Genomic DNA, 56,458 nt, shown 5'->3' on the forward strand with positions numbered 1-56,458 from the left:
CGACGTCTTCCAGACGGGCTCGGGCACGTCGACGAACATGAACGTCAACGAGGTCGTGGCCCGGCTCGCGCATCTGTCGAGCGACCTCGACATCCACCCCAACGACCACGTCAATGCCGGCCAGTCGAGCAACGACACCTTCCCGAGCGCGCTGCGGATCGCGGCCACAGTCGCTGCTGTGACCGAGCTCGTGCCGGCACTCGAACATCTCGCAACGGCCTTGGGCCACAAGGAGATCGAGTTCGCCGACGTGGTGAAGTCCGGCCGCACCCATCTCATGGACGCGGTGCCGGTCACCCTGGGTCAGGAGTTCGGCGGCTACCGGCGTCAGGTCGAGCTCGGCGCGAGCCGGGTCCGGTCGGGGGCGGAGGCCACCTCTGAGCTGCCGCTCGGCGGCACGGCTGCCGGGACCGGCCTCAACGCCGAGCCCGGCTTCGCCGGGAAGGTCATCTCGCGCGTGTCGGCCGTCACCGGCATACCGTTCCGTGAGGCCACCGACCACTTCGAGGCGCAGTCGTCGCAGGACGCCGTAGTCGAGCTGTCGGGGGCGCTCAAGACGGTCGCGGTCAGCCTCACGAAGATCTGCAACGACCTGCGCTGGATGTCGTCGGGGCCGCGAACGGGCCTCGGCGAGATCCACCTGCCCGACCTGCAGCCGGGGTCGAGCATCATGCCGGGCAAGGTGAACCCGGTCATCCCGGAGGCGACGCTCATGGCGTGCGCCCAGGTCATCGGCAACGACGTCACGATCACCACGGCGGGCGCCTCCGGCAACTTCGAGCTGAACGTCATGCTTCCCGTCATCGCCAAGAACGTGCTCGAGTCGGTCAGCCTGCTTGCTTCGACGTCACGGCTGCTCGCCGAGCGCTGCGTCAACGGCATCACGGCCGAGGTGGACCACGCCCGTGCCCTCGCCGAGGGCTCGCCGTCGATCGTGACCCCGCTCAACCGCTACATCGGCTACGAGGCGGCCGCAGCAGTGGTGAAGCAGGCTGTCAAGGAGCGCAAGACGATTCGCGAGGTGGTCATCGAGCAGGGCCACGTGGCGGCGGGCCGTCTGACAGAGCAGCAGCTCGACGAGGCGCTCGACGTCCTGTCCATGGCGCGGCCCAACCGCTGAGCGGCATACCTGGGGCGCCGGGGCTCAGCCGCGCATGAACTGGCTGGCCGTGAACACCGCGCCCTGCGGGTCGCGGACCATCGCCGTGCGGGTCCACTCGTTCTCGTCCGTGGCCAGCACCGTGCCGCCCTGCTCGGCGACCCGGGCCGCCGCGGCGTCACGGTCGGCGACCGAGAACGTCACGTGCCAGCCCGGCTGCTCGACATCGGTCGGGGGCGCCACCCAGCCGATCGCGTCGGCGAAGCCGGGCGGCGCGTCGACACCGGACTGCCGCTCGTGGATGCCGGGATCCACGGTCGCGGCGAGGTGGTCGCCGTACCCTGGGCGGCGGATCATCGTGGCGAACCCGATGTCGTGGAACTCCCAACCGAACAGCGCGGTGTAGAAGCCCCGCACGGCGTCGAGGTCGGAGACGTGCAGGTCGCTGAAGTTCCAGGCTCCTGGCGCGTTGACGACCTGCGCGCCGAGCCGCCGCTTGGCCTGCCACAACCGGATCTCATGTCCCCCGGGGTCGCGACCCACGACCGCCACCCCACCTTCGCCACCGGCAGTCGGAGGCGAGGTGATCGTGCCACCGGCGGCCTCGAACACGCTGGCTGCGGCCTCGGCGTCTTCGACCGCGACGTAGGTGTTCCACCCGGTGACCGTCAGCGAGGGGGTCTCGGGGTCCCGTGGACCGCCCAGCCCGCCGACGTCCTGCCCGTCCAGCCGTGCGATGAGATAGCGGAGGGGGGCCTCGGGCGGGCTCGCCTCGGTGAACGTCCAGCCGAAGACACCCTCGTAGAACTGCCGTGCGGCTTCGACGTCGGGCTGCTCGGTGTCCACCCAGGACGTCACGCCGTGGGGGTAGGTGCGTGGGTCGGTCATGGTGCGTCTCCTCGAAGTCGGTTCCCCCAACCTACGTACCCGCGCCGACAACCCGCCCCGTCAGGTAATCCTCGTCATCCTCCCGTCGGGCTGAAGGCGGAACTCATTCCCGCCGTGATCGGCTTGAGCGCCAAGGACATCGGCTCGTGTCGGGACCGACGCAAGCGGCCAGGTGATGTGGTCGAGTGGTCACCTGATACGCCTGCTTCACGGTGGCATCACGTCGCGATCGGGTGCTCGCGCCGGCCCGTGGCGTCACCGAGCTTCGCATAGCTGAGTGCGGCCGCCAGCGCGGCGGCGACGGTCACAGCCCGGAGAATCCCTGCGGCCTGAGGGTTGTAGACCACGTTGTAGGTAAAGGGGATGACTCCAGGCAGTGTTGCGAGGACGACAACGGCCATCGCAACAAGCCCGCTCACGCTCTCGTCGAACATCACGACGCTCAGGGCCCCTACCGAATGCAGCAGAAGCCAGAGCCACCACACGTGCGCGGCCGGCACCCCTGACGGAAGAAGCAACACAGGCAAGACTCCGAACACGGCGCTGCTGGCGGTAACAAACAGCAGCCACGACGAACGCAGCCACGGCGGCCGACGACGACTTGCGTGCAGGGCCCAGGCGCTGGCATCCGACAGCACGATGCTGCAGACGGCGACGGGAAGGCACAGCGCCAACGCACCCAGCTGCTCGAGTGGCCGGATGTAGTCCGAGGAGCTCGGGTCGATCTCGAACAGGGACACACTCGACAGCACGGGAACGGCGGCCCATGCCAGGGCGAGGTAGGCGACTCGGGCCATCGTCAGCTGGTGCGGTACGGCCAGGAGGCCAACTGGCCCTCTCAGCATTGCCATCACGGCAGGTCGACACCCTTCAGGTTGCAGGCGCGAATGTCGGACGCATTCTTCGTCAGCCAGGTTTCCTGGGCACTCGGCGTGAGCCTCGCGAATGACTCGGCCTTGCCTCGCATGGAATCGGGCACGCCGCCCGGTCCATAGCTGGGAGCACCGGGATATGCCGGGACGCCTGGGTCCGCGCCGGCGCGCAGGCGCCACCAGATCAGCAGAAAGGACGTCACGTCCTGCGCCCGGCTTGAGGTGTCTGCGCCGTGGTACAGGCACCGTCCAAGGACCTCGTCCCCGAAGCTGATCCGGAACGTGTCTTGGTCGATCACCAGGGCTGGGGTGATGTCACCCCGGATTGGTGGAGCAACGAGGTCCGATGCGCTGACCCGAAGACTGTCGTCCGAGACGACACGCCGTGGCCGCAAGGTCACCGGAAGGGCTGACGCCGCGCCCCTGACCTGCTCCACATATGACGGAAGGACTGACTTGTGGGCCTGGTCCGTGCAGACCGTGATCTCTCCCGACCGGCAGACCGGGCTGCCCGCCTCGGGCACGTCGACGTAGGTCTCACCAGCGAGGATGCCGATGGCGAGGATCGCGCTGACGACCAGGCCACAACGCTTGCTCCAGGTCCAACGACCCACGCACGCCAACACGACCATCAATGCGACGCCCGCCCAGAACGCCGCCTCGATGGCGACGGTCGCGACGTTCGGCATCACGTAGGTCCAGGTTCGTGTCTCGCCAGCGGTAAGGAGGTGCAGCCCAGGAGTGCCTTCGTAGTAGGCCGCTACGAAGTAAGCGGCATACGGTGTTGCTGCGGCCACTGGCAAGGCCACGTACCTGGGCAACATTCGACCCAGCAGCACGCCCATTGCGGCGTGTGCGATGCCGCTTGCCAGGATCGTCACGGGCACCAGGAGCAAGTGCCGGTCCTCCGGACCCGGAGCCCCGCCGCGCCACAGGGTCACTGCGGTCATCGACGAAAGTACAAGGAGGTAGCACCCGATCGAGCTGAGGAGGGTGGCCCGCAACGAGCTGGCATGAAGCTGGGCTGCCGATCGGCCCGAAACGTGGGCCCACTCGTCGACTCCCCACCGGCGCTGCTGCCCGCCGAGCCAGGCTCCGACCGACGCGATGGCGACGGTCGCCAGCACCGAGCTGAGCGCGAAGGCAGACATGGTGTCGTTGAAGGAGCCAAACCAGCGCTCAGGGCGGCTCGCGACTGGGGCCGTCATCATGACCAGCGTGGCGGCCGCACAGGCGGCCATAGTGGCCTTCGGCGCGGCAAGGTATAGGGGACCACGGCCAGCTTCGTCGCGCGTCACTGGCGCACACCCGTGGCCACGACGAGGCGCTTCAGCTCATCGCCCAGATCGTCGCCCAGCGAGGCGATGTCTGTCGGATGCATGACGTGGGAGAGCTCACCACGATCCAGGACCAGCACCTGGTCTGCGACCGAGACGGCCTCGTCGATGATGTGCGTGGCGAGCAGGATCGCCTGGTCACACAACGAGTCGACGACGGACAGGAAGTCCTCACGCTGGGCTGGGTCAAGCCCGGCGGTCGGCTCGTCGAGCACGATCAACGATGGCTCCCCCACCAGCGCACCCGCCAACATCACGCGTTGTCGCTCGCCTCCCGAGAGGCGCCCAATCCGTCTGCCAAGCAGACCGGCACAGTTCGCAGTCGCGGCAACCCGCTGGACTTCGGCATCCCGGCCCGCTCGTGGGATCCGTTGCAGCCACGCCGCGTACTCGAGGAACGCCCGCACGACCATTCCAGGATGGGCTCCAGGATGCTGGGGCAACCACCCCAGAGCGCCCAGGTGGCCGCGCAAGGATGCCCGATCCGCCCAGATATCTCGGCCGAGACGATCTATCCGCCCGACGGCCGGCCGGTCGACGGCGCACACCAAACGAATCAGTGAGGTCTTGCCGGCACCGTTCCGACCGAGGAGCACCGTCACTCCGCGGTCGAGCGAGAAGGTGACATCCGAGATCACGAGGGTGCCGTCACGCCGCCCCGACAGGCCAACTACATCCAGCTCACCACGGTTGTCCAACACGCTCTCAGTACTCCGGCGACCACGCGCCACAGGCGTCCGGCAAGAGCTGGACGTCACGGCAAACGCGGGACTGGACCTTGATCGACGAGCAGCCAGGGCTCGGAGTCGCGGTGATGTACCCGGCCTTCACCACCGAGGTCGTGCTCGTCGTGTTTGACGTGTAGCGGCCCACCGTCGTGTTGGAGCAGAACCAGTTGTACCAAACCACCTTCCCGGAGTAATAGACAGCGCGGCCGCTCGCCGCCGATTTCAGGAAGCCGCTCACATACGCGCCATTGTTGTAGGAGATCTGTCGGTACTGCGTGCCCGAGCCGTCCGCTGAGCTGACGCTGACCGCGAATGCGGCCGCAGGCGCCGAAACCATGAGTGTCGCAGTCGCAAGGGTTCGGACGAGTCGTCGGCGAACAGAATCCATGAGCATCCTCCTAGGTTTCGCTGAGCTGATGCGACGATGCTAGACAGAAGCGCTCAACTCTGCGAACGACTCAGACGTGTTTGCGTCTAGATTGCCTTCTTTGCTCAAAATTACGCACCCCGGTTTGCGATGGCCGCAAGTAGGGCTGTCCGCTCGCAATCTCTGAGTGCCCACTCGACTCGCGGGTAGTGCGGTCGTGTGGGCATTGGATCAGGGGTGAACCCACGCGCGGGTCTACGCTCGGGCGATGACGCTCGACGAGGTGGACGCAATGCTCGGGGGGCTCGAGGGCTGCCGCCGACGGAACGTCGACGGGCGGGTCGCCTGGTACGTCGGCAGCCTTCTCGTCGCCCGCGAGGACGCGCCGGGCACCCTGCTGGTCCGCCTCGGCGGCATTGACCGGGAGGGCCTGGTCGAGACCCACCCGGAGACGTTCGGCGTCCCGCCTCGGTGGGAGGCGCACCTCAAGGTCCAGGCGGACCTGGCGGGTGACGCCGACGCGATCCGCGCAGCCTTGCGCCTCGCGTGGGAGCGCCAGCGCGCCACCCAATGACGGCCACCACCCACTGACTGGCGCACCCCCGCTGACCCCGCCCTCCGGCATGCGGGCGCCGGGGGTTCGCTGCGGTCAGCTGCCGAGCACTCGCTCGAGGTACGGGTTGCCGAAACGTCGCTCCGGGTCGACCCGATCGCGCACCGCGACGAAGTCGGCGAACCGCGGGTATGCCGCACGGAAGTAGTCGGCGCCCAGCGTGTGCATCTTGCCCCAGTGCGGTCGACCCTCGTGCGCGGTCGCGATGGCCTGGAACGCGTCGAAGTACCCGCCCTTGGCCTGCCGGTGGTAGCGGTGGATCGCGATGTAAGCACTCTCCCGGTCGTGTGCGGTGGACAGCCAGACGTCGTCGGGCGCGGCGACGCGGCACTCGACCGGGAACGAGATGCGCTCGTCGTGGGTGTCGACCCACCTCTTCAGCTCGAGGAGCACGTCGGCGAGCGCGTGTCGCGGCACCGCCCACTCGGACTCCATGAAGCGGACGTCGCGGTTCGTGATGAACACCTTGTGCGAGGCGTCGGTGTACTCGCGCGCCGTGAGCGCACGGGCAGCGACCGCAGCGATCGGCCTGGTCGTCCTCGGCACCCGCGTGGACAGGCGGTTGAGCACCTCGTACGCCTTGTTGCTCAGGAGCTCGTCGTCGACGTAGGAGCGCCACGACGCGAGCGGGTTCTTCGGCGTACCCACGGGGACGCGGTTGTTGCGCTTGGTCAGCGCCCGCTCGGTGTGGGGGTACCAGTAGAACTCGAAGTGGTCGTTCTGCTCGACCTCGTCGTCGAGGTTCGCGAGCACGTCCGCCAGCGCCTCGGGCTTCTCGGCAGCGTGGAGCAGGAAGGCCGGGACGACACCGAGGGTGATCTCGGTGACGATCCCGAGCGCACCGAGCCCGAGGCGGGCGGCCTGGAAGAGCTGCGGGTCCTGGGTCGGCGAGCACTCGACCACCGACCCGTCGGCGAGCACGAGACGCACCGCGCGAATGCCTGCGGAGAGCCCGGTGAGGCGCAGGCCCGTGCCGTGGGTGCCCGTGCCGGTCGCTCCCGCAATGCTCTGCCGGTCGATGTCGCCGAGGTTGGGCAGGGCGTACCCGAAGCTCGCGAGCTCCTCGTTGAGGACGTGCAGCGGTGTGCCCGCACGCACGGTGGCCTCACCGCGGGTCGAGTCGATCGACGTCACCCCCGAGATGGCACCGAGACGCAGCTGCACGCCGTCGGTGACGGCCACGCCGGTGAACGAGTGACCGGCCCCGATCGCCTTGACCCGCAAGCCTCGCGCAGCAGCCTTGCGCAGCTCCTCGACGACCTCCGACTCGTCGCGCGGGGTGGCCACACGGGCGAGCTTCGACGTCTCGGTGCCGGCCCAGTTGGACCAGTCGACACTGCGCACGACCGCGCCCGCACTGGTGTTCGCGATGTCAGCCAAAGCACTGCCCTTCCCCACGGTAGGTCGCGGCCTTCCCGACAACCTGGTCGCCCCCTTCGCCGCCGACCAGGACGAACTCCAGGAAGCGCTCTGCCAGCTCACCGGCCTTGGCGTGCCGGAACCAGATCCGATCGCCCAGCCCGACGTGGTCCGCTGCGGAGCCCTTCAGCGGCGTCTGCACCTCGCCCGTGCCTTCGGTGCGGACCAGCTCGAGCCCTTGCTCGGCGACCGGGCTCGGCACTCGCGACCAGCCGGGCGGTCCCGATGCGATGTACCCACCGCCGTATGCCGTGACGTACCCGTCCCCCGGCCGGCGCACCACCGGGGATGCGAAGAACGCCGCAGGCTGGACGTCCAGCCCGTCGTACCCGTCGAAGAGTGTCGGGGCGTAGAGGCCCGACCCGGCCGCCAGCTCTGTCAGCGACGGGTCGAGGCCGGTGACGTGCAGGCTGCCCGTGCCGCCCCCGTTGACGAAGTCGAGGTCCGTGAGCGCCTTTGCGGCAGAGACAATCTCGGCGCGGCGGCGACGAAGCTCCTTGTCGGAGAAGCTCTTCATGCGACGCACCGCGATGGACGAGTCGGGCAGTCCCGCGATCTGCGCGTCGTAGAACATCAGCCCGGCGACGACAAGGCCGCGCTCATGGGCGCGCCGGATGACCGTCTCGACGTCGGCCGGCGTGCGCAGCGGCGAGCGGCGCACGCCGAGGTGCGCCGGGCCGACTCGCAGGGACGCATCGATGTCGATGGCGACCCGAAGTCCCTCGTGCCCGGCGACCTCGCGCGCGATGAAGTCGACGTGCTCGACGCTGTCGATCATGACCGCGACCGCGGCGGTGAGTGCAGGGTCGGACGCGAGCTGGGTGAGGGCGGGCACGTCCACCGACGGGTAGGCCACGAAGATGTCCCGCGTCCCGGACTCGGCCCACCACAGCGCCTCGCGGACGTTGTAGCACATCAGGCCCTGGAAGCCGTCGACCGCGAGGGCCCGCTGGATGAGCGGGCGGCTGCGCAGCGACTTGGTGGCGATCCGGATCGGCATCCCGTGAGCGCGGGACACGAGCCGGGCCGCGTTGCGGTCGAAGGCGTCGAGATCGACGACAGCCAGCGGAGCCGGCATACCGGCCGTTGCCGCGGAGAGGCGCGCTGCGACGGGTGCGGAGGGGCTGGCACTCATCCCCGCACCTTACCGACCCGCGACCGGCCGCCAGGCTGGGCGGGTGCAACTGCGTGACTAGTGGGCGACTCAGCAGGCACCCAATCTGAGGGCCGCGGCGCGCAGTTGGTCAGACCCTCGGGAGGGTGCACCCCCAGTTGAGGGCCGCGGCGCCCGAGACGAGGCGATTCACGGCCAACCGCCTCCATTTGCGGGCCGCGGCGCGCATGTGGTCGGGCCTCCGGGTGGGGTGCCCTCGACTTGAGGGCCGCGGCGCCCGGCTGCGGGTCAGCCCACACGCTCGACGACCGACAGCGCCAACGCCTGCAGGGCTGTCTTCGCGTCACTGGCCGGCAGCGGGTCGAGCAGAGCCTGGGCGTCGTGCGCCACCGCATGCGTCTCCTCGCGGGCCTGTTCCAGCGCCGGATGGACCCGCAGCAGCGCGAGCGCCTCGGCGACGCCGTCCTCGTCCTGCGAGAGGTCGGACGACAGCAGCTCCAGGAGCCTGGCGTCGGCGGGGTCGACCGAGGCCTTGGCGCGCAGGACCGCCAGCGTGTCGACGCCCTCGCGCAGGTCGGTGCCCGGGGTCTTGCCGGTGTCGTCGGAGTCCGACGCGATGTCGATGAGGTCGTCGGCCAGCTGGAAGGCGATGCCGACCTTCTCGCCGTACTCGCGCATGATCTCGACGGTCTCCGGGGTGCCCCCGCTGAACATCGCGCCGTAGCGCCCGGCCGTCGCGATGAGCACGCCCGTCTTGTCCGCGAGCACGCCGAGGTAGTAGTCCACCGGGTCGACACCGTCCGGGCGTGGCCGGTCGTCGCGGATCTGGCCGGCGCAGAGCCGCACAAACGTCTGGGCCTGGATGAGCACGGCCTCCGCACCGAGCGCGGCGACCAGCTCGGAGGCCTTGCCGAAGAGGAGGTCGCCGACGAGGATCGCCGTCGAGTTGTCGTATGCCGCGTTGACCGACTGGACGCCGCGCCGCATCCGCGCGTCGTCCATGACGTCGTCGTGGTACAGCGAGGCCAGGTGGGTCAGCTCGACCCCGGCGGCGGCCCGGACGACGTCGTCGTTGATGCCCTGGCCGAGCTCGGCGGCGAGCAGCGTCAGAAGCGGACGGAACCGCTTGCCGCCGGCCTCGATCAGGTGGGCCGAGGCGCGCGCGATGAACGGGTCGTCGTGGTCGACGACCTCGTGCAGGAGGGCGTCGACCCGGGCCAGCCCGTCCTGGAGCCGCGCCGACAGCTCCGGCGTGGCTCCCGGCACTCCGAGGACCGGTGGCGTCGCGTGCGTGGTCATCGAACCCCTGAACGATGGGCGGTCGGTCGCGTCACCGGACGAACTGCGAGGCGCGGTCGGCCAGGTCGAGCAGCGAGGCGGGCAGGATGCCGAGCACGAGGGTCACGAGCGTCCCGATGGCGATCGAGAAGGTCGTCGTCACCGACGGCGTGACCACCTCGACCGTGTCGTCGGGGGCCTCGCTGAAGAACATCAGCACGATGACCCGCGCGTAGACGAAGACCGTGATCGCGCTGCACAGCACACCGACGACGGCGAGCACCGTGCCCGTGGCACCGCTGTCGACCGCCGCCGAGAAGACCGCGAACTTCGAGACGAAGCCCGACGTCAGCGGGATGCCGGCGAAGGCGAGCATGAGGAATGCGAACGCTGCGCCGACCACCGGGTAGCGGCGGCCCAGCCCCGCCCACTGCGACAGGTGCGTCGCCTCGGCGCCGTTCTGTCGCACGAGCGACACGATCGCGAAGGCCGCGATCGTCGCGAAGCCGTAGGCCACGAGGTAGAACAGCACCGCGCTGACGGCCGTCGAGTCGAAGGCGAGGACGCCGACGAGGATGAACCCGGCGTGGGCGATCGAGGAGTACGCGAGCAGGCGCTTCATGTCGGTCTGGGTCACCGAGAGCACCGCGCCGACGACCATCGTCAGGAGCGCGACGATCACCAGGGCGTTGCTCCACTCCCAGCGCGCGGTGTCGAGGCCGACGTAGGCCAGGCGCAGGATCGCGCCGAACGCCGCCGCCTTGGTGCAGGCGGCCATGAAGCCGGTCACGGTCGTCGGGGCGCCCTGGTAGACATCGGGGGTCCACGCGTGGAACGGCACCGCACCGACCTTGAAGAGCAGGCCCACGAAGACGAGGAACGCGCCTGGCAGCAGAAGGCCGTTCATCGCGATCGGGCCCGTGGCCACGGCCGTGCTGAGGTCGCTGAAGTAGACCGACCCGGCATACCCGTACAGCAGCGCCGTGCCGAACAGGAAGAACGCCGAGCTGAACGCTCCGAGCAGGAAGTACTTCAGCGAGGCCTCCTGCGACAGCAGGCGGCGACGTCGGGCCAGGCCGGTGAGGATGTAGAGCGGCAGCGAGAGCACCTCGAGCGCGACGAACATGCCGATGAGGTCGTTCGTCGTCGGGAAGAGCATCATCCCGAAGATCGCGAAGAGGGCCAGCGGGAAGACCTCGGAGGTCAGCGCCCCGGCCCGGGTCGCGGCCGTCTCGTAGGGCGAACCGGGGGTCGACGCGCCGCTCGGGGTGAACGCGTCGGGGCCGATGCCGCCGAGGCGCTCGGACATCGTCAGCACGCCGAGGATGCCCATGAGGACGATCGCGCCCTGCATGAACAGCGCCGGGCCGTCGATCGCGAGGGCGAAGAGCTGGTGGCCGCTGGCGGCGTCACGGACGCCCATCGTCAGCCCCTGGTGCGACGCGGCCGGCACGATCGCGACCGCGGCGGCGAGCAGACCGACGACGGCGATGACGACCTGGATGCGGTGGCGGCTCTCGCGGGCGACGAACGCCTCGACGATGACGCCGACCAGGGCCGCCCCGAACACGATGAGCAGCGGCGCGATCGCGACGTAGTCGATCTCTGCAGGCTCGAAGGCGGCGGGCAGCACCATGGGCACCATGGGCACGGCGGCGGTCACTTCTGGCTCCCTTCGGCCACGGTGCCGGTCGTGTTGAGGTCCGGGTTGGCCTGCTTGACGTACGACAGGGTCTTGTCGACGGCGGGGTTGATGACGTTCAGCGCGAGGTTCGGGTAGAACCCGAGCACGAGGAACGCCGCGAGCAGCGGTGCGGCGACGAGCTTCTCGCGGCTCGTCAGGTCACGCACGAGGCGAAGGCCACGGCGACCGCCTTCGTCGAGGCCGGCATACTCCCGCTCTCCGACGATGCCTTCGGGCTTCGGCCCCGTCATGACGTTCTTGTACATGAGCAGGATGTAGAGCGCGGCCAGGATGATGCCGGTGGTCGCGATCACGGCGGCCCACGGCAGCGGACCGAAGCTCCCGACGAGCACGGTGAACTCCGACACGAAGCTCGCCAGGCCCGGGAGGCCAAGGCCCGAGAGGCCGGCCACCAGGAAGATCCCGGCCAGGCCCGGGGTGACCCGCTGCCACCCCCCGAAGTCGGGTATTCGTTTGCTGCCGCGCCGGCGCACCAGCATCGCGGCGAAGAGGAACAGTGCCGCTGTCGAGAAGCCGTGGTTCACCATGTAGAGCGTCGAGCCGGAGTTGCCGACGTTGGTGAACGCGAAGATCCCGAGCACGATGAAGCCGAAGTGGCTGACCGAGGTGTACGACACCAGGCGCATCATGTCGGTCTGCCCGATCGCGAGCAGCGCGCCGTAGATCACCGAGATCACCGCGAGCACGACCACGGTCGGGGTCGCCCACCGGCTCGCGTCCGGGAAGAGCTGCAGGCAGAACCGAATCATCCCGAAGGTGCCGATCTTGTCGAGCACGCCGACGAGCAGCGTCGCCGTGGCGGGCGTCGCCTCGGTCGCCGCGTCAGGCAGCCAGGTGTGCACCGGCACCATCGGCGCCTTGACCGCGAAGGCGAAGAAGAACCCGACGAACAGCAGCCGCTCGACGGTGGGGTCGATGCTCAGACCGGTCAGCTGCGAGATGAGGAAGCCGTTGTCGCCGCCCGGGCCCTGGAAGTAGAGCCCGATGACCGCCACGAGCATGATCAGCCCGCCTGCGAGCGAGAACAGCAGGAACTTCATCGCGGCGTACTGCCGGCGAGGCCCGCCGAAGCGGCCGATGAGGAAGTAGACCGGGATGAGCATGGCCTCGAAGAAGACGTAGAAGAGGAACACGTCGGTCGCGGCGAAGACGCCCACCATGAACGTCTCGAGCACGAGCAGCAGGGCGAAGTACGTCTTGGCCTTGCGGGCGCCACCGGGCCCGGCCTCCTCCGGCACGTCGTGCCACGCCGCGAGCAGGCAGACGGGCGTCAGGACGAGCGCCATGAGGATGAGCACGAGCGCGATGCCGTCGACGCCGAGCGCGTAGCTGACCCCGAACTGCGGGATCCACGAGCGCTGCTCACCCAGCTGGAACTGCGCCGAGCTGGTGCGGTCGAACTGGGTGGCCGCGGCGATCCCCAGCACGAGGGTGACGATCGACGTGCCGAGCGCGATGCGCTTGGCCGTCTCCGCGCTGCCCGGCACGAAGGCGACGACGAGCGCGCCGACGAACGGGACCAGCAGCAGGATCGTCAGCCACGGGACACTGGACATGGTCGTCATCAGGAGATCACCCACAGAGCACCGAGGATGGCGACGACGCCCGCGAGCATCGTCAGGGCATAGGAGCGCGCGAAGCCGTTCTGCAGCTTGCGCAGGCGAGAGCTGGTCCCGCCGACCAGGGCCGCGAGGCCACCGGCAGCACCGTCGATCCCCTTGCCGTCGACGTAGACGAGCGAGCGGGTCAGGTGGATGCCGGGCCGCATGAGCAGCGCCTCGTTGACCTGGTCCTGGTAGAGGTCCTTGCGCGCCGCCCGGGTCGTGAGGTTGCCGGCCGGGGCCGTGACCGGGACGTCGTCACGCCAGTAGCGCATCCACGCCAGCGCGCCTCCGGCGGCCACGAGGAGCAGGGTCACGACCATGAGCACCGGGACGGGGACCACCGAGTGGGCCCCTTCCGGCTCGGCGCCGACGACCGGCTCGAGCCAGGAGGTGATCCACCCGGTCGGGCCGAGGATGAGGCCGAGGAAGGCTGAGCCGAAGGCCAGCACGATCATCGGGACCGTCATGATCCGCGGCGACTCGTGCGGGTGGACGTCGTCGGTCCAGCGCTTCTTGCCGTGGAAGGTCATGAAGAACAGGCGCGACATGTAGAACGCGGTGATGCCCGCGCCGACGAGCGCGATGGTGCCGAAGACCCACGGCCGCCAGCCCTCGCCGACGAACGCGGACTCGATGATCGCGTCCTTGGACCAGAAGCCGGAGAAGGGCGGCACGCCGATGATGGCCAGCCAGCCGAGGCCGAAGGTCACCCAGGTGATCTTCATGACCAGGTTGAGCGCGCCGAAGCGGCGCATGTCGACCTGGTCGTTCATGCCGTGCATGACCGACCCGGCGCCGAGGAACATGCCGGCCTTGAAGAAGCCGTGCGTGAGCAGCTGGAAGATCGCGAAGGCGTACCCGACCGGGCCAAGGCCCGCGGCGAGCATCATGTAGCCGATCTGGCTCATCGTCGAGGCCGCGAGCGCCTTCTTGATGTCGTCCTTGGCACAGCCGACGATCGCCCCGAAGAGGAGCGTGATCGCACCGACGAAGGCGACGGCGAGCTGGGCGTTGGGCGCGGCCTCGAAGATCGGCGCCGAGCGCACGACGAGGTAGACACCTGCCGTGACCATGGTCGCGGCGTGGATCAGCGCCGACACGGGTGTCGGGCCGGCCATGGCGTCGCCGAGCCAGCTCTGCAGTGGGAACTGGGCCGACTTGCCGCAGGCCCCGAGCAGCAGGAGCAGGCCGATCGCCGTCATGAAGCCCTGGTTGGCCTGGCTCCCGGAGGCGCCGAGGACCGTCGTGAAGTCGACCGCACCGAAGTGGAAGAACATGACCATGATCGCGACGGACAGGCCGAAGTCACCGACCCGGTTGACCACGAACGCCTTGTTGGCGGCCGTCGCGTAGGCCGGGTTGTAGTTCCAGAACCCGATGAGCAGGTAGGACGCGAGACCGACGCCCTCCCAGCCGACGTAGAGCAGCAGGTAGGAGTTCGCGAGGACGAGCAGCAGCATCGCCGCGACGAAGAGGTTGAGGTAGGCGAAGAACCGCCGCTTGTCGGGGTCGTGCTCCATGTACCCGAGCGAGTAGGAGTGGATGAGCGACCCGACGAAGGTGATGAGCAGCACGAACGCCATCGACAGCTGGTCGACGAGCAGCCCGGCGCTGACGTGGAACGACCCGGCCGTCACCCAGTCGTAGAGGTTCACCTCCTGCGCGCGGTCCTCGGCTCCCAGCCCCAGCATCTGGATGAACATGATGAAGCCGACGACGAACGCGGCCCACGACAGCACGACGGCCAGGCGCGGGCCGAACTTGTCGGTGCGGCGGCCGCCGAACAGCAGGAGCGCGGCGCCGAACGCCGGCAGCGCGATGAGCAGCCAGGCGTATGCCGTCATGCCGGTCGCGGCGTGTGCCTCACCTTCGTGCGTGGCGAGCCCGGCGGCATACGTGCTTGCCGAGCTCGCGACGGAAGTGACGAGAGTTCCCATGGGTGGCCGGCGCTCCTTACAGCTTCAGCAGGTTGGCGTCGTCGACCGAGGCCGACCGGCGGGCACGGAAGATCGCCATGATGATGGCGAGCCCCACGACGACCTCTGCCGCCGCGACGACCATGACGAACAGGGCCATGACCTGTCCGTCGAGGGCGCCGTGCATGCGGGAGAAGGTCACGAGGGCGAGGTTCGTCGCGTTGAGCATGAGCTCGACACCCATGAACACGATGATCGCGTTGCGGCGGGTCAGCACCGTGGCGGTGCCGATCGTGAACAGGATCACCGAGAGGTAGATGTAGTTGATCGGGCTCACTTGGCTCCGCCCTCCTCGATCTCGCGCTCCATGTGTCGCTCGACGTCCTTGAAGCCGTCGGCCGTGGCCACCTGGTCACGGGCGACGAGGACGCGCGACACGGACAGGTCGCTCGGGGTGCCGTCGGGCAGCAGGGCCGGGGTGTCGACGGCATTGTGCCGGGCGTACACGCCAGGGGCGGGCAGACCGGCGACGTTCTCGTTGTCGCGCACGCGCTTGGCGGCCCACTCGGCCTGCGTGAGCTTCGCAGTGAGGCGCTCCCGGTGGGCGAGGACCATCGCGCCGAGCGCCGCGGTGATCAGCAGTGCCGAGGTGACCTCGAAGATCCAGACGTACTGGCCGAAGATCAGCTCGGCGATGCTCGTGATGTTGCCCGGGTCGGCGTTGGTCGCGATGACCTTGTTCATGCCGGTCTGGACCGTCTCCTCGCTGAACTCGACCGAGCCGAGCGTGAAGAACAGGACGCCCGCGAGGCCGAGAGCGAGCAGGAAGGAGGCCCAGCGCTGACCGGTGATGGTCTCGATGATCGAGTCGGAGGAGTCGACACCGATGAGCATGAGGACGAAGAGGAACAGCATCATCACGGCGCCGGTGTAGACGAACACCTGGACGATGCCGAGGAAGTCCGCCTTCTGCATGATGTAGAAGACGCCGAGGATGCACATGACGAGCGCCATCCCGAGCGCTGCGTGCACGGCCTTGCGGGCGAACAGCAGCCCGAGTGCCGCGATGACCGCGATCGGCCCGAGCACCCAGAAGCCGACGGCTTCGGCGACGGAGGTCATGGGTTGGCTCCTTCCCTGGTCGCGGCCGCGGTCGGGCTGGTCGCGTGCACGACGTCGTGGTCGCCCGGGCCGGCGGCGCCGACGTTGCCCGGCCGGTCGTATGCCGCCGCGTCGAGGTCGTCCTCGTCGTCGGCGGCGGCCCGCTCGTCGACGTAGGCGCGCTGGGAGTCCGAGGCGCCGGTGACCTTGCCGAGGTAGTAGTCGCGCTCCTCCATGCCGTCGGCCATCGGGAACGGCGGCGGGAGCATCCCGCCCTGCAGCGGGGCGAGCAGCTGCTCCTTGGTGAAGATCAGCTTGCCGCGGTCGTTGTCGGCGAGCTCGTAGAAGTTCGTCATCGTCAGCGCCCGGGTGGGACAGGCCTCGATGCACAGGCCGCAGAAGATGCAGCGCAGGTAGTTGATCTGGTAGACGCGGCCGTAGCGCTCGCCGGGGCTGAAGCGTCCGGAGCCGCCCGGGGTGTCGTCGTTGTCGGCACCCTCGACGAGGATCGCGTCGGCCGGGCAGGCCCAGGCGCACAGCTCGCAGCCGACGCACTTCTCGAGGCCGTCGGGGTGACGGTTGAGCTGGTGCCGGCCGTGGAAGCGGGGGGCGGTGGGGCGGGGCTTCTCGGGGTACTCCTCGGTCGCGACCTTGCGGAACATCGTCGAGAACGACACCCCGAAGCCGGCGACGGGGGCGAAGAGCTCACCGAGGAAGCCCTTCTCGCGGTCCTTGGCGCCGGACTGACCGCGCTGCTCGCGCGGCGCGCCGACCTCGCCGGAGGCGTTGCGCGTGAGGTCCTTGCCGACGTTGTCGTCAGCCATGGGTCTCCTCCTTGACGGACGTGCTGGACGGGCCCGAAACGGCGCTCGCCGTGGACAGCACCGGTTCGGCGCCGAGGCGCGCGTTGGGCTCGACGAGTCGCTGGCCGGGCAGCGGCGGGACTGGGTAGCCGCCTTCGAACGGGTCGATCTCCTCGGGCGGCAGCTCGTCCTCCGCCTCGGCGCGAGCGGCCCGGCGGTCGTCCCAGACCCAGGCCGCAGCAAGCGCCACGACGGCGACGACGCTGACGATGACCACGGTGGCGACCGACAGCTCGCGGCCCGCGATGGTCAGCTTGCCGCTGCCGAGGAAGTTCAGCTGGGCGCCGCGGATGAAGGCGACCGCCACGACCCACGCGAGCGTGATCGGGATGAGGAACTTCCAGCCGAACCGCATGAACTGGTCGTACCGCACCCGGGGCAGCGAGCCGCGCAGCCAGACGAACACGAACATGAACAGCCAGAGCTTGATGGTGAACCAGAGGATGCCCCACCAGCCCTGGTTGAACATGCCGTCGTTGATCGCCGCGATGAACGGCGGGGCCTGCCAGCCACCGAGGAACAGGGTCGTGGCGAGCGCGGAGACGGTGAACATGTTGACGTACTCACCGAGGAAGAACATCGCGAACCGCATCGAGGAGTACTCGGTGTGGAAGCCACCGGTCAGCTCGCCCTCGCCCTCGGCGAGGTCGAAAGGCAGGCGGTTGGTCTCGCCGACCATGGTGATGAGGTAGACGGCGAAGCTGAAGAACGCCGGCAGGATGTACCAGAGCGAGCTCTGGGCCGCGACGATCTGCGAGGTCGACATCGAGCCGCTGTAGAGGAAGATCGCGACGAGCGACAGGCCCATGGCGATCTCGTACGAGATGACCTGGGCGGTCGAGCGAAGACCACCGAGCAGCGGGTAGGTCGAGCCCGAGCTCCACCCGGCCAGGATGATGCCGTAGACGCCGACGGACGCGACGGCGAGCACGAGCAGGACGGCCACGGGGACGTCGGTGACCTGCAGCGGCGTGTGGTGGCCGAACATCCAGACCATGCCGCCGACCGGGATGATCGCGAAGGAGACGAACGCCATGGTGGCCGCGATGAGCGGGGCGAGCGTGTAGATCACCTTCTCGGCGTTCGCCGGGGTGATGTCCTCCTTGAGCATCGACTTCATGCCGTCGGCCAGGGTCTGGAGCAGACCGAACGGGCCGTTGCGGTTGGGGCCGGGACGCTGCTGCATCCGGCCGATGACGCGACGCTCGAACCAGATCACGAGCAGGGTCGACAGGAGCAGGTAGACGAAGATGGCGACGGCCTTGATCAGGGCCACCCACCAGGGCGTGTCGCTGAAGTCGACCGCTGGGTTCTCGTTCATCGGGACCGCCGCAGCCACCCCGTATGCCGTCAGCCCGAGGCTCATGCGGCACCACCCTTCGCGACGGCGACGTAGCCACCGGCATCGGTGCCCAGGCCCATGCGCACGGAACAGTCCTTCGAGTTGGTCGGGAGCCAGACGACGCCGTCGACCATGCCCTCGGTCACCAGCGCCGGCAGCGTGACGCTGCCCGTCGGTCCGGTCACCGTGACGGGGTCGCCGTCGGCGACGCCGAGGCGGCCCGCCGAGACCTCGGACAGGCGAGCGACCGACCTCGGGGCGGTGCCGGCGAGGAACGGCTCGCCGTCCTGCATCCGGCCCGCGTCGAGCAGCGTGGCCCACGTCGAGAGCGCGAAGTCGCCCCAGCCTGCGGGCGTCCCGGCGCCGTGCTGCCCGGCCGGAGCCAAGGTGGCACGCGCGCCGCCCCACGGCCCGAGCGCCTCGAACTGGTCGTGGATCTCACGCTGGGTGCGCGTCTCGAGGAAGTGGCCCATCTCGCCGGCGATCATGTCCAGGGCTCGGTGGTCGCTGACGGCGTTGCTCGACAGCGCCTCCTCGAACGGGCGGGCGCGGCCCTCCCAGCTGACGTACGAGCCCGACTTCTCGGCCTGCGGCGCAACCGGCAGGACGACGTCGGCGACCGCCGTGACGGCCGACTCGCGCAGCTCGAGGGAGACGACGAAGGCGCGCTCGAGGGCGTCGCCGACGTGTGGGTCACCGAGGTCGGCTGGGTCGACGCCACCGACCACGAGGGCGTCGAGGTCGCCGGCCGCGGCCGCGGCGAGGATCCCGGCGGTGTCGCGAGGGGTCGCGTCGGGAAGCCGGTCGACCTCCCAGACCGCAGCGACCTCGGCACGAGCCGTCGCGTCACCGGCCGGGCGCCCGCCCGGCAGGAGGGCACCGAGGGCGCCCGCCTCGAGCGCGCCACGCTCGCCGGCCCGACGCGGCACCCAGGCCAGGCGCGCGCCGGTCGCAGCGGCGAGGTCGGCGGCGGCGCGGAGCGCGCCCACCGATGTCGCGAGCCGCTCGCCCACGAGGATCACCGCTCCGGCGACGAGAGCGTCCTTGGCCTTCGCGCCCGCCGGGCTCGATCCCAGGTCACGAAGGACAGACGCCTCCTGGCCGGGGACCGCCGGCACCAACGTGCCACCCATCTTGGTCAGGCCGCGCGTCGGGTGGGAGGACACGGCATACACCGCGGTCTTGTGCTTGCGGAACGCCTTGCGCAGGCGCAGGAAGACGATCGGGCTCTCGTCCTCGGGCTCGAAGCCGACCAGCAGCACCGCAGGCGCCTTCTCGAGGTCGGCGTAGGTGACCGCGCCGCCCTCGGGGCCGGTGGCCACGACGTGCTCGGACAGGAACGCGACCTCCTCGGCCGAGTGCGGACGGGCGCGGAAGTCGATGTCGTTGGTGCCGAGCACGACGCGGGCGAACTTGCCGTACGCGTAAGCGTCCTCGGCCGACACGCGACCGCCGACGAGCACGCCGGCGGCCTTGGAGCGGGCCAGGCCGGCAGCAGCGGCCGCGAGCGCTTCGGGCCAGCCGACGACGCGCAGCTCGCCGTCCTCACCGCGGACCATGGGGAACTCGATACGGTCCGGCAGCGTGGCGTAGGTGAACGCCCAGCGGCCCTTGTCGCAGTTCCACTCCTCGTTGACCGCCGCGTCGTCCAGCGCCATCCGGCGCAGCACGACGCCGCGGCGGTGGTCGGTCCGGATCGCGCAGCCGGAGGCGCAGTGCTCGCAGACCGACGGCGTCGACACGAGGTCGAACGGGCGCGAGCGGAAGCGGTATGCCGCGCCGGTCAGGGCGCCCACCGGGCAGATCTGCACCGTGTTGCCGGAGAAGTACGACTCGAACGGCTGGTCCTCGTAGATGCCGATCTGCTGGAGCGCGCCGCGCTCGACGAGCGCGATGAACGGGTCGCCCGCGACCTGGTCGGAGAAGCGCGTGCACCGGGCGCACAGCACGCAGCGCTCGCGGTCGAGCAGGACCTGCGAGCTGATGTTGATCGGCTTCGGGTAGGTGCGCTTGACGTCCTCGAACCGCGACACCGGCCGGCCGGCGCTCATCGCCTGGTTCTGCAGAGGGCACTCGCCACCCTTGTCGCAGACCGGGCAGTCGAGCGGGTGGTTGATGAGCAGCAGCTCCATCACACCCTGCTGCGCCTTGTCGGCGACGGGCGAGGTGTTCTGCGTGTTGACGACCATGCCCTCGGAGACCGCCATCGTGCACGACGCCTGCGGCTTGGGCATCGGGCGGGCGACACCCTCGCGGTCGGGCAGCGCGACGTCGACCAGGCACTGGCGGCACGCGCCGACCGGGTCGAGCAGCGGGTGGTCGCAGAACCGCGGGATCTCGATGCCGATCGTCTCGGCGGCGCGGATCACGAGCGTGCCCTTCGGCACGCTCACCGGCACCCCGTCGATGGTCAGGCTGACGAGGTCCGGCGCGGTGGGCGCCTTCGTCTCGGTCGTGGCGGTCATGCGGACACCATCCCGCTGGGCTCCTTGGTCTCGACGGCGAACAGGACCGACTTCTCCGGCGGGAAGAGCACGTGCGCCGGAGTGTGCATGCCGGCCTCGAACTCCTCGCGGAAGTACTGCACGGCCGAGGTGATCGGGCTCGTCGCGGCGTCGCCCAGGGCGCAGAAGCTGCGGCCGAGGATGTTGTCGCAGATGTCGACGAGCTTGTCGATGTCGTCCTGGGTGCCCTGGCCGTTCTCGATGCGGTTCATGATCTGCCGCAGCCACCACGTGCCCTCGCGGCACGGGGTGCACTTGCCACACGACTCGTGGGCGTAGAAGTCGGTCCAGCGCGCCACGGCACGTACCACCGACACCGTCTCGTCGAACACCTGCAGGGCGCGCGTGCCGAGCATCGAGCCCGCGGCCGCGACCGAGTCGAAGTCGAGCGGCACGTCGAGGTGCTGGTCGGTGAAGATCGGCGTCGAGGAGCCGCCCGGCGTCCAGAACTTCAGCTTGCGGCCGTTGCGCATGCCGCCGGCGAGGTCGATGAGCTCGCGCATCGTGATCCCGAGCGGCGCCTCGAACTGGCCGGGGTTGGTGACGTGGCCGGACAGGCTGAAGATGCCGAAGCCGGTGGACTTATCCGTGCCCATGCCCTTGAACCAGTCGGCGCCGTCGAGGATGATCCCCGGCACCGAGGCGATGGACTCGACGTTGTTGACGGAGGTGGGTCGGGCGTAGAGCCCGGCCGCGCCGGGGAACGGCGGCTTGAGGCGGGGCTGCCCGCGCCGGCCCTCGAGCGAGTCGAGCAGCGCGGTCTCCTCGCCACAGATGTACGCGCCCGCACCGGCGTGCACGGTGATGTCGACCTTGACGCCCGTGCCACCGACGTTGTCACCGAGATAGCCCGCCGCGCGAGCCTCCTCGACGGCGCGAAGCAGCCGGCGGTAGACGTGGACGACCTCGCCGCGCAGGTAGATGAACGCGTGCTCGCAGCCGATCGCGTAGGAGCTGATGATGACGCCCTCGATGAGCGAGTGCGGGTTGGCCATCATCAGCGGGATGTCCTTGCAGGTGCCCGGCTCGGACTCGTCGGCGTTGACCACGAGGTAGCGGGGCCCGCCGTCGGGCGGTGACATGAACGACCACTTCATGCCGGTCGGGAAGCCGGCGCCACCGCGGCCGCGGATGTTGGAGTCCTTGACGGCGTCGATGATCGCCTGCGGCTCCATGGACAGGGCCTTGCTCAGCGCCCGGTAGCCGCCGTGGTGCCGGTAGGTCGCCAGTGTCCAGGACTGCGGGTCGTCCCAGAACTTCGTCAGGATCGGAGTCAGCGTGTCGGTCACTTCGAGCCGTCCTTCCGGTCCGTGCTGTCGGTGCTGGCGCGCTCTGCACCACTGCTCGAGCCACTACCCGAGCCATTGCCCGAGCCATTGCCCGAGCCGTCGGGGGCGGTCCAGCCGCGCTCCTGGGCGATCTTGAGGCCGAGCAGGGATGCCGGCCCCGCGCCCACGCCCTCGTCGCCGCGGCCGTCGTGGAAGCCCGCAAGCACTCGCGAGACCTCCTTGAACGTGCAGACCTTGGCGGCGCCGCGTGTCGGTGTGACGTCCTTGCCGGCGCGCAGGTCCTCGACGAGCCCGATGGCGCTCTCCGGCGTCTGGTTGTCGAAGAACTCCCAGTTGGCCATGACGACCGGGGCATAGTCGCAGGCGGCGTTGCACTCGACCCGCTCGAGGGTCACCTTGCCGTCCCCGGTGGTCTCGTCGTGGCCGATCCCGAGGTGCTCGGACAGCCGGTCGAAGATGAGGTCGCCGCCCATGATCGCGCAGAGCGTGTTGGTGCAGACGCCGACGGTGTACTCACCGTTGGGGTGGCGCTTGTACTGCGTGTAGAAGGTCGCCACGCCGCTGACCTCGGCCTCGGTCAGGTCGAGCACCTCGGCGCAGAAGGCCACACCGCGGCCGGTCACGTAGCCGTCGACCGACTGCACGAGGTGCAGCAGCGGCAGGAGCGCGGAGCGCTTCTGGGGGTACCGGGCGATGACCTCGGCGGCGTCCGCGTGTAGGCGCTCGAGGACGTCGGCGGCATACGGGGCCTTGGACTCGGCGCTGACGCGGAAGAAGCCGGATGCGGTGGCAGTGTGTTCGGGGCCGGCCATCAGCGGTCCACACCTCCCATGACGGGGTCGATCGAGGCCACCGCGACGATGACGTCGGCGAGCTGCCCGCCTTCGCACACGGCAGCCACGGCCTGCAGGTTGTTGAAGCTCGGGTCGCGGAAGTGCGCGCGGTAGGGGCGCGTGCCGCCGTCGGAGACGAGGTGGCAGCCGAGCTCGCCCTTGGGGGACTCGACGGCCTGGTACGCCTGGCCCGGCGGGACCCGGAAACCCTCGGTGACGAGCTTGAAGTGGTGGATCAGCGACTCCATCGAGGTGCCCATGATCTCGCGGATGTGGTCGAGGCTGTTGCCCAGGCCGTCGCCACCGAGCGCCAGCTGCGCCGGCCACGCGATCTTCTTGTCCTCGACCATGACCGGACCCTCCGAGGCCTGGAGGCGGTCGATGCACTGCTCGACGATCTTGAGCGACTCGTACATCTCGTCGATGCGCACGCGCAGCCGGCCGTAGGCGTCCGCGCTCGTGCGGGTGATGACGTCGAAGTCATAGGTCTCGTAGCCGCAGTACGGGTCGAGCTTGCGCAGGTCGTGCGGCAGACCCGCCGAGCGGAGCATCGGCCCGGTGATGCCGAGGGCCATGCAGCCGGTCAGGTCGAGCACGCCGACGTCGACCGTGCGCCCCTTGAGGATCGGGTTCTCGTTGAGCAGCGCCTCGAGCTCACCGAGGCCGCGGCGCACCTGCGGCACCATCTCGCGCAGCGCGTCGATCGCGCCGGGCGGCAGGTCCTGGGCCACGCCGCCGGGACGGATGTACGCGTTGTTCATCCGCAGGCCGGTGACCATCTCGAAGATGCGCAGCACCCGCTCGCGCTCGCGGAACGCCACGGTCATGACCGTCGTCGCGCCCATCTCCATGCCGCCGGTGCCGAGGCACACGGTGTGGGAGTTGATCCGCGAGAGCTCCATCATCAGGACGCGGATGACGTTGGCCCGCTCGGGCACCTGGCCGGTGATCCCGAGGAGCTTCTCCATCGCGAGGCAGTAGGCGGCCTCCTGGAACATGGACGTGAGGTAGTCCATGCGCGTGCAGAAGGTGACGCCCTGCACCCAGGAGCGGTACTCCATGTTCTTCTCGATGCCGGTGTGGAGGTATCCGATGCCGGCGCGTGCCTCCGTGACCGTCTCGCCGTCGATCTCGAGGATGAGGCGGAGCACGCCGTGGGTCGACGGGTGCTGCGGCCCCATGTTGACGACGATGCGCTCCTCGTTGAGCGAGGTCGCCTCGTCGACGAGGTCGTTCCAGTCGCCGCCGGCGGCGTTGAAGACGCGAGCGCCCTCGGCCGCCTCCTCGTCGGCGACGGACGTGGCGTAGACGTCGTTGGCTCCCTCGTCGGGGATGTCCGTCTGGGTGAACTCGGTGTGCGTGCTCATCAGTTGTACGACCTCCGCTGGTCCGGCGGCGGGACGGTGGCGCCCTTGTACTCGACCGGGATGCCGCCGAGGGGGTAGTCCTTGCGCTGGGGGTGGCCCGGCCAGTCGTCGGGCATGAGGATGCGGGTCAGGGCCGGGTGCCCGTCGAACTCGATGCCGAACATGTCCCACGTCTCGCGCTCGTGCCAGTCGTTGGCCGGGTAGACGGACACGACCGACGGGATGTGGCGGTCGTCGTCGGGGCACGACACCTCGAGCCGGACGCGCCGGCCGCCGTGGGTGATCGACAGCAGGTGGTAGACGGCGTGGAGCTCCTCGCCCGTCCGGTCGGGGTAGTGCACGCCGGACACGCCGACGCAGATCTCGAAGCGCAGCGACGGGTCGTCGCGCAGCACCCGGACGACCGCCAGCAGGTGCTCGCGGCGCACGTTGATGGTCATCTCGCCGCGGTCGATGACGACGCTCGAGACGGCCTCGGCGTAGGACGCCGTGCCGCCGACGAGGCCGCGCTCGAGGTTATCGGCGATCTCGTCGAAGTAGCCGCCGTAGGGCCGCTCGGCCGCGCCGGCAATGATGATCGGGCGCCTCAGCCCGCCGTAGCCGGAGGTGTCGCCGCCCTGGGTGGTCCCGAACATCCCGGTGCGCATCCCGACGACGCGCGGGCCGGTCGGGTTGGCGCCTTCGGTCTGGGCGAGCTCGATCTCGCCGGGCGTGATTCCGGAGGTCTGGTCCTTGGTGGTGTCGGCGTTCACGACGTTCGTGCCGTCCTTGGTGGCGTCACCGTCGCTCATGCGAGCAGGCCCTTCATCTGGTGGGTGGGCGTCGCCGTGAGGGCGGCCTCCTCCGCGGCCCGCGCCGCCTCCTCGCGGTTGACGCCGAGGGGCGAGGTCTGGATCTGGTGGTGCAGCTCGATGATCGCGTTGAGCAGCATCTGCGGGCGGGGCGGACAGCCGGGCAGGTAGATGTCGACCGGGATGATGTGGTCGACGCCCTGGACGATCGCGTAGTTGTTGAACATGCCGCCGGAGCTGGCGCACACGCCCATCGAGATGACCCACTTCGGGTTCGGCATCTGGTCGTAGACCTGGCGCACGACCGGGGCCATCTTCTGGCTGACGCGGCCGGCGACGATCATGAGGTCCGCCTGCCGGGGCGTCGCCGAGAAGCGCTCCATACCGAAGCGGGCGATGTCGTAGTCCGGCGTGCCCACGGCCATCATCTCGATCGCACAGCAGGCGAGACCGAACGTGGCCGGCCAGATCGAGGCCTTGCGCATGTAGCCCGCGAGCGACTCGACAGTCGAGAGCAGGAACCCGGCTGGGAGCTTCTCCTCGAGACCCATTGCTTACTCCTTACCTTTCAGTCCCACTCGAGCCCGCCGCGCCGCCACACATAGGCGTAGGCGACGAAGACGGTGAGGATGAACAGGACCATCTCGACCAGCGCGAAGAGGCCGAGCTTGTTGAAGGCCACCGCGAACGGATAGAGGAAGACCGACTCGATGTCGAAGATGATGAAGAGCATCGCCGTCAGGTAGTACTTGATCGGCACGCGCCCCCCGCCCGTGGGGTGCGGGCTCGGCTGGATGCCGCACTCGTAGGCCTCGAGCTTGGCGCGGTTGTAGCGCTTCGGGCCGACGACGAGCGAGGTGAAGACCGACAGCGCGGCGAACGCGAAGCCGAGCCCCAGCATGAACAGGATCGGGACGTAGGAGTTCATCCGATGTCACGTGCCTTTCGGTCCGGCGTGTCATGACTTATGCGCGGCGCACCCATCCTAGGGGCGTCGGCGACGATTGTGCTCGGCGTCACAATGCCCGCCAGGCGGCATACGGGAGCGGGTCTCATGCGTTCGGCGCCATCCGGGAGAGGGTGTTGATGATGCGGTCGCTCGCGCCCTTGCCGTCCGGGTCGGCCAGGTTGGCCATGATCTTGAGCAGGAAGCGCATGAGCGTCGTGCGAGGCAGGCCGTACTTGGTCGCGAGGCGCATCACCTCGGGGTTGCCGATCGCGTGGGCGAACCACCGGCCGAGCGTGAAGTAGCCCCCGAGCTCGTCCTTCATCACCTTCGGGTATGCCGCCAGCACCCGCTCGCGCTCCGCGTCGCTCGGGCGCGCGAGCGCCTGCGAGACGAGCTCGGCACCCACCCGCGCCGCCTCGAGGGCGTAGTCGATGCCCTCGCCGTTGAACGGGTTGACCATGCCGCCGGAGTCGCCCACGAGCAGCAGGCCGTCGGCGTAGAGCGGCGACCGGTTGAAGCCCATCGGCAGCGCGGCGCCGCGGATCGGGCCGGCGGACTCGTCGTGCTCGAGCTGCCAGTCGGCGTCGATGTCCTCGACCCACCGGCGCATGACGTCCTTGTAGTCGGTCTTCTGGAAGGCCGAGGTCGTGTCGAGCGTGCCGAGGCCGACGTTGGTGCGGCCGTCCTCGAGCGGGAAGAGCCAGCCGTAGCCGGGCATGAGGATGCGGTTGCCGGAGTCGTCGCGGGTCCACAGCTCGAGGTGCGACTCGAGGTAGTCGTCGCGGCGCGGGGTCGTGTAGTAGGCCCGCACGGCGACGCCCATGACGCGGTCCTCGCGCTTGGTCCGGCCCACGGCGGTGGCCAGCCGCGAGGAGACGCCGTCGCTCGCGATGACGATGGGGGCGCGGTAGGTGACAGCCTCGCCGACGGCTCGCCCGTTGTCGTCAAGGCGCTTGGCGGTGACTCCCGTGACCCGGCCCGCGGCGTCGCGGACGGGGCCCGTGACGCTGGTGCGCTCGTGCAGCACGGCGCCCTTGCGCTCGGCGTGGCGGGCGAGGGTCTCGTCGAGCTGGGCGCGGGTGCGGACCATGCCATAGGACGGGAAGGTGTCGGTCTCGGGCCAGTCCAGCAGGAGGGTGTGGCCGCCGCCCTTGATCCGCAGGCCGCGCGTGCGCTGCCAGCCCGTCGTGTCGACGCCGAGCGAGATGAGCTCCTTGGTCGCGCGCGGGGTCAGGCCGTCGCCACAGATCTTGTCGCGCGGGAAGGCGGACTTCTCCAGCAGCACGACGTCGCGACCGTGGTCGGCGAGGTACGCCGCGGTAGCACTGCCACCCGGACCGGCGCCGACGACGATGACGTCGGCCCGCTCGACCGGTGCCCCGATGCCCGCGGACGGGCTCGGTGCGAGGCTCGAAGTGCTCATCTCTCCCTGGTGCTTCCGAGGTGCTTGTGAAGAACTTCACGAACTATCTGGGGAGTCTATTCCCGTGTTTTCCGGCTTGTCAGATAAGGCATGCCTAACCCGTCGAGTGGCCCCTCCGTCACACCCGGCCACCGGCGCGGGGTGGCCCGCGTGGGGTTCGGTGTGACGGAGGGGCCACTCGACGCTGCGGGGTCAGCGCTTGACGGCGCTGTGCAGCGCGACGATGCCGCCCGAGAGGTTCGTCCAGCGCACCGCGGTCCAGCCCGCCTGCTCGATGGTGCGGGCCAGCTCACCCTGCGGCGGCCAGGCCCGGATCGACTCCGCGAGGTAGACGTAGGACTCCGGGTTCGACGACGTACGTCGTGCGATCGGGGGCAGGGCCCGCATGACGTAGTTCGAGTAGACCGTGCGGAAGACCTTGTTGACGGGCTGGCTGAACTCGCAGACCAGCAGGCGGCCGCCCGGCTTGGTCACGCGGAGGAACTCCTTGAGGGCCTGCTCGGTGTCGGCGACGTTGCGCAGCCCGAAGCTCATCGTCACCACGTCGAAGCTCGCGTCGGCGAAGGGCAGGTGCATCGCGTCGGCTGCCGTGAACGCCATGTCCGGGCGGCGTCGGTGTCCAACGCGGAGCATGCCGAGCGAGAAGTCCGCCGGCACGACCTCGATCTCGCGGTCGGCCCAGGGCTCGCTCGAGGTGCCCGTCCCGGCCGCGATGTCGAGGATCCGCTCCCCCGGCCTGGCATCGACCGCCTTGACCACAGCGCGGCGCCACAGGCGGTCCTGACCCAGCGAGAGCACGTCGTTGGTCACGTCGTACTTGTCGGCAACGGTGTCGAACATCGACGCCACGTCGACCGGCTTCTTGTCCAGCTGGGCTCGGGTCATGAGGTCATCCTCGCAAAGCCACCTGCCGCCGCGCACGGGGCCGTCACCACCCTCGTCGAGCGGGCGTGGTCACGCGTACGGGTGGGGCGGCCGTAGAGTGTCAACCGATGTCAACGCTTCCCGCCCCCGAAGCGCCGTCTCCGTCCGCCGGCCCGACGGTCGTCGTCCGTTCGGTCCCGCTGGCCAGCACGGACCCTCTGCTCTCGTTCCTGCCCGCGGACCAGCGACACGACGAGCTCGTCTCATGGGTCCGCCGTGGCGAGGGAGTCGTGGGCTGGGGAGCCGCGCTGACCTTCGAGGCTCACGGCGCCGGGCGCTTCCGTGATGCCGAGTCGTGGTGGCGCGAGGTCGTGCATCACGCAGTGGTCCGGGACGAGCTCGAGCTGCCGGGCACCGGTCTGGTCTGCTTCGGGTCCTTCCCCTTCGCGGACGACTCCAGCGAGTCCGCGCGCCTCGTCGTGCCCTCGACCATCATCGGCCGACGCGGCGGCAGGACATGGCTGACGACCGTCTCTCTCGACCCGCAGCTGACGTTCATCGAAACACCAAGGGCCGCAAGCGATCCCATGCCTCCGAGGGGGGTCGCCTTCGCCGACGGCGAGATCTCGCCGGCCGCCTACGCTCACGCGGTCGCCGAAGCGGTGACCCGGATCAACGCGGGCGAGCTCGACAAGGTGGTCCTCGCGCGCGACCTCGTCGCGACGGCCGACGACCCCATCGACCCACGCTGGCTGCTTCGTCGTCTCGCCGAGCGCTACGAGAACACCTGGGTCTTCGCGGTGAGCGGACTGGTCGGCGCGACGCCCGAGCTGCTCGTCAGGCGGGACCAGGGCCTCATCACCTCGCGGGTGCTGGCCGGCACGATCCGGCGCACCGGCGACGACGCCAAGGACCTCGCGCTCGCCGCATCGCTCGCGCGCTCGTCGAAGGACCTCGAGGAGCACGAGTATGCCGTCCGCTCCGTCGCGGACGCACTCGCCCCGCACTGCTCGTCGATGAACGTGCCGGAGGCGCCGTTCGTCCTGCACCTGCCCAACGTCATGCACCTCGCGACCGACGTCGCCGCGGTGAGCGCGGACGAGGCGTCCTCCTTGACGCTTGCGGCCTCGCTGCACCCGTCGGCCGCGGTGGGCGGCACGCCGACGGCTCGCGCCGTCGAGGTGATCGGGGAGCTCGAGCGCATGGACCGGGGCAGGTACGCCGGCCCGGTCGGGTGGATGGACGCCCACGGCGACGGCGCCTGGGGAATCGCGCTGCGCAGCGGGGCCCTAGCCCCCGACGACCCGTCACAGATCAGGCTGTATGCCGGGTGCGGCATCGTCGCCGGGTCCGACCCCGAGTCGGAGGTGGCGGAGTCCAACGCCAAGCTCATCCCGATGCGTGACGCCCTCGCGAGTGACTGAACCCGGCGACATGACCTCCGCCCCCACCGCCCCCGCTCTCGCCCTCCGGGTGCTGCAGGAGCTGTGGCTCGGTGGGGTGCGCGACGTCGTGATCGCCCCGGGGTCGCGCTCGGCGCCGCTCGCCCTGTCGCTCGACGCCGCCGACGAGCGCGGCGACCTGCGCCTGCACGTGCGGGTCGACGAGCGGTCCGCGGGGTTCCTCGCTCTCGGGCTCGCCGTCGGGTCGCGGCGGCCGGTGGCCGTGGTGACGACGTCCGGCACGGCCGTCGGCAACCTGCTGCCGGCCGTGATGGAGGCGCACCACTCCGGCCGCCGGCTCGTGGTCGTGAGCGCTGACCGGCCCGACCGGCTGCGGGGCACCGGCGCCAACCAGACCACGCACCAGGCCGGGATCTTCACCACGTTCGCGCCGTGTCACGACCTGACGGCAGCGACGCCTGACGCCGACCTCGAGTCCGCTGTGGCACAGGCGTGCTCGCGGCGAGGGCCCAGCCAGCTCAATGTCCAGCTCGACGGCGACCTGCTCCCTGACGACCCCGACCGCGAGACCTGGTGGCGGCGCCCATCCCCTGCGCGCCGCGACTCCGCGGGGGCAGCAATGGACAGTGGAAACGGGGTCGACCGCTTCTACCGCTCTGTCTCCGCGGCGAACGTCGAGCCGTCCGTCGACGTGTCGGCCGGCGGCGCGGTCCTTCCGCTCGGGCCGCGCACGGTCGTCGTGGCCGGTGACGACGCCGGGCCGGCCGCCCGGCTGCTCGCCGAGTCCGCGAACTGGCCCATGCTCGCCGAGCCGACGAGCGGGGCCCGCATCGGCAGCCAGGCGATCCGCACCGGTCGGCTGCTCCTGACGACGGACCTGCGCGGCGACATCGAGCGCGTCGTCGTGATCGGCCATCCGACGCTGTCCCGGCCCGTGACCAGCCTCATCAGCGACTCCTCGCTCGAGGTGGTCTCGGTGCGCGGCCGCAGCGGTGTCGCGACCGACCCCGGCCGGGTCGCAGCTGTCGTCGACGAGGTCCCGAGGGTCGAGTCCGCTGACGACCCGGCGTGGTTCGCGGAATGGCGGGAGGCCGACGACCGGCTGGGGCGCCTCATCGACGAGGACCTGGACGCGGCCCAGGACGCCGCCGGCGACCTATCGCCGCTCCTCGTCGCCGCCGCCGTCGCCCGTGCCGTGGGCTCCCACACGACCCTCGTCGTCGGGTCGTCGAACCCGGTCCGCGACCTCGACGTGATGGCGGCCCCGTGGCCGCCTCTGGAGCACCGTTTCGTGGTGGGCAACCGGGGTCTCGCCGGCATCGACGGGATGGTGTCGACGGCGGTCGGGATCGCGCTCGGCCGGTCCTCCGCGTCACGCACGATCGCCTTCATGGGCGACGTCACCTTCCTGCATGACACCAACGGCCTGCTCGTCGGTCCCCGCGAGCCCCGGCCGGACCTGACGATCGTCGTGCTCAGCGACGACGGCGGCGCCATCTTCAGCACCCTCGAACAGGGCGACCGCCGCTATGCCAGTGCGTTCGAGCGGGTCTTCGGCACCCCGCACGGCACCGATCTCGAGGCGGTGTGCGCCGCCCACCACACGGCATACGAGCGGGTCGCCGACCTCGCCCGCCTGGAAGCCGCGCTGGCGGAGAGCCCTAGCGGCACAAGGGTTCTGGAGGTTCCGGTGTCACGCAGCGACCGGCGGGACGAGGCCGCACGGCTGCGCGCCCTGGCCCAGCAGGCCGTGCCACGCCACGACGCGAGCCGATAGGGCGGGAGCGTCAGAGCGGGTCCGGCACGGGCCACTGCGAGGGGGTGCCGGGCTCGGACTTCAGCGCGGCTTCGACCAGCTCTGTGTTGTCACGCGCCTCGCGGCCGTCGGGGTGAAACCTCGTGTCCTCCAGGCCGATCCGAACGTCGTAGCCGGCTGCTTGGGCCCACCGCAGCACAGGCCACGCCCACTGCTGCTCGCCGTGGACGAGCACCGGGGCGGGTGACATGCCCAGGGCTGCGAGGATCCGCTCGGCCGCCCAGTGCCCGTCCGAGCCCGGTGTGCGGCCCGGGATGACCTCGACCAGCACGCGCTCGACCTGCCAGGGCCAGTTCGTCGAGACGAACCGGGTCGCGGCCTTCGGCGTCCAGATCCCTGCCTCGACACCGGATCCCTTGTCCCGCAAGGCGGCTGCCACCTCGATCGCGCCGTCCTCGTGCCAGTTCACGCTCGCACAGTCCGGGCCGCCAAGGTCAGGTGACGGCCACTCCGAGATGTGGGCGAGCTTGCGCCTGGTGCTGTCGGCGATGCCGTCGCGAGTGGTGACGCTGACCCGCAGGCCCGGGGTCGCGGCTCGGATCGCCGTGACGGCATCGACGACCTGCCGGGTCTCGAGCGTCTCGCGGCCATGCTCGTCTCGAGGGTGGACGTGCACCATGTAGGCCCCCGCGTCCACAGCCGCGGCTGCCGCGGCAGCGAGCTCAGCGGCAGTGATGGGCACCCGCGGGTGGGTGCCCGGAGCGCGGTCGCCGTTGAGGCAGGCGGTGATCACCGTGCGCTCCGGCCACCGTCGACGAGCGCGAGGCAACGGACCAGCCGAGCGCGCCACCAGGCCTGCCGGTCGGGTGGGACTGCCAGCGCCTCCAGCAACGCCGCGTCGGGCCGTGGACGCGCTGCGGGCGAGAGCGTGCCGGCCACCGGCCTCAAGGCAGGCGCCGCGACGTCACGGTCGAAGAGCCCGACCGTGCCCAGTCCGCAGGCATGGTCGAGCGTCGGCAGCGCCGCCGCGAGGGCCACTCCGGCAGCGATGCCCACGCTGGTGTCGAGGGCCGAGGACACGACCGCCGGCAGCCCGCAGTCGTCCACGATGTCGAGCGCACGAGTCACGCCGCCCAGCGGCGCCGTCTTGACCACGACGATGTCGGCGGCCGCCAGGCGCGCCACGCGCTGCGGGTCGTCGGCCTTTCGGATGGACTCGTCAGCAGCGATCCGCACGCCGATACCGTTGCGCGCCAACGCCTTTCGCAGGTCGGCCAGCTCTTCCACGGTCGCACACGGCTGTTCCGCGTACTCAAGGTCGTATGCCGCGAGCTTGCCCAGCGCGTCCACGGCCGCGGCCGCGTCCCAGGCGCCGTTTGCGTCGACGCGGATCCGCGCGGACGGGCCCATCGCGTCGCGGACGGCCGCGACCCGGTCCAGGTCGTCGGAGAGCGACTGCCCGGCCTCGGCGACCTTGACCTTCGCCGTCGTGCAGCCGTCGAACCGGGCCAGCACGCCGGGCACCTGGTCAGGACCGACCGCGGGGACCGTGGCGTTCACGGGGACCGCGGCGCGAACGGGAGCCGGCCACCCGGCATACGCGGCCTCGATGCCGGAGCCCAGCCAGCGCGAAGCCTCCTCGTCGGGGTACTCGACGAACGGCGCAAACTCCCCCCAGCCGCGCGGGCCTTCGAAGACGACCGCCTCGCGCACCGTGACCCCGCGGAACCGCACTCGCATCGGGAGCGCGACGACGTGCGCGTGCTCGAGCAGCTCTGCGGCGTCGGGCAGCGGGCTCATGAACCCATCATGACCGACGGCCCGCGGCGGGACCGACCGGCCCGCGCGGGCCGGGCATGGATCGGCAGGCTCAGTGGCCGGACGGGAACGCCTCGTGGCGGTCGCGGGACGGGTCCGGCTCGTCCGCGGGCGGGGTGGACGCGGTCGGCTGAGACTGGTCCGGCGTCCCGTGGTCGACGTAGTGGTCGCGGTAGTAGCCATGGTCGCCATAGCGCCCGTACCGGCCGTGGCTGCCCGGGCCGCACGCATACCAGGCCCGACGGCGAGCGCCGCCGACGATCCACACGAAGGGGATGAGCCAGAACAGGCCGTGCCCCGACGCTCCCAGAGCGATCGCGATGAGCGCGATGCCCGCGACGATGAAGATGCGTGGCACGAACACGATGGCCTCCTTGGACGTCTCCGGGGTTCCCGGCACGTCTTCACGCTACGCCGCGGACCTGTCGACACCCGTGCAGGTCTGTCAGCGCTTGCCCCTGACAGATGTCACGGGTCCCAGGGCAGGACGGGCCCAAGAGCCCTCGAGGTGCCGCTGAGGGCCGGTCAGGAGCCAAGCCGCACGTCACGAGGGTTCTCGACGGCGCAGGCGATGCGATCGGTGTGGACCTGCGACATCTGCGGGAGGGCGTCCAGCGGGAACCACCGGGCTTCGGTGGACTCGTCGTCGCCAGGGCGGGGGTCACCGGAGACCCAGCGGCAGCGGAAGGTGTGGTCGACGTACTGCCCCAGGTCACCGTTGGCGTGCCTGATCACGCCGGTCGCGCGCACCCAGACGAGCCGCTCGATCTCCGCGACGACGCTGGCCTCCTCGAGCACCTCGCGGACGGCGGCGAGGTGAGGGTGCTCCCCGGGGTCGACGATGCCGGTGACCGACGTCCACTCGCCGTTGTCGGACCGCTTCACGAGCAGCGCCTCCGGGCCGTGCGGACCGTCGCGCAGCACGACCGCGGTCACTCCCGGCATCCACAACAGCTCCCGGCCGACCATGGTGCGCAGATGGGCCACGTAGGCGGGGATCGGCATGGCCTCGACCCTAGCCCGCGTAGGCTGCGCGCCGTGACGACCCAGCAGGTATCCGAGATCTTCGACCCCGCCGAGTGGACCGCTGTCGACGGCTTCGACTTCACCGACATCACGTACCACCGCCGGCGCGCGGTCGCGGGGCGGCCGCACGCCGAGTCGGGAGTCGTGCGTATCGCGTTCGACCGCCCTGAGGTGCTCAACGCGTTCCGTCCGCACACGGTCGACGAGCTCTACCGGGCGCTGGACCACGCGCGGATGACGCCGGACGTCGGGGTCGTGCTCATCACCGGCAACGGCCCATCCCCCAGGGAAGGCGCTTGGGCGTTCTGTTCCGGGGGTGACCAGCGCATCCGGGGCCGCTCGGGCTACCAGTACGCGAGCGGCGACACCGCCGAGACCGTCGACGACGTCCGCACCAAGGCGCACGGCGGCCGCCTGCACATCCTCGAGGTCCAGCGCCTCATCCGCACCATGCCGAAGGTGGTCGTCGCTGTCGTGCCAGGGTGGGCCGCGGGCGGCGGCCACTCGCTCCATGTCGTCTGCGACCTGACCATCGCCTCGCGCGAGCACGCCCGGTTCAAGCAGACGGACGCCGACGTGGGGTCGTTCGACGCGGGCTACGGCAGCGCCTACCTGGCTCGCATGGTCGGTCAGAAGCGCGCTCGGGAGATTTTCTTCCTCGGCCGCGCGTACTCCGCCGAGGACATGCAGCGGATGGGCGCGGTCAACATCGTCGCCGACCATGCCGACCTCGAGAAGGAGGCGCTGCAGGTCGCGACGGAGATCATGGGCAAGAGCCCGCAGGCCCAGCGCATGCTGAAGTTCGCCTTCAACCTCGTCGACGACGGCCTCATGGGGCAGCAGGTGTTCGCGGGCGAGGCGACGCGTCTGGCGTACATGACCGACGAGGCGATCGAGGGCCGTGACCAGTTCCTCGAGAAGCGCGACCCGGACTGGTCCCCATACCCCTGGTACTACTGACACCGCCGGCCGCGTCCCGTCGGACACATCAAGTCCCCGGGGTGGGCGGCTGCGCCGCACGGCGGTCCGCGGCGGACACCGCTTGATGTGTCGGACAGGACGCGGCCGGGCTGGACACCCGAAGAGCCCAGGGACAAGGCAGGATTGAGGCGTGGACACGCGCGACGACCGCTCCCCAGACGCTGGTCGCCGCGCGCCCCGGCCCAGTCCACCGGGCGACGACGTGCCCGAAGGGGGCCGGCCGGCCGACTACCGGCCCTCGGCCGGGACGACCGCGGCCAACGCCACCCGCTCGATCGGCCGCGGGATCGGCCGCGCCGCAACCGGCACCGCCAGGCTGACAGCCCGCTCGGGGAGGTATGCCGCAGCCAAGGCCCACGCGTACACCCATTCGGGCGGCGCCGGCGAGAGTGGCCTGGCCCGCGTGACCGAGCTGCACGCGACGAACACCGTCGGCGACACGGTCATGGCCCTGGCCCTCGCGGGCACGCTCTTCTTCAACCCGCAGACGGCGCAGGCCCGCAGCCAGGTCGCGATGTTCCTGCTGCTGACGATGGTCCCGTTCGCGCTCGTCGCGCCTCTCATCGGACCCCTGCTCGACCGCTTCTCGCACGGCCGCCGCTGGGCGATCGGCACGACGATGGCGGTCCGGGCATTCCTCTGCTGGGTCCTCGCCGAGGCCATCGGCAACCACAGCGGCTGGGTCTTTCCGGCCGCGCTCGGATGCCTGGTCGCCTCGCGCGCGTACACGATCTCCCGAGCGGCCGCCGTCCCGCGGGTGGTTCCCGCCGGCACGACTCTCGTGCGGGCGAACTCCCGGAACTCGATGGCCGGTGTCGTCGGCGCGGTCATCGGCGGCGCGCTGGGCGGCCTGGCCATGCTCGCCGGCCCCGAGTGGGCGCTACGGGTCGCCTTCGTCGCGTTCGTGGTCGGCACCGTCCAGGCCATCCGCCTCCCCGAGCAGGTCGACTCATCGGTTGGGGAGCTGCATCCGGAGGACACGACGCCGATCCCGGTCCCTCCCCCACGAGCGGCCGCAGGCGCCGCGACCGGTGCGCCGGCCAGCTCGCTACGCGGCACCCAACGACGGTGGACCGACGGCCCGGCCCGACGGCATACCGGCCCCGGGCGGCACGGCTCAGAAGACGAGGCGATCACGATCGACTCGCTGGGAGTCATCGGCCGCTTCAGGAGGCGCAAGCAGGCGATCCCGTGGCCGGTCAAGCACGCCCTGTGGTCGACCGGCGGCACCCGGGTCCTCACCGGGTTCATCATCACGTTCATGGCGTTCCTGGCCCGTGAGCACCCGCTCGACGGCATGCGCGCCGAGCTCGTCCTGGGTCTCGTTGCGGCGGCCATCGGCGTCGGCAACGGCCTCGGCAGCCTCGTCGGCAACATCGTCAAGGACGACCGCCCCGAGCGGATCGCGATGCTCTCGGTGCTCGCCGCCACGCTCTGCTGCGTGGCGACGGCCATCTGGTACGGCATCGTCACGCTCGTCCTGCTGGGCCTGGTGCTCGGTCTGTCGTCCCAGCTGGCCAAGCTCTGCTTCGATGCACTCGTGCAGCGCGAGGTCCCCGAGAACGTCCGCACGTCCGTCTTCGCGTGGTCCGAGACGATGCTGCAGATCCTCTGGGTCGCCGGCGGCGCACTCGGGATCATGCTGCCGCTCAACCCGTACCTCGGCTTCTCGGTCTGCGCGGCCGCCCTCGTCTGGACGGTGCTCATGGCCGCCCGGCAGCGCCGCGTCGCCGGCCCTCCGTCCACGAGCCCACGGGTGAGGCGCGCCTGATGACGACACCCTCCCCACGCCCGCTGGCGGTGCCGGCCGGGCCGGACGTCCTCCACGTGCTGCCCGAGCTCGAGGCCGCACTCGCCGGGTCGTCGCCGGTGCTGCCGTATGCCGCTGGGGGGCCTCCCCCGGTCGTGGCACCCCACGACTCCGGCGAGCTGCCCGAACGGCTCGCCGTCGTTGTCGGCACGTCGGGGTCCACCGGCCGGCCCAAGCAGGCGATGCTCATCGCGGACGCACTCGAGCGGTCCGCCTGGGCGACCCACCATGTGCTCGGGGGCAGCGGGGCGTGGCTGCTGGCGATGCCCGCCCACCACATCGCCGGCCTGCAGGTCCTGCTGCGCTCGATCGCCGCCGGCACGACCCCTGGCGTCGTCGACCTGGCAGGCGGTTTCACGGCGACCGGTTTCGCCCGCGCCGCGCGGACCCTCACGACCACCCCGTCCGCGCGGCGCCGGTACACCGCGCTCGTGCCGACCCAGCTCGCACGCCTGCTCGACGACGCCGATGGGCTGGCCGCGCTGCGGTCGTTCGACGGGGTGCTCGTCGGCGGCGCCTCGACGCCCGCCTCGATGGTCGAGCGGGCCCGCCGGCTGGACGTGGCACTGACCCTGACCTACGGCATGAGCGAGACCGCCGGCGGCTGCGTCTACGACGGCACCCCGCTGGCCGTGAGCCGGGTCCACATCGACAACGACCGGCACGTCGTGCTCGGCGGCGACACCGTCGCCCACGGCTACTTGGCCGCGCCGGAGCTCACCGCGGACGCCTTCGTCACCGACCCGGATGGGGTCAGGTGGTTCCGCACCGACGACCTCGGACACTTCGACGACGACGGCCTGCTCGTCATCGACGGCCGCGCCGACGACGTCATCAACACCGGCGGCCTCAAGATCACGCCGGGCGTCGTCGAGGACGCCATCTCCCGGCACCTGCACGACGTCGTCGACGTCGTCGTCCTCGGCCTGCCCGACCCCGAGTGGGGCGAAGTGGTCTGCGCGGCGGTCACCCTCGTCGACCCGACGGGGCTCCTCACCGCGCGCGACCTGCGGTCCCGGCTGCGCGGCATACTGCCCGACGCCGCCCTGCCCCGGCAGGTCCTCGTCCTGCCCGCGATCCCCCAGCGCGGCCCCGGCAAACCCGACCGGGCCGCGATCCGTACTGCGTTTCAGGAGCAGGCGTCTCACGGTGGCAAGATGGGGGTGTAGCTCACCCCCGCCCCCGATTGGAGAACCGCCGTGCTGCGCGTCGTGCTCGTCGCTCTGGTGGTCTTCGCGACGATCTACGCCCTGGTGGACTGCGTGCAGACCGACCGGCGGCTCGTGCGGATCATGCCCAAGGCGGTGTGGCTCATCGCCGTGCTCGTCCCGATCGCCGGGCCGGTCTTCTGGCTCCTCGCCGGCCGCGCCGACGCGCGCGGCGGCCGGGCGCAACGCGGTCCACGCGGTCCACGGGGGCCACGCGGGCCGAGCCGGCCGCCCGGTCCGATGGGCCCCGACGACGACCCGGACTTCCTCCGCAAGCTCTGAGCGCGGCCCCCGCCGAGCACGGTCGCGGCCCTCTCGCCCGCGCGCGACGCCCACCGCTCGCACCGACCTCCGACCCGCCCGTTCCTGCACCCGGACCCGAAGGACCCACGACACCCATGGCCACGCTGTCCCAGTGGATCGAGGGCGCCCGGCCCCGCACGCTGCCCGCCGCCGTCTCGCCGATCGTCGTCGGGACGGGTGCGGCCTACCAGACGGGCCACGTCGTGTGGGCGTATGCCGTTCTCGCCCTCGTCGTGGCCCTGGCCCTCCAGGTGGGGGTGAACTACGCGAACGACTACTCGGACGGCATCCGCGGCACCGACGAGGTCCGGGTCGGGCCGGTCCGCCTCGTGGGCCAGCGCCTCGCCCACCCGCGCTCCGTCAAGCTGGCGGCGTTCGCCTGCTTCGGCTTCGCCGGACTCGTCGGCCTCGCCCTCGTCGCCCTCTCCGGCCTCTGGGTCATGCTGCTCATCGGCGCCGCCGCCATCGTCGCCGCGTGGTACTACACCGGCGGCAAGCACCCGTACGGCTACCTCGGCCTCGGTGAGCTGTTCGTCTTCGTCTTCTTCGGCCTCGTCGCGACGGTCGGCACCATGGCGACGATGACCCCGCCCACGGCCGCCTGCTGGTGGGGCGCCGTCGGCGTGGGCTCTCTCGCGTCGGCGATCCTCGTCGCGAACAACCTGCGCGACATCCCGACGGACCGCGAGCACGGCAAGCGCACTCTCGCAGTCCGCATGGGGGACAAGGGAACTCGCTCCTTCTACGTCGTGCTCGTGGCCGTGTCTTTCGCCATGACCGTCCTCGCCTCCTCGACGTCGAGATGGGCGTTGCTCGCCCTGCTCGCCTCCCCGCTGCTCATCGCGCCGATGCGCGCGGTGGTCGGTGGTGCGACCGGGCGCGGCCTCATCCCGGCCCTCGCCGGCACGGGCCGGTTCCAGCTCGCCTGGTCGGTGCTGCTCGGCGTCGGCCTCGCCCTCGGCCACTCCTGACCCTTCTCGCAAACGGGTGACAGAAGCGCCCCGCAGTGCCACCGTGGTCGGGAGCGAACGCGGGGTGGGGCATGGCAGAAGACATCGACGTCGTCGTCGTCGGCGCCGGTCAGGCGGGGCTGGCGACCAGCCACGAGCTGGCCGCCCGAGGGGTCGAGCATGTCGTCCTCGAGGCGGAGACCCCGGGATCGTCGTGGCGGCACCGCTGGGACAGCTTCACCGTCGTCGGCCCCAACCACCTCATCCAGCTGCCCGGGGCGGCGTACGACGGGGACGACCCCGACGGGTTCATGTCGCGCGAGCAGATCGCGGGCCACCTGGAGGCGTATGCCGGCCGGATCCCCGCGCCGGTCCGCATGGGTCGTGCCGTTCGCCGGCTCAGCACCCGAGACGGTCACGGCTACCGGCTCGACACCGACGACGGGGTCATCCACAGCCGGGTCGTCGTCGTGGCCACCGGGGCCTACCAGCGCCCGCACCTCCCGCCGGCGGCCGCGACGCTCCCGCCCGGACTGCCGCGCCTGGATGTGACGGAGTACCGCAACCCCGCTGACCTGCCCGAAGGCGCGGTGCTGGTCGTCGGCAGCGGCCAGAGCGCCTGCCAGATCGCGGAAGAGCTGACGCTCGCAGGCCGCGATGTCGTCATGGCCTGCGGCCGCGCGCCCTGGTTCCCCCGCCGTCCCGGCGGGCGTGACATGTTCGACTGGCTCCTCGACGGCCACTTCTTCGACCAGCCTCCGGAGAAGCTGCCGACGCCTGCGGCGCGGTTCGGGGCGAACCCACAGGTGACGGGCGCCGCCGGCGGCCACGACCTCAACTACCGGACGTTGCACTCCCTCGGCGTCCGGCTCGGGGGCCATCTTGCGGGCGCCGACGACGGGACGGTGCGGCTCGCTCCGGACTTCGCCGAGTCCCTGGCAGCCGGCGACGCGGCATACGCGATGCTGCGCGAGCTCGTGTTCGGGGTCGCCGACTCCACCGGCATCGAGCGGCCCGACCTGCCGGACCCGGCGCCCCTCGAGCCCGAGCCCGTCGAGCGCGTCGCCGCGCGAGAGCTCGGTGCCGTTGTCGTCGCGGCCGGCTTCCGCTCGCGCTACACGGAGTGGGTGGACATCGCGGGCGTCGTCGACGACCTGGGCTTCCCCGTGCACGTCAACGGCGAGAGCGTCGTGGCCCCGGACCTGCACTTCGTCGGCGTGCACTTCCTGCGGAAGCGGCGCTCCTCGCTGCTCTTCGGGGTCGGTGAGGACGCGTCAGCGACCGCCGAGCTCGTCGCCGGCCGGCTCTGACCCTCGGGCCGCAGGCGGGAGCGCCTCAGGCCTGCGAGCCGTTGCGGCCCTCGACCTCCGCGTCCTCTGCGGCCTCGTCGCTGTCCTCGTCGACGACGTGCTCCTGCTTGGCCCGCACGCGAGCCTCGTGGCGCTCGACCAGGCCGGCCGTGATCTCGTCGCGCATGCCCCGAAGCAACACATAGGAGAGCGCGGCGGAGGCGAGTGCGGCCGCGCCGAGCAGCAGCACGGGGTTGTTGCGGAGCCCGACCAGCCAGAACAGGACCAGGAAGCCGAAGAAGATCAGAAGGCGGAGCAGGGTGTAACGGACCACGTCAGTTCATTCCGGAGTAGTTGTGCATTCCCACGAAGGTCGACACGAGGTTGACGAGCGTGAAGTTGATGATGACGCAGACGTATCCGGCCAGGGCGATATACATCGACCGACGGTGGTCGACGCCCGCAGTGGCGCGCCCGTGCATGTAGGCGGCGTAGACGACCCAGATGACGAAGGTCCAGACCTCCTTGGGGTCCCACTGCCAGTACGCACCCCAGGCCTGCTTGGCCCAGATGGCGCCCGCGATGAGGGTGAACGTCCAGAGGACGAAGGCCACCATGTTGAGGCTGTATGCCGTGCGCTCGAGCGAGGCGGACGACGGCAGCGACTCGATGAAGCTCGGCTTGGCCGGCGGCTTCTCCTCGCGCCGCAGCCGCACCAGATAGAGCGCGCCGACGGCGAAGGCGAGAGTGAAGAAGGCGACTGCGAGGAACGCGACCGATACGTGGATGCCGAGCCAGTACGACTTCAGCGCCGGCATCAACTCGCCGGCCTCGGTGTAGAGCACAGCGAGCGAGAGCCCGAGCACGAGCAGGATCGGTGTCACGATGAAGACGCCGAGCCACTGCCAGTTGTTGCGCTTGGCCAGCAGGCAGTACGCCGTCCCGACCGCCGCCGCGGCCGCCGTCGCGAACTCGAACATGTTGCCCCACGGGGGTCGCTCCACCGCCAGGCCCCGCATGATGACCGACGCGTCGAGCAGCGCCGTCGCGAGGTAGGTCAGCATTAGCGCGATGTTGCCCCGCTGGCGGCTCTGGAGGCTCTCCTCGTAGCCCGGCCCCGCGGCATACAGTCCCGACGGCCGACTCGGTGGAGCGCCGTCCGCCGACCCGGCGGCCACGCTCGCGGCCGCACCGCCGACGAGCACCTCCTCGCGCTCGGCGACGCGGGACGCGGCGACCTTCGGGGCGCGCGCCGCGAGATGCCACGTGAAGGCGAGCATGGCGAGCGTGTAGACGATCATCGAGGAGTACAGCGCGGCGTTCGCGTTGGCGGCGAGGTTCACAGGCGGTCGTTCCGTTCTGCAGAGCGGTCGTGCACGGCAGTGCCGATCGAGGCGACGATGGCGGCGAGCCCGGGGTCGGAGTCCTTCGACAGGCCACCGATGGTCACCACCGTAGCCGGTCGGCCGTCGGGGTCCACAGCGCCGTCAACAGGCTCGACCCGCACGAACACGCGGCGCCGCTTGATGGTCAGGCCGAGGATGAGCCCGAGCGTGGCGAGAATCGCGCTGACCAGGCTCACCAGAGCGCCGGGGTCGGTGCGGACCGACAGCCCGGCATACCGCTTGACCTCGTCGAACGTGATCGAGCCCCGCCCGCCGGGCAGGTCGTACTTCTGGCCGGGCTTGAGGCGGATCAGCACGGGCGACCCGTCCGCCTTGGTCACCTGCTTCATCTCCTCGGTGTTGAGGGTGTAGACCGACTGCGGCGCCCCGCCCGGGAAGAGGTTGCCCTCCCACACCGACAGAGCGAGCTCGGGGTTCTGCGCGTCGGGGAACATCGAGGTCGGACCGTTGGCGAAGGTCGGCTCCGCGGTGGGCAGGAAGAACCCGGTGAAGCCGAGCTGCTTGGGCGAGGCCGAGGGCACCTTGACGACCCCCACCGAGCGGTAGTTGGCGTCCTGCGGCAGGAACGGGGTCGCCTCGCGGTAGAGCACCGCGCCCGTGGCGTCCCGGACCGTGATGACGGGCGTGTAGCCGTTGCCCAGCAGGAAGATGTCGGCGCCGTCGACGCTGATCGGGTGGTTGACCGACACGGTCTCCTTCGTGGCCGGCGCCCCCGGCTCGCGCTGGAGCGTCGTGAGGGCGTCGAACTGCCTCGGGGTGCCGAACGACCGGCCAGGCGTCTCGTTGAACTGCACATCGAGCTTGTCGAGTGACAGCACGAAGGGCGGGAGGTGCTCGGAGTCGACCCACGGGCCGGGCGCGATGGTGTTGTAGGTCCCGGCCGAGGAGGCGAACTTGTCGCCCTCGGCGAGGATGATGTCCCCCCGCCAGCCGAAGAGGTGGCCCACGGCCATGCCGACGATGATGCCGGTCAGCGCAAGGTGGAAGACGAGGTTGCCGGTCTCGCGGAGATAACCCGACTCCGCCGAGACACTCGTCGCGTCGTGCGAGTGCAGCCGGAACCGCTTGCGGCGCAAGACTTCTCGCGCAGCGGCAAGCGCCTCGTCGGGTGCGAGCCAGGTGGTCACCTCCGCGTGCTCGGCGAGCCGGTGCAGTCGGGCCGGGGCGCGCGGCGGCCGGGCTCGCAGCGCCGCGATGTGCACCTTCGTGCGCGGCACGATGCAGCCCACGAGCGAGACGAAGAGCAGCAGGTAGACGGCTGAGAACCAGACCGAGGAGTAGACGTCGAAGAACCCGAGCCGGTCGAGCCACAGCGAGGTCTGGGGATGCTGTGCGATGTAGTCGGCGACGCGGCCGGCGTCGATGTTGCGCTGCGGGAAGATCGAGCCGGGCACCGCCGCGATCGCGAGGAGCAGCAGCAGGAACAGCGCCGTGCGCATGCTCGTCAGTTGGCGCCACCCCCACCGGAGCATTCCCACCGGCCCGAGCTGGGGCAGCTCGGGCTCGGGTCGCGGTGCCGCCTGCAACACCTGGGTGTCGGTCGCCATCAGATCGCCACCCGGAACGTCGAGACGAAGGTCGTCTGCATCCAGACGATGACCTGCTCCCAGAGGCCGGTGACCATGAGTACGCCGACGCCGAGCAGGATGAAGCCGCCCACGAGCTGGATCGGACGCCGGTGACGCCGCAGCCAGGCGCTGGCGCGGCCGGCCCGCTCGTAGACGGCGGCCATCGCCAGGAAGGGCAGCCCGAGCCCGAGGCAGTAGCAGGCCGCAAGGAGCAGACCGCGGTTGACGGTGCCCGACTCGGCCGACAGCGGCACCGCCATCGCGAGGATCGCGCCGAGCGTCGGACCCATGCACGGCGCCCAGCCGAGCCCGAAGACCGCGCCGAGGAGCGGTGCCCCCGCCAGGCCCGCACGCGGGCGCCAGCTCAGCTGGGCGGCATACGAGCTGCCGAGCCCGAGGAACATCAGCGCGGCCACGATGACGACCACGCCGCCGATGCGCAGCAGCGCTGCCTGGTGCTCGCGCAGTGCCACCCCGAGCGACGACAGCGTCGCCGCGCCGAGCAGGAAGACGACCGAGAAGCCGAGGACGAACAGCAGCGCGCCGAGAACCAGCCGGCTCCGGGAGCGCTCCTGCAGGGACACGTCGGACAGGCCGGTGACGTACCCGAGGAAGCCCGGCACCAGCGGCAGCACGCACGGCGATGCGAACGACACGAAGCCGGCCGCGAGCGCGACGACCGCGGCGACGACGATCGACCCGGTGGCCAGCGGGGTGTCCACGACCGACCTCAGGCCTTCTCGGCGAGCACGTCGTCGACGAGCGCGAGCAGGGTCGTCGTGCTGACCGGCCCGGAGACCCGCGCGGCGATCCGGCCCTCGTGGTCCAGCACGAGCGTGGTTGGGGTGGCTGACGCCTTGCCCTGCAGGGCGAGAATCGGCACCCCGCCGTCGTAGGCCAGGGATGGGTAGGTCACCTTGTTCGCCTTGAGGAAGGCCAGGCCCGTCTCGGGGCCCTCGAGCTTGTCGAGGCCGACGAACTCGACCTTCTTGCCCTTGCTCTGCACCGTGTCCCAGGCCTTCTGCAGCGCCGGGGTCTCCTCGATGCAGGGCGGGCACCAGGAGCCCCAGACGTTGACGACGAGGACCGAGCCGGCCCGGTCTGCGATCCGCCACGGCTCGCCCTCGAGCGTGGTGCCCTCCAGGACGACCGGGTCGCCACGCTCCTGCGTCGGCAGCTGCTCGATCGAGCCGTCGCCCGCGACGTAGCCCTTGCGGTCGCCGGACCGGGCCTGGTCGGCCACGGAGTTGGGGTCAGAAGCGCACGCGGTCGTGAGGGTGACGAGCCCGCCGGCAACGGCGATGGCACCCCACCGCAGCGCGGTGCGTCGGTCGAACTGCTCCATCAGGCGCCCACACTCTTGCTCGCACGCGCGAGCAGGGCGGCGGCCGGCTCGGAGTACGTGATCGAGGAGAGCTCGGCGCCCTCGTAGGTCAGGGAGGTCAGCGACGCGAGCGTGCACTCCCGCTTGCGCGGGTCGTGCCACAGGCGCCGCCCCATGAGCTTGTTGCGGACCGTCCAGACGGGCAGCTGGTGGCTGACGATGACGGCCTCGTGGCCGTATGCCGCCTCGCGGGCGTCGTCGATCGCCGCGAGCATGCGGATGGCGATGTCCTCGTACGGCTCGCCCCAGGACGGCTTGGTGATATTGCCGAACTGGTGCCAGTTGCGGGGGTGGAGCAGGTCCTTGGTGCTCACGGTGCGGCCCTCGAAGTGGTTGGCCGCCTCGATGACCCGCTCGTCGGTGTGGATCGGCAGACCATGGCGCTCGGCGACCGGGGCCGCCGTCTCCTGGGCTCGCTCGAGTGGCGAGGCGACCACATGGGTGATGTCGTTGGCCTCGAGATGGACAGCGACAACGTCGGCCATCTCCCGACCCAGGTCGGACAAGTGGTAGCCGTCGAGACGGCCGTAGAGCACGCCACCGGGGTTGTGGACCTCGCCGTGGCGCATGAGGTGCACGACGGTCACGGCGTCGTCGGAGGCGGCCGCGCCGGTCGTGCTCTCAGTCATGCGCCACAGTGTCTCAAACGCGCGGCCAACAGCCGAATCCGCACCCTTTGGCCGGGCGCTGTGTGCAGTACTCGTCGTGCTGGCGACAAGAGCTGCACACAGCGCATCGACAGGAGCGCGGCAGCTCAGCGAGTCCGCTGTGACCGCTCCGCCAGCCGCGCCGACAGTTCCTTGAGCGTGAAGACCGGCCTGGATCGAGCTCCGCCGCTCTCCAGCAGTGACGTGAGCCTCCCGTCCTTGTCGAGCCGATAGACGAAGAGCGGCTCGACGATGCTGCCGGTGTCTGGGGTGGTCTTCATCTCGCCCGCAATGACCAGCAGTGGACTCTTCGCCACGGCGTCCCGGTTGGGTGCGAGCTCCTCGCTGGCGGTCACGTGCAGGGCGCCCGTGTCGCCTCCAGCGAAGAGGGTGTTCAGTGTCTGCCCGGCTTTCGCATGGCCGTAGATGGAACGCACCACTGTCGCCGACGCCGGCGTGACGACCGCGGGGAAGCCGTTCGCGACCCGGGAGAGCTTGACAGCCTTCTGGTACGTCACATTGCGAACCATGACGACAATGTCCAGGTCGCGCCAGTTCGCCAATGCCTCGAGGGACCTGTCGATCGGATAGCCGTGCACCTCGTGCGTTTCCGCCGGGGATGCCCCTGATGTGGTCGAGGACGGGCTGTGGGAGGCGCATCCCGCGGCCAGAGCCGCGACGAGCACCACAGCCGTTGTCACGCGGAGGTTCATCACGCTGTCACTTCCTCACGGCCGCGCCGGCCTTATCGTCCGAGTTGGTATACCAACGCTTCACCCATGCCGGATTCATCGCCGCACCCACCTCTGCCGAGGTCATCGAGCCGCAGGCGCTCGGGTGATTGAGATAGATCTCGTGGCCGAGTTCGTGGACCATGACCGTGCCGACATCGGCCTGCTTCGTCGACTGGTTCACGCTGCCGTCGCGGAACGAATTGAGAGATTGGTCGAGGCCCAGGCGAGCGTGGGACTTGCGCAGTACGCGTGCGCCCCCGAGGGCGGGGTAGCGGCACTCGCCATGGCCGCAGCCGCTCCCACCGACACGATCCTCGTGATGCGTTTCATGCAACCCCTTCCTCGGTTCGGAGAGGACGCTTCCGATCTCCGACGACGTCGGGCCGCCCACATCGGTCGGCCCCTCTACGTGGAGACGGGTGACCAGCGCCGGTATGTCGCAAAGGCCGTGAAACGGGTGCCCGCCGTGCGATGAGACGGGACGCGGCGGCAGACGGGGGCGGACCTACACTGCGGCCTGTGTCGCTCTCGCTCTGGCTGACCCTGGTCGCGGCCGGGGCACTCATCTCGTTCACGCCTGGTGCGGGCGCCATCAACACGATGGCCAACTCCCTGGGCTCCGGGTGGACCCGGTCGATCTGGGGGATCCTCGGGCAGCAGCTCGCCCTCATCGTCCACATCGCCATCGTCGCCGCGGGCGTCGGCGTCCTCGTGGCGCGTTCCCCGTTGCTGTTCAACGTGATCCGGTATGCCGGGGCGGCCTATCTCGTGTACCTCGGCGTCCGCCAGTTCCGAGCCCGGGCAGCCGCGGCGGCGGTCGGCAGCACCCACCGTGAGCCGGCCTGGTCGATGTTCCGGCGGGGGCTGCTGGTCAACCTGACGAACCCGAAGGCGGTCATCTTCTTCCTCGCCTTCATGCCACAGTTCATCCGCCCCGAGCAGCCGCTGCTGGTTCAGTACCTCGTGCTGGGGGCGACAGTCGTGGCCATCGACGTAGTCGTCATGTGGTTCTTCTTCGCGGGGGCGGCCCGAGGCCTCGGCCGCCTGACCCAGCGCGAGTCAGGGCAGCGCACCGTGAACCGTGTCTTCGGCGGCCTGTTCGTCGGCGTCGGCGTGCTGCTCGGCGCGGTCCACTGACGCTGCCCCGACAGGGTCGTGGATGGTTGTCGTCGTCATCGCGACGTCAACCATCCACAACCGACGCCTGCGGTCAGTCCGGCGTCGCGGCTGCCCGGGCTGCGGTCGGAAGCGCCGCGACGACCTGCTCGACCGCGGCATCGTCGTGCGCCGCTGACACGAACCACGCCTCGAAAGCGCTGGGAGGCAGGTGCACGCCCTGGCTCAGCATGGCGTGGAAGAACCGCCGGAACGCATCCGTGTCCTGGTCCTTCGCGTCGTCGTAGTCGGCCACAGCACCCTCGCGGAAGAAGACGGAGAACATCGAGCCCGCCCACTGGATCGTGTGCGGCACGGACGCGGCGCTGAGCTCGGCCGCCACGGCGTCCGCGATGGCGTGGGACACGACGTCAAGCCGCTGGTAGACCTCCGGGGTGCAGCCCTGGAGCGTCGCGAGACCGGCCGCCGACGCGACGGGGTTCCCCGAGAGGGTGCCCGCCTGGTAGACCGGCCCCTGCGGCGCGAGCAGCGCCATGATGTCGGCACGCCCGCCGAACGCCGCGTTCGGGAAGCCGCCGCCCATGACCTTGCCGAACGTGAACAGGTCGGGCGCCCCTGCGGCATAAGGCCCCTCGAGCCCATAGAAGCCCGATGCGCTGCAACGGAAGCCGGTCATCACCTCGTCGGAGATGAGCAGCGCTGCATGCTCCTTCGTCAGCCGCCGCAGACCCTCGGTGAAGCCCGGCGCCGGGGGCACGACGCCCATGTTGCCCGGCGCTGCCTCCGTGATGACGGCCGCGATCTCGTCGCCCCGCTCCGCGAAGGCCGCCTCGACCGCCGCGAGGTCGTTGTAGGGCAGGACGATCGTCTCGCCCGCGCTCGAGCGCGGGACTCCCGCTGAGTCAGGCAGCGCGAAGGTGGCCACTCCCGAGCCGGCCGAGGCGAGCAGGGCGTCGACGTGCCCGTGGTAGCAGCCCGCGAACTTCACGATGACGTCGCGGCCGGTGAAGCCCCGGGCGAGCCGGATCGCCGACATCGTGGCCTCGGTGCCGGAGTTGACCAGGCGGACCTGGTCGACCGGGTCGACGCGGGCGACGATCTCCTCGGCGAGCCGGACTTCGTTCTCCGACGGCGTGCCAAACGAGAAACCTTGCGCCGCAGCGTGGGTCACCGCTGCCAGCACGTCAGGATGCGCGTGCCCGAGGATCATCGGCCCCCACGAGCAGATGAGGTCGACATACCGCTTGCCATCGGCGTCGGTGAGCCACGGACCCGCCCCGCTGACCATGAAACGGGGCGTGCCGCCCACGGCGCGGAAGGCGCGCACCGGGGAGTTCACTCCACCCGGGATGACCGCGCTGGCACGAGCGAGGAGCGCGGCGGACGCAGGAGCATCGGTGGTCGTCTGGACGGTCGCGGGGTTGGAGCTCATGGCGCCCATTGTCGCAACGAGGCTCGAGGACGTATGCCGCCGGGTCGCCTCCCATCGCCCAGCACCCGTGTGCCCACTCGACCTGGTCCGACAGGCCGGGCGTGGGTCAGCGGCCGCTCGTGCCCTCGGGGTCGAGATGGTCACGCACGATCGCCATGGCGTCGCCGATGGCGCGGAACTCCGCGGGCGTCATGATGTCCACGAGGTTGTCGCGCACGCTCTGCACGTGGACCTTCGCGATGTCGCGGACGGCGTTGAGCCCGCCGGCGGTGAGCACGAGCTCGACGCCGCGTTTGTCGTCCGAGCACTGCTCCCGGACCACCCAGCCGCGGTCCTCGAGGCGCTTGGCCGTGTGCGTGAGCCGGCTCCGTGACTGGACGACCATCGCGGCGAGCTCGGACATACGCAGGCGATGGTTCGAGCTCTCGGAGAGCATCGAGATGATCTCGTACTCGCTCAGCTGGATGCCCGACTCGTTGAGTGCCTCGTCCAGCGCTCTCTCGAGCAGCCTGGTCCCGCGCAGGATGGCGCGCCACGACGCCTGCTCAGAGTCACTGAGCCAGCGCACCTCCCCGTCACCTGCGACCGTTCCGCTCGCCACCACCCTCGCGCTCTCCCCTGTTACGGCCGATCCGGCCGGGCCAACTGCGTACAGGGCAAGCCTAGTGGGGTCAGGCCAGCCAGTCCGGCACGTCGAGCGCGAAGTATGTCAGGACGACCTGCGCGCCGGCGCGCCGGATCGACAGGAGCGACTCGAGCGCGGCCGCGCGGCGGTCGATCCAGCCGTTCGCCGCGGCAGCCTGGATCATCGAGTACTCCCCCGACACCTGGTATGCCGCCACGGGCACGGAAGAGCGCTCTGCGGCCGCCGCGACGACGTCGAGGTAGGACATGGCGGGCTTGACCATGACCATGTCGGCGCCCTCGGCGATGTCGAGGTCGATCTCCCGGAGCGCCTCGACGATGTTGGCGGAGTTCTGCTGGTAGGTGCGGCGGTCGCCCTGCAGGCTCGACTGGACGGCCTCGCGGAAGGGCCCGAAGAACGCGGAGGCGTACTTGGCGGCATACGCGAGGATCACCGTGTCGGTCAGCCGGGCGCTGTCGAGCGCCTCGCGGATCACGGCGACCTGGCCGTCCATCATCCCGGAGGGGGCGACGACGTGGGCCCCGGCCTTCGCCTGCGCGACCGCCATGGCGGCATACAGCTCGTTCGTCGCGTCGTTGTCGACCCGGCCGCGGTCGTCGAGGACGCCGCAGTGCCCGTGGTCGGTGAACTCGTCGAGGCACGTGTCAGCCATGATGACGAGGTCGTCGCCGACCGCGTCGCGGACCGTGCCGAGCGCCACGTTGAGGATGCCGTCGGGGTCGAGCGCGGCGGATCCGGTCGCGTCCTTCTGGTCCTCCTCCGGCACGCCGAAGAGCATCAGGCCGCCCACACCCGAGGACACGCAGCGTCGCGCGACCTCGGTGACGCTCTCGAGCGTGTGGTGCAGGACACCGGGCATGCTCGAGATCGGTCGCGGGCTGTCGAGCCCCTCGGCGACGAAGACCGGCAGCACGAGGTCGCTCGGGTGCAGCCGGGTCTCCGCGACGAGGGCGCGCAGGGCGGGCGTCTGCCGTAGCCGGCGAGGGCGCTCGATCATCGGTGTTCCTCCCTGCTCAGGACGCGTGCGCGAGCACGCTCGGGATGCGCTCGTAAGCCGCGCTCAGCGGGCCCGCCGGCGCGACGCCGGGCGCTTGTCGCTCGGGCGCTGGACGGGCTGGCCCGCCTCCGCGGCGGCCACGGCCAGGCCCACGCCGTGCCCGGCAAGGGCATCGACGAGGCTGAGCGCTGACGCCTCCGCCGCGAGGACGTCGACTCGCAGGCCGTGCTCCTGGGCTGTCTTGGCGGTGGCCGGGCCGATGCACGCCACGACCGTCGCAGCGTGCGGTTTGCCGGCGATGCCGACGAGGTTGCGCACGGTTGAGCTGGACGTGAAGAGCACGGCGTCATAGTCGCCGCCCTTGATCGCGTCACGGATCTCCGCGGCCGGCGGGGCCGCTCGGACGGTCCGGTATGCCGTGACGTCGTCGACCTCCCAGCCCATCTCGCGCAGGCCGGCCACGAGCGTCTCGGTCGCGATGTCGGCGCGCGGCAGGAGCACCCGGTTGATGGGGTCGAGGAGCTCGTCGAACTCCGGCCAGACCTCGAGCAGCCCGGCGGCCGACTGCTCGCCGCTCGGCACCAGGTCCGGGTTGATGCCCCACTCACGAAGTGCCTGAGCCGTCACGCCGCCGACGGCGGCGACCTTGAGCCCGGCGAAGGCGCGGGCGTCGAGGCCGAACTCCTCGAACCGCTCACGGACCGCCCGCACCGCGTTGACCGACGTGAAGCCGATCCACTCGTAGCGGCCCGTGACGAGGCCCTTGACGGCCTTCTCCATCTGCTGTGGAGTGCGGGGCGGCTCGACCGAGATGGTCGGGACGACGTCGGCCGTCGCGCCGTATGCCGCGAGGCGCGAGACCATCGGCCCCGCCTGGGCCTGCGTGCGCGGCACGAGCACCTTCCAGCCGAACAGCGGCTTGGTCTCGAACCACGAGAACTCTTCGCGCAGAGCGACGTTCGGTGACACGACGGCGAGCGTCACGGCCAGGGCGTCCTTGCCGGTGAACGCCTTGTCGACCGCACCGAGCGTCGTCGCGAGGGACGCCTGCTGGACGGTCGTGGCCTTCTCCGTCAGGGCGACCGTCGAGTCGGCCGGGCGGCCCGCGGCGAGGAGGCCGGCCAGGGCGTTCCGGATCGACTCGGTGCTACCGAGCAGGACGACCGTGTCGTCCGCGTCGGTGTATGCCGCGAGGTCGAGGCCCACCCGGTCGACGCTGAGGATGTGCACGGCACCGGTCGCCTTGGCGGTGAGGGGGACACCGGCATACGTCGGGCCTGCGGTCACGGCGGACACGCCGGGCACCACATCGAACGTGATGCCGGCCTTGCGGCAGGCGCGGATCTCCTCGACGAGCCCGTTGAAGGTGGCGGGGTCGCCGTCCATGAGGCGCACGACCAGGCCGCCGGGGGCCACCGACTTCGCCGCCTTGACGACGAGCTTGGCACGCACGGCGTGGGTCAGCTCCTGGCCCTGCTCCCCGTGGCCTGCGTCGATGATCTCGACGTCCGGGTGTGCGTGGGTCAGCACGACATCGTCGCGCGTGATCCGGTCGAGGATGACGACGTCGGCAGCGGCGAGCAGGTCGCGGCCGCGGAGGGTGAGCAGCCCGGGGTCACCAGGGCCGGACCCGACGAAGGCGACGCGCGCCGGCGAGGTCTGGTGCGTAGGAGTCGGAACCGTCTGCTCTGACGGAGGGCGAGAAGGAGTCACGAAACTTGCTCCGGTCGGTGTGAGGCTGGCTGGCGGGCGCCCTCGGGCGCAGTGGTCATGGATGCCTGGCGGCCGGGATGTCCCGGTGAGGCGGTGAGCTCGGCGGCGCCGTCGTCGAGGAGGATGCGAGCCAGGCCGGCACCGAGCGCCTCGGGGTCGCCGTAGGCACCGACGAGCGAGCGGCGCAGCTCGGCCGAGCCGTCCTCGCTGCCGACGAAGGCGCGCAGCGACAGCTCCAGCCCGTCGTCGCCCTCGACGACCTCGGCGAGAGCTCCGACGGGCGCCGTGCACCCCGCTTCGAGCGTCGCGAGCAGGGTTCGCTCGGCGAGGACGCAGGCACGGGTGTCGGGGTCGTCGATCGCCGTCAGCACGGCGACCACGTCGGCCCGGTCGGCGAGGCACTCGACGGCAAGAGCCCCCTGCCCGGGAGCGGGCAGCACCTGGATCGGGTCGAGCACCTCGGTGGCCTCGTCGAGGCGACCGAGCCGGGCGAGGCCCGCACGCGCGAGCACGACCGCGTCGAGCTTGCCCGAGGTGACGAGCCCGATTCTCGTGTCGACGTTTCCGCGGATCGGGCGGATGTCGATGCCGAGGCCGAGCGCGGCGAGCTGGGCCGTGCGTCGAGGCGAGCCGGTGCCGACGACCGAGCCGGCCGGCAGCTCGCCGAGGGTGAGCCCGTCGCGGGCCACGAGCACGTCACGGCTGTCCTCGCGCTGCGGGACGGCGGCGATCACGAGCCCGGGCTCGGGAGCGGTCGGGAGGTCCTTGAGGGAGTGGACCGCGATGTCGATGCGGCCGTCGTGCAGCGCCTTGCGGATCGCGGTCGCGAAGACGCCGGTGCCGCCGATGGCGGTGAGCAGCTCGCCGGACACGTCGCCCTCGGTCGTGATCTCGACGAGCTCGACGTCGTGTCCGTGCTCGCGCAGACGGTCGGCCACCCACCGGGACTGCGTGGTGGCCAGGGCGGATCGGCGAGTGCCGAGGCGAAGCGCGCTCATGGCGTCGTCCGCTTCGGTGGGGAGGACACGTTGGCAACGTCCTTCGGCTCGAGGTCGAACAGCTCACGAAGTGCTGCGGCGTAGTCGTCCCCGCTGCCCTCCATCGCGAACTCCTTGACCCGTCTGGTCGGCGTGTGGAGGAGCTTCTCGACGATGCGGTGCACAGCGTGGGCGACCTCGGCGCGGGTGGCCTCGTCGAGACCGGGCAGGCGCTGGTCGAGGCGCTCCATCTCGGTCGCGACGAGGGACGCGGCGCGAGCACGAAGGGCGGCCACGGTCGGTCCGACCGCCTTCTCCATGCGACGCGTGAGGTAGTCGGCGACCTCGCCGGTCACCAGGTCGCGCACCTTGATGACCTGCGTCGTGTCGGCGCGCCCCTCCAGGAGGTGCCCGAGGCGCTGAAGGTCGACGAGGGTGACGCTGGGGAGTCGCTCACCCCACGTGTCCACCGGCTCGACATCGCGCGGCAGCGCCAGGTCGACCACGACCTGGGGGCGGCCGCCGCGCCGCGCAGCACTCGCGCCAAGCATCTCTGCCGTGATGACGTGGCCGACGGCGCCGGTGCACGTGATGACGAGGTCGCTCGCGGCGAGCACGTCGGCGAGCTCGGACCACGGACGGGCCTCGCCCTGGGTCGACGCTGCCAGGCGCTCGGCGCGCTCGAGGGTGCGGTTGACGATGGTCAAGGATCCGAAGCCCTCGCGGCGAGCGGTCGCTGCGGCCAGCCCGCTCATGCCGCCGGCGCCGACCACCGCGGCCGACCGGGTGTCCAGCGGGCCGAGGACGTCGCGGGCCTGCTCGAGCGCGATCTGCACGAGCGACACGCTGTGCTGGTCGATGTCAGTCTCGGCATGGGCTCGCTTGCCGACTCGAAGTGCTTGCTGGAAAAGGGAGTTCAGTGACTCGCCGACCTGGTCGCGAGCCTGCGCGTCGCCGAGGGCGTCGCGCATCTGGCCGAGGACCTGGGCCTCGCCGACCGCCATCGAGTCGAGCCCGCAGGCGACGGTGAACGTGTGGGCCACCGCGGCGTCGTCGAAGCGCACATAGAGGTGGTCGGCGAGAGCCTCAGCACGAGCGGCGAGCGCCGCCATCGGGTCGCGCGGCTCGTCCGCGTCGATGACCGCCGTGTCTGTCGAGCCGGTGGCCATGGTCCTCGCCTCGGCCTCGGCCAGGGTGCCAGGAGCGGAGGACTCGATGCCTGCCGCGAGGGCGAGCGCCTCGCCGATGGCCGCGACCGCGGGGTGGAAGGCCGACACCTCGGCGTACACCTCTAGTCGGTTGCACGTCGACAGCACGACGGCCTCGCTCGCCGTGGCGGAGCCGAGCACGGAGGCGGCGATGGCCTCGGCGCGGTCGGGACGCTCGGAGAGCGCCTCGAGCACCGCGAGCGGGGCGGTGTGGTGGGACAGGCCGATCACGAGCAGGCTCACCGGGCCACCGCCGACCTGAGGTCACCCGCGGCGAGCGACTTGCGCTGCGCGTGGAAGGCGAGGATCTGCAGCTCCGTCGAGAGGTCGACCCGGCGCACGTCGACGCCGTCGGGCACGGCGAGCACCGCAGGAGCGAAGTTGAGGATCGAGTGGATGCCGGCGCCGACGAGGGCGTCGCAGACCGCCTGGGCAGCGTTTGCCGGGGTCGCGATGACGCCGATGGAGATGGGGTCGACCGAGTGCCGCTCGAGCAGCTCGGCGAAGGGACGGATCGACACTCCGACCACCCGCTGGTCGGTGAGCGCCGGGTCGTCGTCGAACAGCGCGACGATGCGGAAACCCTTGGTGACGAAGCCGGAGTAGGAGGCGAGGGCGTGGCCGAGGTTGCCCATCCCGACGATGGCCACGGGCCAGTCCTGAGTCAGGCCGAGTGCCCGCGAGATCTCAAGCGCGAGGGTCTCCACGTCGTAGCCGACGCCACGCACGCCGTAGGAGCCGAGGTGGCTGAGGTCCTTGCGCAGCTGGGCCGAACGGACCCCCACCGCGGCGGCGAGCTCTTCGGAGGACACCGACAGGACCCCGTCCTCGCCGAGGCGGGACAGCGTGCGAAGGTACTCAGGAAGCCGCGCGACGGTTGCGTCGGGGATCTCTCGACGCAGTGCAGGCTCGGCGGACACTCTTGCTCACCGGCTCCTCTCAGCGAGGCGTTCTCCCGAACGCGGAGCACGTGGGGACCCGATCAGGCTAGACGTTTGTGAACCCATGCACAAAGTTGACTTTGACGGCATACCACGGCATGGACGGACCACGTGAGGCAGGGCGCCGCGCACGGCTGCGGCGGCCTCACGCGAGCGCTGCGCGCAGCCGTCCCTCGTCGACCCTCCAGAAGTCGTGGCGACGCCCGTCGACGAAGGTGACCGGGATCTGCTCGCCGTAGGCGCGCTGCAGCTCCGGGTCATCGTCGATGGACCGCTCCTCCCAGCCCACGCCGAGGTCATCGGCCACCCGCTCGATGACGGCCCGAGCGTCGTCGCACAGGTGGCAGCCGGGTCGGCCGAGCATCACCACGCGGGGGGTGCCCGCGGTCTCGGAAGTGGGCATGGACCCACTCTAGGTCGCTGATCGCCCTGGGCCGAGCCCCACATCACCAGCCGCCCGGCCCGTTCTCCACGACGAGGGACCGCTCCGTCCCAGCGGTGACCGGGAGGCGCGCGACGCGTGAGACGGGGCGCACACTCGACCGGAGGGGGGCGCAGCCCCCATCGGAGCGGATCTTCGGACAGACTTGGTGGGATGTCCACCAGGGTCGCACCCGCCCAACCGGGTATGCCGTCGGGCGCGGTTGCGCTGCCCGGCTGGGTGCTGCCCTCGTGGCGGGATGCGCTCGACACCCTCTGGGCGGCCATCGCGACCGACGGGGACGGCCTGACCGTCCCCGCGACTGGGGCCGGCGCCACCGTCGGCTCGCCCATCAGGTCCTCCCGACCGGGCCCGCGCACCGAGCGCGACGCGGCGGAGCAGGCGCGCATCGCAGCTCTGGTCGAGCTTGCTCAGGCGGGCCACCGCGAGGCCTTCGC

General features: G+C 70.6%; 56 protein-coding genes (2 of these 56 running past the window's edge). 12 read left to right on the forward strand and 44 right to left on the reverse strand.

Annotated elements, in window-relative coordinates; all coding sequences use genetic code 11:
• Positions 1-1,120, forward strand: partial view of a class II fumarate hydratase gene (locus tag ACWEOW_RS18065; protein WP_452270616.1) — the 3' portion only. 281 nt of this gene lie to the left of the window's left edge; 1,120 of the gene's 1,401 nt are visible here — the last part of the coding sequence; its start codon lies beyond the left edge, outside the window; it ends in the stop codon at positions 1,118-1,120.
• A gap of 24 nt (positions 1,121-1,144) precedes the next feature.
• Here the strand turns inward: ACWEOW_RS18065 and ACWEOW_RS18070 are convergent, their stop codons facing one another.
• The 5 genes from ACWEOW_RS18070 to ACWEOW_RS18090 all read right to left on the reverse strand — a co-directional run bounded on the left by ACWEOW_RS18070 (position 1,145) and on the right by ACWEOW_RS18090 (position 5,312).
• Positions 1,145-1,987, reverse strand: a complete 843-nt coding sequence (locus ACWEOW_RS18070; protein WP_452270617.1) for a VOC family protein — start codon at positions 1,985-1,987, stop codon at positions 1,145-1,147.
• 218 nt (positions 1,988-2,205) lie between these two features.
• Complete coding sequence (locus ACWEOW_RS18075; RefSeq protein WP_452270618.1) at positions 2,206-2,727, reverse strand: hypothetical protein; 522 nt, start codon at positions 2,725-2,727, stop codon at positions 2,206-2,208.
• Between the two features lie 110 nt (positions 2,728-2,837).
• Positions 2,838-4,067: a hypothetical protein gene (locus ACWEOW_RS18080; protein WP_452270619.1), complete on the reverse strand. Its 1,230-nt coding sequence runs from the start codon at positions 4,065-4,067 to the stop codon at positions 2,838-2,840.
• 86 nt (positions 4,068-4,153) lie between these two features.
• Positions 4,154-4,954, reverse strand: coding sequence for an ATP-binding cassette domain-containing protein (locus ACWEOW_RS18085; RefSeq protein WP_452270620.1), 801 nt, complete (start codon positions 4,952-4,954; stop codon positions 4,154-4,156).
• The gene (locus ACWEOW_RS18090; protein WP_452270621.1) at positions 4,902-5,312 is read right to left on the reverse strand and encodes a hypothetical protein; all 411 of its coding nucleotides are present in this window, start codon (positions 5,310-5,312) and stop codon (positions 4,902-4,904) included. The genes ACWEOW_RS18085 and ACWEOW_RS18090 overlap by 53 nt, the downstream gene beginning before the upstream one ends.
• A 247-nt stretch (positions 5,313-5,559) precedes the next feature.
• Between ACWEOW_RS18090 and ACWEOW_RS18095 the strand changes: the two genes are divergently transcribed.
• Positions 5,560-5,865: a hypothetical protein gene (locus tag ACWEOW_RS18095; protein ID WP_452270622.1), complete on the forward strand. Its 306-nt coding sequence runs from the start codon at positions 5,560-5,562 to the stop codon at positions 5,863-5,865.
• Positions 5,866-5,940: 75 nt separating this feature from the next.
• Here the strand turns inward: ACWEOW_RS18095 and ACWEOW_RS18100 are convergent, their stop codons facing one another.
• The 19 genes from ACWEOW_RS18100 to ACWEOW_RS18190 all read right to left on the reverse strand — a co-directional run bounded on the left by ACWEOW_RS18100 (position 5,941) and on the right by ACWEOW_RS18190 (position 28,287).
• Positions 5,941-7,284, reverse strand: a complete 1,344-nt coding sequence (locus ACWEOW_RS18100; protein ID WP_452270623.1) for a D-arabinono-1,4-lactone oxidase — start codon at positions 7,282-7,284, stop codon at positions 5,941-5,943.
• A complete protein-coding gene (locus tag ACWEOW_RS18105; RefSeq protein WP_452270624.1) occupies positions 7,277-8,458 on the reverse strand; it encodes an alanine racemase in 1,182 nt (393 codons plus the stop codon). Before ACWEOW_RS18105 ends, ACWEOW_RS18100 begins: the two co-directional genes overlap by 8 nt.
• 267 nt (positions 8,459-8,725) lie before the next feature.
• Positions 8,726-9,736 (reverse strand): polyprenyl synthetase family protein, encoded by a 1,011-nt coding sequence (locus ACWEOW_RS18110; protein WP_452270625.1) that lies wholly within the window; start codon positions 9,734-9,736, stop codon positions 8,726-8,728.
• Between the two features lie 31 nt (positions 9,737-9,767).
• A complete protein-coding gene (gene nuoN / locus ACWEOW_RS18115; protein WP_452270704.1) occupies positions 9,768-11,360 on the reverse strand; it encodes an NADH-quinone oxidoreductase subunit NuoN in 1,593 nt (530 codons plus the stop codon).
• A 14-nt stretch (positions 11,361-11,374) separates the two neighbouring features.
• The gene (locus ACWEOW_RS18120; protein ID WP_452270705.1) at positions 11,375-12,976 is read right to left on the reverse strand and encodes an NADH-quinone oxidoreductase subunit M; all 1,602 of its coding nucleotides are present in this window, start codon (positions 12,974-12,976) and stop codon (positions 11,375-11,377) included.
• 8 nt (positions 12,977-12,984) lie between these two features.
• On the reverse strand, positions 12,985-14,961 hold the full coding sequence (gene nuoL / locus ACWEOW_RS18125; RefSeq protein ID WP_452270626.1) for an NADH-quinone oxidoreductase subunit L: 1,977 nt from the start codon (positions 14,959-14,961) through the stop codon (positions 12,985-12,987).
• Positions 14,962-14,977: 16 nt separating this feature from the next.
• Positions 14,978-15,277: an NADH-quinone oxidoreductase subunit NuoK gene (nuoK, locus tag ACWEOW_RS18130; RefSeq protein WP_452270627.1), complete on the reverse strand. Its 300-nt coding sequence runs from the start codon at positions 15,275-15,277 to the stop codon at positions 14,978-14,980.
• Positions 15,274-16,062: an NADH-quinone oxidoreductase subunit J gene (locus ACWEOW_RS18135; RefSeq protein WP_452270628.1), complete on the reverse strand. Its 789-nt coding sequence runs from the start codon at positions 16,060-16,062 to the stop codon at positions 15,274-15,276. The genes nuoK and ACWEOW_RS18135 overlap by 4 nt, the downstream gene beginning before the upstream one ends.
• Positions 16,059-16,865, reverse strand: coding sequence for an NADH-quinone oxidoreductase subunit NuoI (nuoI, locus tag ACWEOW_RS18140; RefSeq protein WP_452270629.1), 807 nt, complete (start codon positions 16,863-16,865; stop codon positions 16,059-16,061). The genes ACWEOW_RS18135 and nuoI overlap by 4 nt, the downstream gene beginning before the upstream one ends.
• On the reverse strand, positions 16,858-18,270 hold the full coding sequence (gene nuoH, locus ACWEOW_RS18145) for an NADH-quinone oxidoreductase subunit NuoH (RefSeq protein WP_452270630.1): 1,413 nt from the start codon (positions 18,268-18,270) through the stop codon (positions 16,858-16,860). The genes nuoI and nuoH overlap by 8 nt, the downstream gene beginning before the upstream one ends.
• The gene (locus ACWEOW_RS18150; protein ID WP_452270631.1) at positions 18,267-20,711 is read right to left on the reverse strand and encodes an NADH-quinone oxidoreductase subunit G; all 2,445 of its coding nucleotides are present in this window, start codon (positions 20,709-20,711) and stop codon (positions 18,267-18,269) included. The genes nuoH and ACWEOW_RS18150 overlap by 4 nt, the downstream gene beginning before the upstream one ends.
• Positions 20,708-22,039 (reverse strand): NADH-quinone oxidoreductase subunit NuoF, encoded by a 1,332-nt coding sequence (gene nuoF / locus ACWEOW_RS18155; protein WP_452270632.1) that lies wholly within the window; start codon positions 22,037-22,039, stop codon positions 20,708-20,710. The genes ACWEOW_RS18150 and nuoF overlap by 4 nt, the downstream gene beginning before the upstream one ends.
• Positions 22,036-22,851: an NADH-quinone oxidoreductase subunit NuoE gene (nuoE, locus tag ACWEOW_RS18160; RefSeq protein WP_452270633.1), complete on the reverse strand. Its 816-nt coding sequence runs from the start codon at positions 22,849-22,851 to the stop codon at positions 22,036-22,038. Before nuoE ends, nuoF begins: the two co-directional genes overlap by 4 nt.
• Positions 22,851-24,239 carry an NADH-quinone oxidoreductase subunit D gene (locus tag ACWEOW_RS18165; RefSeq protein WP_452270634.1) on the reverse strand — a complete coding sequence of 463 codons (1,389 nt, stop codon included), beginning with the start codon at positions 24,237-24,239 and terminating at the stop codon, positions 22,851-22,853. The genes nuoE and ACWEOW_RS18165 overlap by 1 nt, the downstream gene beginning before the upstream one ends.
• Positions 24,239-25,030, reverse strand: a complete 792-nt coding sequence (locus ACWEOW_RS18170; protein WP_452270635.1) for an NADH-quinone oxidoreductase subunit C — start codon at positions 25,028-25,030, stop codon at positions 24,239-24,241. Before ACWEOW_RS18170 ends, ACWEOW_RS18165 begins: the two co-directional genes overlap by 1 nt.
• A complete protein-coding gene (locus ACWEOW_RS18175) occupies positions 25,027-25,581 on the reverse strand; it encodes a NuoB/complex I 20 kDa subunit family protein (protein ID WP_452270636.1) in 555 nt (184 codons plus the stop codon). Before ACWEOW_RS18175 ends, ACWEOW_RS18170 begins: the two co-directional genes overlap by 4 nt.
• Before the next feature lie 17 nt (positions 25,582-25,598).
• Entirely contained in the window at positions 25,599-25,958 is a 360-nt protein-coding gene (locus tag ACWEOW_RS18180) for an NADH-quinone oxidoreductase subunit A (RefSeq protein ID WP_452270637.1), read from the reverse strand.
• Positions 25,959-26,082: 124 nt separating this feature from the next.
• Positions 26,083-27,402, reverse strand: a complete 1,320-nt coding sequence (locus ACWEOW_RS18185) for a geranylgeranyl reductase family protein (protein WP_452270638.1) — start codon at positions 27,400-27,402, stop codon at positions 26,083-26,085.
• A gap of 192 nt (positions 27,403-27,594) precedes the next feature.
• Complete coding sequence (locus tag ACWEOW_RS18190) at positions 27,595-28,287, reverse strand: demethylmenaquinone methyltransferase (protein ID WP_452270639.1); 693 nt, start codon at positions 28,285-28,287, stop codon at positions 27,595-27,597.
• Between the two features lie 107 nt (positions 28,288-28,394).
• On the opposite strand from ACWEOW_RS18190, the gene ACWEOW_RS18195 reads away from it, so the two are divergent.
• Together ACWEOW_RS18195 and menD are read left to right on the forward strand one after the other, a co-directional pair.
• Positions 28,395-29,690, forward strand: a complete 1,296-nt coding sequence (locus ACWEOW_RS18195; protein WP_452270640.1) for an isochorismate synthase — start codon at positions 28,395-28,397, stop codon at positions 29,688-29,690.
• A 10-nt stretch (positions 29,691-29,700) separates the two neighbouring features.
• The gene (gene menD / locus ACWEOW_RS18200) at positions 29,701-31,446 is read left to right on the forward strand and encodes a 2-succinyl-5-enolpyruvyl-6-hydroxy-3-cyclohexene-1-carboxylic-acid synthase (protein WP_452270641.1); all 1,746 of its coding nucleotides are present in this window, start codon (positions 29,701-29,703) and stop codon (positions 31,444-31,446) included.
• 10 nt (positions 31,447-31,456) lie between these two features.
• Here menD and ACWEOW_RS18205 read toward each other — a convergent pair whose 3' ends face one another.
• From ACWEOW_RS18205 to ACWEOW_RS18220, 4 genes are all read right to left on the reverse strand, one after another.
• Positions 31,457-32,218, reverse strand: coding sequence for a 3-keto-5-aminohexanoate cleavage protein (locus tag ACWEOW_RS18205; RefSeq protein ID WP_452270642.1), 762 nt, complete (start codon positions 32,216-32,218; stop codon positions 31,457-31,459).
• Positions 32,215-33,225 carry an o-succinylbenzoate synthase gene (locus ACWEOW_RS18210; RefSeq protein ID WP_452270643.1) on the reverse strand — a complete coding sequence of 337 codons (1,011 nt, stop codon included), beginning with the start codon at positions 33,223-33,225 and terminating at the stop codon, positions 32,215-32,217. Before ACWEOW_RS18210 ends, ACWEOW_RS18205 begins: the two co-directional genes overlap by 4 nt.
• 70 nt (positions 33,226-33,295) lie before the next feature.
• The gene (locus ACWEOW_RS18215; protein WP_452270644.1) at positions 33,296-33,643 is read right to left on the reverse strand and encodes a hypothetical protein; all 348 of its coding nucleotides are present in this window, start codon (positions 33,641-33,643) and stop codon (positions 33,296-33,298) included.
• Positions 33,644-33,768: 125 nt separating this feature from the next.
• Positions 33,769-34,248, reverse strand: a complete 480-nt coding sequence (locus ACWEOW_RS18220) for an NUDIX hydrolase (protein ID WP_452270645.1) — start codon at positions 34,246-34,248, stop codon at positions 33,769-33,771.
• A gap of 33 nt (positions 34,249-34,281) precedes the next feature.
• On the opposite strand from ACWEOW_RS18220, the gene ACWEOW_RS18225 reads away from it, so the two are divergent.
• The 6 genes from ACWEOW_RS18225 (at position 34,282) to ACWEOW_RS18250 (ending at position 40,831) form a co-directional block, all read left to right on the forward strand.
• Complete coding sequence (locus ACWEOW_RS18225) at positions 34,282-35,229, forward strand: 1,4-dihydroxy-2-naphthoyl-CoA synthase (protein ID WP_452270646.1); 948 nt, start codon at positions 34,282-34,284, stop codon at positions 35,227-35,229.
• Positions 35,230-35,380: 151 nt separating this feature from the next.
• The gene (locus ACWEOW_RS18230) at positions 35,381-37,021 is read left to right on the forward strand and encodes an MFS transporter (protein WP_452270647.1); all 1,641 of its coding nucleotides are present in this window, start codon (positions 35,381-35,383) and stop codon (positions 37,019-37,021) included.
• Positions 37,021-38,229 (forward strand): o-succinylbenzoate--CoA ligase, encoded by a 1,209-nt coding sequence (menE, locus tag ACWEOW_RS18235; RefSeq protein WP_452270648.1) that lies wholly within the window; start codon positions 37,021-37,023, stop codon positions 38,227-38,229. The genes ACWEOW_RS18230 and menE overlap by 1 nt, the downstream gene beginning before the upstream one ends.
• A gap of 30 nt (positions 38,230-38,259) precedes the next feature.
• Positions 38,260-38,550: a PLD nuclease N-terminal domain-containing protein gene (locus tag ACWEOW_RS18240; protein WP_452270649.1), complete on the forward strand. Its 291-nt coding sequence runs from the start codon at positions 38,260-38,262 to the stop codon at positions 38,548-38,550.
• A 116-nt stretch (positions 38,551-38,666) separates the two neighbouring features.
• Positions 38,667-39,542, forward strand: a complete 876-nt coding sequence (locus ACWEOW_RS18245; RefSeq protein WP_452270650.1) for a 1,4-dihydroxy-2-naphthoate polyprenyltransferase — start codon at positions 38,667-38,669, stop codon at positions 39,540-39,542.
• A 71-nt stretch (positions 39,543-39,613) separates the two neighbouring features.
• Complete coding sequence (locus tag ACWEOW_RS18250; RefSeq protein WP_452270651.1) at positions 39,614-40,831, forward strand: flavin-containing monooxygenase; 1,218 nt, start codon at positions 39,614-39,616, stop codon at positions 40,829-40,831.
• A 25-nt stretch (positions 40,832-40,856) separates the two neighbouring features.
• Here the strand turns inward: ACWEOW_RS18250 and ACWEOW_RS18255 are convergent, their stop codons facing one another.
• The 8 genes from ACWEOW_RS18255 to ACWEOW_RS18290 form a co-directional block, all read right to left on the reverse strand.
• Entirely contained in the window at positions 40,857-41,144 is a 288-nt protein-coding gene (locus ACWEOW_RS18255; RefSeq protein WP_452270652.1) for a DUF4229 domain-containing protein, read from the reverse strand.
• Between the two features lies 1 nt (position 41,145).
• A complete protein-coding gene (gene ccsB, locus ACWEOW_RS18260) occupies positions 41,146-42,153 on the reverse strand; it encodes a c-type cytochrome biogenesis protein CcsB (RefSeq protein WP_452270653.1) in 1,008 nt (335 codons plus the stop codon).
• Positions 42,150-43,763, reverse strand: a complete 1,614-nt coding sequence (gene resB, locus ACWEOW_RS18265) for a cytochrome c biogenesis protein ResB (protein ID WP_452270654.1) — start codon at positions 43,761-43,763, stop codon at positions 42,150-42,152. Before resB ends, ccsB begins: the two co-directional genes overlap by 4 nt.
• Positions 43,763-44,506: a cytochrome c biogenesis CcdA family protein gene (locus ACWEOW_RS18270; protein WP_452270655.1), complete on the reverse strand. Its 744-nt coding sequence runs from the start codon at positions 44,504-44,506 to the stop codon at positions 43,763-43,765. Before ACWEOW_RS18270 ends, resB begins: the two co-directional genes overlap by 1 nt.
• A gap of 8 nt (positions 44,507-44,514) precedes the next feature.
• On the reverse strand, positions 44,515-45,129 hold the full coding sequence (locus ACWEOW_RS18275) for a TlpA family protein disulfide reductase (protein ID WP_452270656.1): 615 nt from the start codon (positions 45,127-45,129) through the stop codon (positions 44,515-44,517).
• Positions 45,129-45,797 carry a histidine phosphatase family protein gene (locus ACWEOW_RS18280; protein ID WP_452270657.1) on the reverse strand — a complete coding sequence of 223 codons (669 nt, stop codon included), beginning with the start codon at positions 45,795-45,797 and terminating at the stop codon, positions 45,129-45,131. Before ACWEOW_RS18280 ends, ACWEOW_RS18275 begins: the two co-directional genes overlap by 1 nt.
• A 125-nt stretch (positions 45,798-45,922) precedes the next feature.
• Positions 45,923-46,504, reverse strand: a complete 582-nt coding sequence (locus ACWEOW_RS18285) for a hypothetical protein (RefSeq protein ID WP_452270658.1) — start codon at positions 46,502-46,504, stop codon at positions 45,923-45,925.
• A 31-nt stretch (positions 46,505-46,535) separates the two neighbouring features.
• Positions 46,536-46,940 (reverse strand): hypothetical protein, encoded by a 405-nt coding sequence (locus tag ACWEOW_RS18290; protein ID WP_452270659.1) that lies wholly within the window; start codon positions 46,938-46,940, stop codon positions 46,536-46,538.
• A gap of 128 nt (positions 46,941-47,068) precedes the next feature.
• On the opposite strand from ACWEOW_RS18290, the gene ACWEOW_RS18295 reads away from it, so the two are divergent.
• Entirely contained in the window at positions 47,069-47,686 is a 618-nt protein-coding gene (locus ACWEOW_RS18295; RefSeq protein WP_452270660.1) for a LysE family transporter, read from the forward strand.
• 73 nt (positions 47,687-47,759) lie between these two features.
• Here ACWEOW_RS18295 and hemL read toward each other — a convergent pair whose 3' ends face one another.
• The 8 genes from hemL to ACWEOW_RS18335 form a co-directional block, all read right to left on the reverse strand.
• Positions 47,760-49,097 carry a glutamate-1-semialdehyde 2,1-aminomutase gene (gene hemL, locus ACWEOW_RS18300; protein ID WP_452270661.1) on the reverse strand — a complete coding sequence of 446 codons (1,338 nt, stop codon included), beginning with the start codon at positions 49,095-49,097 and terminating at the stop codon, positions 47,760-47,762.
• Between the two features lie 106 nt (positions 49,098-49,203).
• On the reverse strand, positions 49,204-49,665 hold the full coding sequence (locus ACWEOW_RS18305; RefSeq protein WP_452270662.1) for a MarR family winged helix-turn-helix transcriptional regulator: 462 nt from the start codon (positions 49,663-49,665) through the stop codon (positions 49,204-49,206).
• 103 nt (positions 49,666-49,768) lie between these two features.
• The gene (hemB, locus tag ACWEOW_RS18310; RefSeq protein ID WP_452270663.1) at positions 49,769-50,740 is read right to left on the reverse strand and encodes a porphobilinogen synthase; all 972 of its coding nucleotides are present in this window, start codon (positions 50,738-50,740) and stop codon (positions 49,769-49,771) included.
• Positions 50,741-50,803: 63 nt separating this feature from the next.
• Complete coding sequence (locus ACWEOW_RS18315; RefSeq protein ID WP_452270664.1) at positions 50,804-52,453, reverse strand: uroporphyrinogen-III synthase; 1,650 nt, start codon at positions 52,451-52,453, stop codon at positions 50,804-50,806.
• Positions 52,450-53,451: a hydroxymethylbilane synthase gene (gene hemC / locus ACWEOW_RS18320; RefSeq protein ID WP_452270665.1), complete on the reverse strand. Its 1,002-nt coding sequence runs from the start codon at positions 53,449-53,451 to the stop codon at positions 52,450-52,452. The genes ACWEOW_RS18315 and hemC overlap by 4 nt, the downstream gene beginning before the upstream one ends.
• Positions 53,448-54,881, reverse strand: coding sequence for a glutamyl-tRNA reductase (gene hemA, locus ACWEOW_RS18325; protein WP_452270666.1), 1,434 nt, complete (start codon positions 54,879-54,881; stop codon positions 53,448-53,450). The genes hemC and hemA overlap by 4 nt, the downstream gene beginning before the upstream one ends.
• The gene (locus ACWEOW_RS18330; RefSeq protein ID WP_452270667.1) at positions 54,878-55,558 is read right to left on the reverse strand and encodes a redox-sensing transcriptional repressor Rex; all 681 of its coding nucleotides are present in this window, start codon (positions 55,556-55,558) and stop codon (positions 54,878-54,880) included. The genes hemA and ACWEOW_RS18330 overlap by 4 nt, the downstream gene beginning before the upstream one ends.
• A 166-nt stretch (positions 55,559-55,724) precedes the next feature.
• Positions 55,725-55,982, reverse strand: a complete 258-nt coding sequence (locus ACWEOW_RS18335; protein WP_452270668.1) for a glutaredoxin family protein — start codon at positions 55,980-55,982, stop codon at positions 55,725-55,727.
• 192 nt (positions 55,983-56,174) lie between these two features.
• On the opposite strand from ACWEOW_RS18335, the gene ACWEOW_RS18340 reads away from it, so the two are divergent.
• A protein-coding gene (locus ACWEOW_RS18340) for a sigma-70 family RNA polymerase sigma factor (RefSeq protein ID WP_452270669.1) crosses the window boundary here: on the forward strand, positions 56,175-56,458 show its start. The gene runs 487 nt beyond the window's last position; only the first 284 of its 771 coding nucleotides appear in the window; the start codon lies at positions 56,175-56,177; the stop codon falls past the right edge of the window.

The organism is Monashia sp. NPDC004114, assembly GCF_053603855.1.

Coding starts and splice junctions, on each gene's coding strand:
- ACWEOW_RS18070 (WP_452270617.1), bottom strand. CDS start 1,987: ATGACCGACCCACGCACCTACCCCCACGGCGTGACGTCCTGGGTGGAC.
- ACWEOW_RS18080 (WP_452270619.1), bottom strand. CDS start 4,067: ATGACGGCCCCAGTCGCGAGCCGCCCTGAGCGCTGGTTTGGCTCCTTC.
- ACWEOW_RS18090 (WP_452270621.1), bottom strand. CDS start 5,312: ATGGATTCTGTTCGCCGACGACTCGTCCGAACCCTTGCGACTGCGACA.
- ACWEOW_RS18095 (WP_452270622.1), top strand. CDS start 5,560: ATGACGCTCGACGAGGTGGACGCAATGCTCGGGGGGCTCGAGGGCTGC.
- ACWEOW_RS18105 (WP_452270624.1), bottom strand. CDS start 8,458: ATGAGTGCCAGCCCCTCCGCACCCGTCGCAGCGCGCCTCTCCGCGGCA.
- ACWEOW_RS18110 (WP_452270625.1), bottom strand. CDS start 9,736: ATGACCACGCACGCGACGCCACCGGTCCTCGGAGTGCCGGGAGCCACG.
- nuoN (WP_452270704.1), bottom strand. CDS start 11,360: ATGGTGCCCATGGTGCTGCCCGCCGCCTTCGAGCCTGCAGAGATCGAC.
- ACWEOW_RS18120 (WP_452270705.1), bottom strand. CDS start 12,976: ATGTCCAGTGTCCCGTGGCTGACGATCCTGCTGCTGGTCCCGTTCGTC.
- nuoL (WP_452270626.1), bottom strand. CDS start 14,961: ATGGGAACTCTCGTCACTTCCGTCGCGAGCTCGGCAAGCACGTATGCC.
- ACWEOW_RS18135 (WP_452270628.1), bottom strand. CDS start 16,062: ATGACCTCCGTCGCCGAAGCCGTCGGCTTCTGGGTGCTCGGGCCGATC.
- nuoI (WP_452270629.1), bottom strand. CDS start 16,865: ATGGCTGACGACAACGTCGGCAAGGACCTCACGCGCAACGCCTCCGGC.
- nuoH (WP_452270630.1), bottom strand. CDS start 18,270: ATGAGCCTCGGGCTGACGGCATACGGGGTGGCTGCGGCGGTCCCGATG.
- ACWEOW_RS18150 (WP_452270631.1), bottom strand. CDS start 20,711: ATGACCGCCACGACCGAGACGAAGGCGCCCACCGCGCCGGACCTCGTC.
- nuoE (WP_452270633.1), bottom strand. CDS start 22,851: ATGGCCGGCCCCGAACACACTGCCACCGCATCCGGCTTCTTCCGCGTC.
- ACWEOW_RS18165 (WP_452270634.1), bottom strand. CDS start 24,239: ATGAGCACGCACACCGAGTTCACCCAGACGGACATCCCCGACGAGGGA.
- ACWEOW_RS18170 (WP_452270635.1), bottom strand. CDS start 25,030: ATGAGCGACGGTGACGCCACCAAGGACGGCACGAACGTCGTGAACGCC.
- ACWEOW_RS18175 (WP_452270636.1), bottom strand. CDS start 25,581: ATGGGTCTCGAGGAGAAGCTCCCAGCCGGGTTCCTGCTCTCGACTGTC.
- ACWEOW_RS18180 (WP_452270637.1), bottom strand. CDS start 25,958: ATGAACTCCTACGTCCCGATCCTGTTCATGCTGGGGCTCGGCTTCGCG.
- ACWEOW_RS18185 (WP_452270638.1), bottom strand. CDS start 27,402: ATGAGCACTTCGAGCCTCGCACCGAGCCCGTCCGCGGGCATCGGGGCA.
- ACWEOW_RS18190 (WP_452270639.1), bottom strand. CDS start 28,287: ATGACCCGAGCCCAGCTGGACAAGAAGCCGGTCGACGTGGCGTCGATG.
- ACWEOW_RS18195 (WP_452270640.1), top strand. CDS start 28,395: ATGTCAACGCTTCCCGCCCCCGAAGCGCCGTCTCCGTCCGCCGGCCCG.
- menD (WP_452270641.1), top strand. CDS start 29,701: ATGACCTCCGCCCCCACCGCCCCCGCTCTCGCCCTCCGGGTGCTGCAG.
- ACWEOW_RS18210 (WP_452270643.1), bottom strand. CDS start 33,225: ATGAGCCCGCTGCCCGACGCCGCAGAGCTGCTCGAGCACGCGCACGTC.
- ACWEOW_RS18220 (WP_452270645.1), bottom strand. CDS start 34,248: ATGCCGATCCCCGCCTACGTGGCCCATCTGCGCACCATGGTCGGCCGG.
- menE (WP_452270648.1), top strand. CDS start 37,021: ATGACGACACCCTCCCCACGCCCGCTGGCGGTGCCGGCCGGGCCGGAC.
- ACWEOW_RS18245 (WP_452270650.1), top strand. CDS start 38,667: ATGGCCACGCTGTCCCAGTGGATCGAGGGCGCCCGGCCCCGCACGCTG.
- ACWEOW_RS18250 (WP_452270651.1), top strand. CDS start 39,614: ATGGCAGAAGACATCGACGTCGTCGTCGTCGGCGCCGGTCAGGCGGGG.
- resB (WP_452270654.1), bottom strand. CDS start 43,763: ATGGCGACCGACACCCAGGTGTTGCAGGCGGCACCGCGACCCGAGCCC.
- ACWEOW_RS18275 (WP_452270656.1), bottom strand. CDS start 45,129: ATGGAGCAGTTCGACCGACGCACCGCGCTGCGGTGGGGTGCCATCGCC.
- ACWEOW_RS18280 (WP_452270657.1), bottom strand. CDS start 45,797: ATGACTGAGAGCACGACCGGCGCGGCCGCCTCCGACGACGCCGTGACC.
- hemL (WP_452270661.1), bottom strand. CDS start 49,097: ATGAGCTCCAACCCCGCGACCGTCCAGACGACCACCGATGCTCCTGCG.
- hemB (WP_452270663.1), bottom strand. CDS start 50,740: ATGATCGAGCGCCCTCGCCGGCTACGGCAGACGCCCGCCCTGCGCGCC.
- hemC (WP_452270665.1), bottom strand. CDS start 53,451: ATGAGCGCGCTTCGCCTCGGCACTCGCCGATCCGCCCTGGCCACCACG.
- ACWEOW_RS18335 (WP_452270668.1), bottom strand. CDS start 55,982: ATGCCCACTTCCGAGACCGCGGGCACCCCCCGCGTGGTGATGCTCGGC.